We start from the raw sequence: 57,671 nt of genomic DNA, 5'->3' as shown, positions 1-57,671 counted from the left end.
CCAGGCCGAAGCCGCCGCCCAGCACCGCGCCTTGCAGCAGCACGATCAGCACCTGCGGGCTGTGCTGGGCTTCTTCGAGCAGCGTGCCGAATGCCCGGTTCAGTTCCTGAGAGGCGCTGGCGCCCTGGGCGCGGGCAGCGGCCATGTCTTTCAGGTCGCCGCCGGCGCAGAAGTGCCCGCCGGCGCCTCTCAGCACCAGGGCGCGAATGTCGCGGTCATCGCGTACCGCCGCCAGCACCGCGCGCAGTTCGGCGACCATTTGCAGGCTCATGGCGTTGCGGCTGTCCGGGCGATCGAGGGTGATGTGCAGGACGCCGCCGCGGGGCGCCAGCAGCAGGGTTTCGCAGGCGGGCAGGCGGCTCATTTTCTTTTCCCCGGCAGGATGCCCATGAGTTTGCAGATGATGCCCAGCATGATTTCGTCGGCGCCGCCGCCGATCGAGACCAGGCGCACGTCGCGGTAGGCGCGGGCCACCGGGTTGTCCCACATGAAGCCCATGCCGCCCCAGTATTGCAGGCAGCTGTCGCTGACTTCGCGGCCCAGGCGCCCGGCCTTGAGCTTGGCCATGGACGCCAGGCGAGTGACGTCCTGGCCCCGTACGTATTGCTCGGTGGCCTGGTACACCAGGGCCCGCAGGCATTCGATTTCGGTGGACAGCTCGGCCAGGCGGAAGTGGATCACCTGGTTGTCGATCAGCGCGCTGCCGAAGGTCTGGCGTGCCTTGCAGTACTCGATGGTGCTGTCGACGCAGTACTCCAGGCCCTTGATCATGTTGGCCGCGCCGAACAGCCGCTCTTCCTGGAATTGCAGCATCTGCATCATGAAGCCGGCGCCTTCGTGGCCGATGCGATAACGCTGGGGCACGCGCACGTTGTCGAAAAACACCTGGGCGGTTTCCGAGCTGCGCATGCCGAGCTTGTCCAGGTGCGGGCTGAGACTGATGCCGGGGCTGTTCATCGGCACCATGATCAGCGACTTGTTGACGTGGGGCTTGTCGTCCGAGGTGTTGGCCAGCAGGCAGATGAAGTCGGCGCTGGGGGAGTTGGTGATCCACATCTTGCTGCCGTTGATCAGATAGTCGTCGCCGTCCTTGCGCGCCGTGGTCTTGAGCCCGGCCACGTCGGAGCCGGCACCGACTTCGGAGACGCCGATGCAGCCGACCATTTCCCCGCTGATGGCCGGGCGCAGGAATTCCTCGCGCAGCTCGTCGGAGCCGAAGCGCGCCAGGGCCGGGGTGCACATGTCGGTCTGCACGCCGATGGCCATCGGGATGCCGCCGCAATGAATGGTGCCGAACTCTTCGGCGGCGACTATCGAATAGCTGTAGTCCAGGCCCATGCCGCCGAACTTCTCCGGCTTGGAGATGCCCAGCAGGCCTAGATCGCCGGCCTTGCGGAATATCTCGTGGATCGGAAAGCGCCCGGCCTTTTCCCACTCGTCGACGTACGGGTTGATCTCGCGCTCGACAAAGTTGCGCACCGTGCGCCGCAGTTCTTCATGTTCCTGGGTGAAGATCATTTTTATTGTTCTCCTCAAGTTGAGTGACGCAATCCCTGAACCTTGTGACTCCTGTAGCCGCTGCCGCAGGCCGAAAACACCGCCGTTGCGGAACTGCTCGCTGTCCCTGTCGCCGCTGCCGAAGGCTGCGATAAGGCCCGAAGGGCCTTCGAGGGCTTCAAGAGCACGTCCCCTTCGGGGCCGATCGCAGCCTGCGGCAGCGGCTACATCAGAACCGTGCGACACCGAAGCTATTGGGTTGTAGCTGACGCACCTGCGCCTCATGGCAGATATCCAGCAGATAACCCAGCAGGGTGCGGGTATCCCGTGGGTCGATCAGCCCGTCGTCCCACAGGTTGGCGCTGCCATACAAGGCGGTGGACTGGCTGTCGAGCTTCTGCGCGGTGACCTGTTCCAGCATATCCAGCATCTGCGGATCGGCCGCCTGGCCCTGCTTGGCGTGCTTGGCCTCGGTGACGATGCGCAGCACCTTGCCGGCCTGGGCGCCGCCCATCACTGCGGTGCGGCTGTTGGGCCAGGCGAAGATGAAGCGTGGGTCCAGGCCACGGCCGCACATGGCGTAGTTGCCGGCGCCATAGGAGCCGCCGACCACGATCGTCAGCTTCGGCACCCGGGCATTGGCCACCGCCTGGATCAGCTTGGAACCGTGCTTGATCACGCCTTGCTGCTCCGACTCGGTGCCGACCATGAAACCGGTGGTGTTGTGGAAAAACAGCAGCGGGGTGCCGCTCTGGTCGCACAATTGAATGAACTGCGCGGCCTTGCTTGCACCTTTCGGGGTGATCGGCCCGTTATTGCCGATAAAACCGCAAGGGCGCCCCTGGATCTGCAAATGACCGCAGAGGGTCTGCTGGTCGAACTCGCCCTTGAATTCGAGGAAGTTCGAACCGTCGGCGATGCGCGCGACGATTTCCCGGGCGTCATAAGGCTTTTTCGGGTCGTCGGGAATCAGCCCCAGCAGTTCGTCGATCGGGTACAGCGGTTCCGCGTAGGCGCGGGTCGGCTGCAGCGGCAGCCGGGCATTCCACGGCAGGGCGTCGAGAATCTCGCGCACGATGCGCACGCCGTCGCCGTCGTTTTCCGCCAGGTATTCGGCGGTGCCGGCCACCTGCGCATGCATCTCGGCGCCGCCCAGTTCTTCGTCGGTGGCCACCTCGCCAGTGGCAGCCTTGAGCAGGGGCGGCCCGGCAAGAAACAGCTTGGCCTTGCCGCGCACCACCACCACGTAATCCGACAGCCCCGGCTGGTAGGCGCCGCCGGCGGTGGCCGAGCCGTGCACCACAGTGATCTGTGGCAAGCCCATGGCCGACATGCGCGCCTGGTTGGCGAAACTGCGCGCGCCTTCGACGAAGATCTCCGCCGCGTAATTGAGATTGGCGCCGCCGCTCTCGGCCAGGGTCACCACCGGCAGTTTGTTTTCCATGGCGATCTGTTGCAGGCGCAGGGATTTTTTCAGGCCGCTGGGGGAGATGGTGCCGCCCTTGATCGCACTGTTGTTAGCCACCACCAGCACCCGCACGCCACTGACATAACCGATGCCGGCGATCAGCCCGCCACCGGCCTGGCTGCCGTCCTTGTCGTCGTGCAGCTTGTAGCCGGCCAGGCTCGCCAGTTCGAGAAAGGGCGCGCCGGGGTCCAGCAGCAGGTTGAGGCGTTCGCGGGGCAGCAGTTGCCCGCGCTTTTCGAATTTCGCCTTGGCCTCGGCAGCCTTGGCCAGCAGGTTCTGTTCCAGTTGGCGGATCTGTGCCAGGCCGGCCAGCATCGCTTCGCGGTTCTGCAGGAACTGCGGGCTGTGAGGGTCGAGTTGGGAATGGATGACCGGCATGGCTTACTCCTGGTCCTTGAGCACGTCGGGCAGATAAGCGCGGTGGAAGCCGTTGTAGGACTGGCTATGGGAGGCCTTGTGCAGCGGCCAGGCGCGGCTGCCGAGGCTGGCGGCGCCGTCGATGCGCAAGGTGCTGCCGCTGATGAAGGCCGCCGCCGGGCTGAGCAGGAAGACGATGGCGGCACTGACTTCCGACTCGGTGCCGATGCGCTTGAGCGGCACGTGTTCGCGCAGGGTCGGGATCACCGCCTTGAACGCGCCTTTGTAGGTGTCCATGCCGCTGGAGGCGATCCAGCCCGGCGCCACGGCGTTGACCCGCACCCCGGCATGGCCCCATTCGAATGCGGCGGTCTTGGTGAAGTTGTCCATCCCCGAGCGCGCGGCGCCGGAATGGCCCATGCCGGGCATGCCGCCCCACATGTCGGCGAGCATGTTGACGATGCTGCCGCCGTGCTTGCTCATGGACTGGTTGAAGACTTCTCGGGCCATGAGAAAACCGCCCACCAGGTTGGTGCGCAGCACGGTTTCAAAACCTTTCTGATTGATCGAGGCCAGGGGCGAGGGGTATTGCCCGCCGGCGTTGTTGACCAGACCATGCAGCGGCCCGTGCTCACGGATCAGTTCACTGACCAGGGCCTTGACCGCCTCCTCGTCGCGGATATCGCAGGCATGCCCGCTGGCCTGGCCGCCGTCTTCGGCAATCTCCGTGGCCACCTTGTGCAGCTTGTCCGCCTTGCGCCCCACCAGCAGTACACGGGCGCCAAGGGCTGCCAGTTCGTGGGCGGTGCAGCGCCCGATGCCGCTGCCGCCGCCGGTGACGATGATGGTCTGGCCGGCGAACAGGTCGGGTTTGAAAATCGAGTCATAACCCACGATAGGTGTCCTCTAATTAACGGCGTCAGCGATGCTCTGCGGCACCGGGATCTGGATTTCCAGCAACTGCTGGGCAAAGGCCTTGCCTTGCGGGTCGATGCGCAGGCTGGCGACACCGCCGCCACCGAGGGCGTTTTCCAGCAGGAAATTCAGGCTATGGCTGCCCGGCAGGTACCAGCGCTGGACCCGGCCATGGATCGGGTCCAGCACATGGCTCATCCAGTCCACCACGACTGCGGGGGTCAAGGCTTCGGCGATCCACGGCAGGTATTCGGGCGCGCGGGCCATGACTCCGATATTGCTGTGGTTGCCCTTGTCTCCGGAGCGCGCCACCGCCAGCTTGACCAGCGCCACGCTGGCATCGGCGCGGCCCACGGGGCTGGCCACGGCATGGGGCGCGGGCAGGGCACTGGAGTCGAGGCTGTCGAGCTCGGGCAACTCGACCCGGTGGCGCTGGCCGGCCATCTCGACTTCCAGGGTGCAGGCGCTTTTGTCGATCAGGAACGAGAACAGACGGATCAGCGGATAGACCGTGGGCCGGCCGCCGACGATGCCGGTCAGGCCCGGGGCCATGCCCGTGGCGGCCTGGGCGATCTCCCGGGAAAACAGCACCAGCGCGCGCTTGTCCGGGTGGCGCACGGCGAGCTTGATCACCACTTCGCGGCTGTCCTGGCGCTGGCCGTGAGGGCCGTAGGTGGCTTCGCTGCCGAGCAGTTCGATATTGACTTCGCTGTAAGGCGCCCAGCCGCGCTGGGCGAACATTTCCGCGGTCTTGTCGATGATCGCCTGGCTGACCCGGCGCGCCTTGGCCACTGCGTCGATACCGGCGATCAGGCAACTGGCGGTGCAACGGAAACCGTCCGGGTAGGTGGCGCTGACCTTGTACTGGCCGGTCGGCGGCAGGCCCTTGGCGCCGTGCACGCTGACCGCATTCTTGCCCTGTTGGCGCAGCTTGACCTGGGTGAAGTCGCAGACCACGTCGGGCAGCAGATAGGCCCGCGGATCGCCGATCTCATATAGCAGTTGTTCGCCGACGGTCAGTGGCGTGACCAGGCCGCCGGAGCCTTCGGGCTTGCTGACCACGAACTGGCCGTCGGCGCCGACCTCGACTATGGGAAAGCCGATGTGTTCGTAGTCCGGCACGTCGCGCCAGTCGGTGAAGTTGCCGCCGGTGCACTGTGCGCCGCATTCGATGATGTGCCCGGCGAGGGCGGCCTGGGCCAGCTTGTCGTAGTCGTGCCAGGACCAGCCGAACTCATGCACCAGCGCGGCGCTGACCACCGCGCTGTCAACCCCGCGGCCGGTGATGACAATGTCGGCGCCGAGCTTCAGGGCTTCGACTATTCCCGGGGCGCCGAGGTAGGCGTTGGTGGACACGCACATGGGTGGCAGCGGCGCGCCGCTGAACATTTCATGAATGCCGCTGCCGCTCAGTTGCTTGAAGCGCGGTTGCAGGTCGTCGCCCAGTAGCACGGCGATCTTCAGGGCCACGCCGGCCTGGTCGCAGGCCGCTTGCAGGGCCGCGGCGCAGGCCTGTGGGTTGACCCCGCCGGCATTGCTGATGACCCGGATGTTTTGCCGGGCGATCTCGCCCAGCAGCGGGCTCAAGACCTCGACAAAGTCCGTGGCGTAGCCGGCAGTGGGATCCTTCATCCGGGCGCCGGCCATGATCGACATAGTGATCTCGGCCAGGTAGTCGAACACCAGGTAATCCAGGCGGCCGCCCTGCACCAGTTGCGCGGCGGCGCTCGAGGTGTCGCCCCAGAAGGCACTGGCGCAGCCGATGCGGAGGGTCTTGGTCATGGCAGGGGGCTCTCGATAAAAGACTCGATGACAGAACTGCATCGAGACTACCAAGCAAGCGCTTGGTTTGTAAACGTCGGAAATATCTTCTTCCCAAGCGCTTGCTTGGTCGTCCCCACGGGCTTAAATTGCGCGCGCAAGCTCCCTGTTTCAGCGGGCTGCGCCGCATAACGATCGAGCGAATGTAGGAGAGAGGCCGTGGACGAGCAAAAAGCCTTGCTGGTGATGCGCCAGCTGGTCGCCAACGGGCAACTGACCGATCCGGACAGCGCCCGCGGCAAGCTGCTGCAAACCGCGGCTCACCTGTTTCGCAACAAAGGCTACGAACGCACCACGGTGCGCGACCTGGCCAGCGCGGTGGGCATCCAGTCCGGCAGCATCTTTCATCACTTCAAGAGCAAGGACGACATCCTGCGCGCGGTGATGGAGGAAACCATCCACTACAACACCGCCCTGATGCGCGCCGAACTGGCCGAAGCCGGCAGCGTGCGCGAGCGGGTGCTGGCGCTGATCCGCTGCGAGCTGCAATCGATCATGGGCGGCAGCGGCGAGGCCATGGCGGTGCTGGTCTACGAATGGCGCTCGTTGTCGGCGCAAGGCCAGGCCGACGTCCTGGCCCTGCGCGACATTTATGAGCAGATCTGGCTGCAGGTGCTGGGCGAGGCCAAGGAGGCCGGCTTTATCAAGGGCGATGTGTTCATTACCCGGCGTTTTCTCACCGGGGCGCTGTCCTGGACCACCACCTGGTTTCGCGCCGAGGGCAGCCTGACCCTCGAACAACTGGCCGAGGAAGCGCTGACCCTGGTGCTCAACGAGCCCTGAGCGCAAGTAATTAATTACTCAGTGGAAAGTTGTCGAAGCGAGGGAAACCGCCTAGCTTTAATGGCACTCCCCTGTTTCTTTTCTTGAGGTACGTTACCTGATGTCTTCGCCAATGCGGACGGCTTTGCGAATGCTTGTGTGGGGCCTGGCCACCCTGACGGTTTTCCCGGTCTGTGCTGCACAGTTGGTACGGGTGGGGGCGGCGCACTTTCCTCCTTATACCGTGCGGCCCGAGCAGGGCGCCGACACCGGTTTGCTGCCGCAACTGGTGGAGGCCTTGAACGTACTGCAAAGTGATTATCAATTCGTACTGGTGCCGACCTCGATTCCCCGGCGTTTTCGCGATTTCGAGCAAGGCCGCATCGACATGGCGATTTTCGAGAACCCGGCCTGGGGCTGGCAGGACATTCCCCACACCAGCGTCGACATGGGCCTGGAAGATGCCGAGATCTTCACCGCCCAGCGCGAGCCCGGCCGCGGCCAGGAATATTTCGCCGACCTCAAGGGCAAGCGCCTGGCCCTGTTCAGCGGTTACCACTATGCATTTGCCAACTTCAATGCCGACCCCAAGTACCTGGCCGACACCTACAACGCGACCCTGACCTACTCCCATGACAGCAACCTGCTGATGGTGCTGCGCGGTCGTGCCGACATTGCGCTGGTGACCCGTTCCTACCTCAGTGATTTCCTCGCGCACAATGCCGACACGGCGCAGCAGTTGTTCGCGTCCGAGCGGATCGATCAGGTCTACCACCACTACGCCCTGATTCGCCCCATGGCGCCGATCACGGGCGAAGACTTCGCCAAGTTGCTGGGGCGCCTGCGCGACAGCGGTGAAATGCTGAAGATCTTCGATCCCTACCGCATTGTGGTCATGCCCCCGGCCAAGTGAAGCCGGCCTGCCTAAATTTCTCTCTGCGGCTCACGTCACTTGGTTGAACACCGATGACGCTGAGTCCGTGCCATGTCCTCTCTCGATACGCTGTCCGCTGTGGCCGTTGCCGATACCTGCCGTTGCGTCGCCGATGCCGCTGGCCTGCAACCGCTGCGGCTCGCCGGCATTGAAACCAGCGGTGCCAGCCGTGGGCCTGGCGCGCCGCTGCCACCGCCGGGCAGCGAGGTGCTGCAAGCCTTGCGTGGGCAAGACGGATGGCGTGAGGAGTGGATGGCCGGCTGGTTGTCGACCCTGGTGCATTCGTTATGCCTCGACCACGGGCCGAGCGAGCGGCTGGTCGAGGACGCTGGCCACAGGCTCGAGCAGCAGGAGCGTTGCCTGCATTGTGGAAGGGCCTTCGATTTTTCGCACAAGCGCGCCGCCCTGCTGATTCTGGCGCAGGGGCGTGGTGTCGAACGGCATCAGGGGGTCGAGAAGATCGGGCGGGAGCGTTCCTGTTCGCGGTAGCGCCGTGGCGGACGGTGGCTATCGCGATCAGGTGCGGGAGTAGCGGGCAGCGCGGATCAGTGGCGGGCGTAGGTGTCGGCGCGGCTACCCGAGACTTTGCGGCAGTGCACCAGTGCATCGCGAATCATGAAATTCACCAGGGTCGGCGAGACCCCGAGCTCCTTGGCGATGTCCTTTTGCGGCACGCCATGCAGGCGATACATCTCGAACGCATAGCGGGTGCGGCTCGGCAGTTCCGTCAGCGCATCGGCAATGTGTTCCAGGGTCGAGAAATTGATGTGTGAGGTTTCCGGCGACGCTCCCTGCACGACCACATTCAAGCCCTCTTCTTCAGTGCCCGAATACTTCTGCTCCAGCGCCTGCTTGCGATAGTGGTCGATCGCCAGGTTGCGCACGATCTGGAACAGGTAGCTCAACTGCGCCTTGAACGACGAGGTGATCTGCGGCGCCGATTGCAGCCGGAAGAAAGCGTCCTGCACCACGTCTTCGGCGCGGGAGCGGCAGCCGGTAATGCGCGCCGCGATTTTGACCAGGATCAGGCGGTTGTCGACAAAGGCCTGGAGTAGCGGTGAATCGCACCTGCTTGTGGATACTTGTTCCGTCATGGAAATCACCTTGCTGCAAAAGGGTTAGTAGGACGACAGAAATTTCAGATTCGTCTTACACATCGAGCGACAAATTATGTTGAATGATAATGATTGTCAATTGAGAAAGAGAATTAATGATCCTCTTTGGTGCGCAGTGAGAACTGCGGCTCGTTGTCGCACTTTGTGAAGGTGTTCGAGGGGTGGGTGGGGACTAATTATTTCAAGACGCCATCCGTTCTCATTGGAGAAAGGCTACGGGTGGAACATCCCGCCACAGCAGTCTCCAGATGCCCCGTTCCGAGGGCAGGGGCCTTTATTTTTCAAAGGTTTATGTAACGGTCGCGGCCTTGGTCCGCGGCTCTACGTGCAAGCACAATCCGCGCAGGAAACCCCATGATGGACGCGTTCGAACTCCCCAGCACTCTGGCTCAAGCCCTTCAACGCCGGGCGGCTCAGACCCCCGATCAAGTGGCCTTGCGCTTTCTTGCCGAAGAGCAGGATCAGAGCGTGGTCCTCAGTTATCGCGACCTGGATCTGCGCGCCCGGACCATCGCCGCGGCGCTGCAGGCCAATGCCGGTCTGGGCGATCGCGCGGTGCTGCTGTTCCCCAGCGGCCCGGACTATGTCGCGGCGTTTTTCGCCTGCCTGTATGCCGGGGTCATCGCGGTGCCGGCCTATCCGCCGGAGTCGAGCCGACGCCATCACCAGGAGCGGCTGATCTCGATCATCGCCGACGCTGAGCCGCGGCTGCTGCTGACCAGCAGCGGGCTGCGCGATTCCCTGGCGCAGATGGACGAGCTACAAGGCGCCGACGCGCCGCAGCTGCTCTGCGTGGACACCCTGGAGGCGAGCCTGGCCGAAGTCTGGACGGCCACCGAACTGCGCGGCGACGACATCGCCTTCCTGCAATACACCTCGGGTTCCACCGCCTTGCCCAAGGGCGTGCAAGTCAGCCACGGCAACCTGGTGGCCAACGAACTGCTGATCCGCCGCGGCTTCGGCATCGACCTCAACCCCGACGACGTGATCGTCAGCTGGCTGCCGCTGTACCACGACATGGGCCTGATCGGCGGCCTGCTGCAACCGATCTTCAGCGGTGTGCCCTGCGTATTGATGTCGCCGGCCTACTTCCTCGGCCGGCCGTTGCGCTGGCTGGAGGCGATCAGCGAATACGGCGGCACCATCAGCGGCGGCCCGGACTTCGCCTACCGCCTGTGCAGCGAGCGGGTCAGCGAGTCGGCCCTGGAGCGCCTGGACCTCAGTCGCTGGCGCGTGGCCTATTCCGGGTCCGAGCCGATCCGCCTGGACACCCTGGAGCGCTTCGCCGAGAAGTTCGCCGCCTGCGGTTTCACCCCGAACAACTTCTTTGCCTCTTATGGCCTGGCCGAAGCCACCCTGTTTGTCGCCGGCGGCACCCGTGGCCAGGGCATCCCGGCCCTGCGCCTGGACGAGCAGGCCCTGGCGCAGAACCGCGCCGAGCCGGGCACCGGCAACGCCATGATGAGCTGCGGCACCAGTCAGCCCGAGCACGCCGTGCTGATCGTCGAGCCGCACACCCTGGTCGAGCTGGAAGACAATCTGGTCGGCGAAGTCTGGGCCGCCGGCCCGAGCATCGCCCATGGTTACTGGCGCAACCCCGAGGCGTCGGCCAAGACCTTCGTTCAGCACGCCGGCCAGACCTGGCTGCGCACCGGCGACTTGGGTTTCATGCGCGGTGGCGAGCTGTTCATTACCGGTCGCTTGAAAGACATGCTGATCGTGCGTGGCCACAACCTTTATCCACAGGACATCGAGCAGACCATCGAGCGTGAGGTCGAGGTGGTGCGCAAGGGCCGGGTCGCGGCGTTCGCCGTCACCGAACAGGGCGAGGAAGGCATTGGTATCGCCGCGGAAATCAGCCGCAGCGTGCAGAAGATCCTCACGCCGGAGGCGCTGATCAAGCTGATTCGCCAGACCGTGGCCGAGGCCTATCAGCAAGCGCCGAGCGTGGTGGTCCTGCTTAACCCCGGCGCGTTGCCCAAGACCTCCAGCGGCAAGCTGCAACGTTCGGCCTGCCGCAACCGCCTGGCCGATGGCAGCCTCGACAGTTATGCCCAGTTTCCTAGTCGCCAGGCGGCGATCGACGAGGCCAGCGGCGAAGCGAGCAGCGAACTGCAAGAGCTGATCGGCCGCATCTGGCGCGAACAGCTGCACGTCGAGCAAGTGGCGAGCGACGATCACTTTTTCCTGCTGGGCGGCAACTCCATCGCCGCGACCCAGGTCGTCGCGCGCCTGCGTGAAGAACTCGGCCTGGAGCTGAACCTGCGCCTGCTGTTCGAGGCGCCGACCCTCGGCGCTTTCGCCGCGCAGGTCGCGCAATTGCAACAGGACGGCGGCCTGGCCCAGGGCGCGATCAATGCCTTGTCGCGTGCCGAGGCGCTGCCTCAGTCCCTGGCGCAGAATCGCCTGTGGATCACCTGGCAGCTCGACCCGCACAGCAGCGCCTACAACATTCCCGGCGGCCTGCGCCTGCGCGGCGAGCTGGACGAAGACGCCCTGCGCGCCAGCTTCCAGCAACTGATCGAGCGTCATGAATCCCTGCGCACGCGCTTTTTCGAGCGCGACGGCCAGGCGCTGCAACAGGTCGAAGCCGCCGGCGAATTCAACCTGCAGGTGATCGACCTCAGCGACTTGCCGCTGGCCGAGCGCGAGGCGCGGGCGCAACAGATCCGCGAGGAGGAAGCCCGTACCCAGTTCGACCTGGAACAAGGCCCGCTGCTCTGGGTGACCCTGGTGCGCCTCGACGACGAAGAGCACCAACTGCTGGTGACCCTGCACCACATCATCGCCGATGGCTGGTCGCTGAATGTGCTGATCGACGAGTTCTCGCGCCTGTATGCCGCCGCCGTGCAAGGCCAGGCGGCGAGCCTGGCGCCGTTGCCGCTGCAATACGCCGACTACGGCAGCTGGCAGCGCCAGTGGCTGGCCCAGGGCGAAGGCGAGCGGCAACTGGCCTACTGGAAACAGCAGTTGGGCGATGAGCACCCAAGCCTGAGCCTGGCCACCGATCACCCGCGCTCGGCGCAGCGGCAACACAGCGCCGCGCGCCACAGCCTGCGCCTGGGGGCGAGCCTGAGCGAAGCCATCCGCCAGACCGCCCAGGCCCATGAATCCACACCTTTCATGCTGTTGCTCACGGCGTTCCAGAGCCTGCTGCATCGCTACAGCGGCCAGCGCGACATCCGCATCGGCGTGCCCAACGCCAACCGTCCGCGCCTGGAAACCCAGGGCCTGATCGGCTTTTTCATCAACACCCTGGTGCTGCGCGCCGAGGTGGATGGTCGCCTGCCATTTAGCGCGTTGCTGGCGCAGACCCGCCAGGCCGCGCTGGAAGCCCAGGCCCATCAGGACCTGCCGTTCGAGCAACTGCTCGAAGCCTTCCCCCAGGCCCGCGAACAGGGTCTGTTCCAGGTCATGTTCAACCACCAGCAACGCGACCTCGGCGCCCTGCGCCGGTTGCCCGGGCTGCTGGCCGAAGAGCTGCCGTGGCACAGCCGCGAGGCCAAGTTCGACCTGCAACTGCACAGCGAAGAAGACCGCAACGGCCGCCTGAGCCTGTCCTTCGACTACGCCGCCGAGCTGTTCGAGGCCGCGACCGTCGAGCGCCTGGCCGAGCATTTCGTCAGCCTGCTGCGCGAGGCCTGCGAGCGTCCGCAGACCGCCATCGCCGACTTGCCGTTGCTCAACCCCTGCGAGCAGGCGCAGCAGCAACAGTGGAGCGAAGCCCCTTGCGCGGCGGCCAGCCAATGGCTGCCCGAGCTGCTCGACGCACAACTGCAACAGACCCCGGAGCGCACCGCGCTGGTGTGGCAGGGCGGCGAGCTGAGCTTCGCCGAGCTGCATGCCCAGGCCAACCGCCTGGCCCATTACCTGCGCGACAAAGGGGTCGGTCCGGATGTCTGCGTGGCCATCGCCGCCGAGCGTTCGCCGCAGCTGTTGATCGGCCTGCTGGCGATCGTCAAGGCTGGCGGCGCCTATGTGCCGCTGGACCCGGACTACCCGGCCGAACGCCTGGCCTACATGCTGGTCGACAGTGGCGTCGAGCTGCTGCTGACCCAGACCCAGCTGCTCGAGCGTCTGCCCCAGGCCGAGGGTGTCAGCGCCATCGCCATGGACAGCCTCAAGCTCGACAGCTGGCCGAGCCATGCGCCGGGCCTGCACCTGCACGGCGACAACCTGGCGTATGTGATCTACACCTCCGGCTCCACCGGTCAGCCCAAGGGCGTGGGCAACACCCATGCGGCCCTGAGCGAACGCTTGCAGTGGATGCAGAACACTTACCGCCTGGATGCCAGCGATGTGCTGATGCAAAAGGCGCCGATCAGCTTCGACGTGTCGGTGTGGGAATGCTTCTGGCCGCTGATCACCGGCTGCCGCCTGCTGCTGGCCGCGCCGGGTGAACACCGCGACCCGCATCGCATCGCCCAGTTGGTGCAGCAATACGGCGTGACCACGCTGCACTTCGTGCCGCCGCTGTTGCAGCTGTTCGTCGATGAGCCGCTGAGCGACGAGTGCGGCAGCCTGCGCCGGCTGTTCTCCGGTGGCGAAGCCTTGCCGGCCGAATTGCGCGACCGGGTGCTGGAGCAACTGCCGAACGTCCAGTTGCACAACCGTTATGGCCCGACCGAAACCGCGATCAACGTCACCCACTGGCATTGCCGCAGCAGCGATGGCGAGCGCTCGCCCATCGGCCGGCCGCTGGGCAATGTGATCTGCCGGGTACTGGATGCCGACCTCAACCCGGTGCCGGCCGGCGTGCCGGGCGAGCTGTGCATTGCCGGGATCGGCCTGGCCCGTGGTTACCTCGGGCGGCCGGGGCTGAGCGCCGAACGTTTTGTCGTCGACCCGCTGAGCACCGAGGGCGCGCGCCTGTACCGCACCGGCGACCGAGTGCGCTGGGCGGCCGATGGTGCGCTGGAATACCTCGGGCGCCTCGATCAGCAGGTCAAACTGCGCGGCTTTCGGGTCGAACCCCAGGAAATCGAAGCGCGCCTGCTGGCCCAGGAGGGCGTGGCCCAGGCCGCGGTACTGGTGCGCGAGACCGCGGCCGGTGCACAGCTGATCGGTTATTACACCGCCACTGCGGATGTGGAAGATGAGGAGGTGCAGATCGCGCGCCTGAAAACCGCCCTGGCCAGCGAGTTGCCGGAGTACATGGTGCCGGCGCAACTGATGCTTCTTTCGGCCATGCCGCTGAGCCCGAGCGGCAAGCTCGACCGCCGCGCCTTGCCGGAGCCGCAATGGCAGGTGCGTGAACACGTCGAGCCGGTCACCGAACTGCAACAACAGATCGCGGCGATCTGGCGCGAGGTGCTGGGGCAGCAGCGCATTGGCTTGCGCGATGACTTCTTTGCCCTGGGCGGCCACTCGCTGCTGGCCACGCAGATCATTTCCCGGACCCGCCAGGCCTGCGACGTCGAGTTGCCGCTGCGGGCCTTGTTCGAAGCCAGCGAGCTGGGCGACTTCGCCGAGCAGGTGCGGCTGATCCAGGAATCCGGCAAGCGCAACCAGCAACAGCCGATCGCCAAGGTCGACCGCAGCGCGCCTGTACCGCTGTCCTATTCCCAGCAGCGCATGTGGTTCCTCTGGCAGATGGAGCCGGACAGCCCGGCCTACAACGTCGGCGGCATGGCGCGTTTCAAGGGCGTGCTGGATGTCGGGCGTTTCGAGGCGGCGCTGCAGGCGCTGATCCTGCGTCACGAAACCCTGCGTACCACTTTCCCCAGCGTCGACGGCGTGGCCCGGCAACGGGTGCACGCTGAAACCGGCGTGCGCATGGCCTGGAAGGACTTCTCCAGCCTGGATGCAGCGGCCCGCGAACAGCGCCTGCAACAGCTGGCCGACAGCGAGGCGCACCAGCCATTCGACCTGGAAACCGGTCCGCTGCTGCGCGCCTGCCTGGTCAAGGCGGCGGAGCATGAGCACTACTTCGTGCTGACCCTGCACCACATCGTCACCGAAGGCTGGGCGATGGATATCTTCGCCCGTGAGCTGAGCGCGTTGTACGAAGCCTTTATCGACGACCGCGACTCGCCGCTGGAACCGCTGCCGGTGCAGTACCTGGACTACAGCGTCTGGCAGCGCCAGTGGCTGGAGTCCGGCGAGCGTCAGCGCCAGCTGGATTACTGGACCGCGCAACTGGGCAACGAACACCCGCTGCTGGAACTGCCGGGCGACCGTCCGCGGCCGCCGGTGCAAAGCCACCAGGGCGAGCTGTACCGCTTCGACCTCAGCGACGAGCTGGCGGCACGGGTGCGCCGCTTCAACGCGGAACACGGCCTGACCCTGTTCATGACCATGACCGCCACTTTGGCCGTGCTGCTCTATCGCTACAGCGGCCAGACCGACCTGCGCATCGGCGCGCCGGTGGCCAACCGCATCCGTCCGGAAAGCGAAGGGCTGATCGGCGCCTTCCTCAACACCCAGGTACTGCGTTGCCAGCTCGACGGGCAGATGAGCGTCGGCGAGCTGTTCGAGCAGGTGCGGCACACCGTGATCGAAGGCCAGTCCCATCAGGACCTGCCGTTCGACCACCTGGTGGAAGCCCTGCAACCGCCGCGCAGCGCCGCCTACAACCCGCTGTTCCAGGTGATGTGCAACGTCCAGCGCTGGGAGTTCCAGCAGAGCCGCAGCCTGGCCGGGATGACGGTCGAATACCTGGCCAACGATGCGCGGGCCACCAAGTTCGACCTCAACCTGGAAGTCACCGACCTCGATCATCGCCTGGGTTGCTGCCTGACCTACAGCACCGACCTGTTCGACGAGCCGCGCATCGCGCGCATGGCGGCGCACTGGCGCAACCTGCTGGAGGCCTTGATCGAGAGCCCCGAGCAGCGCCTGAGCGAATTGCCGCTGCTGGATCGCGCCGAGCAACAGCAACTGCTGGACAGCCTGGGCGTCGAGCCCGGCGAACATCGCCTGGACCAGCGCATCCATCACCTGTTCAGCGAACAGGCGCTGCTGCGCCCGAACGCGCCGGCCCTGACATTCGCCGGGCAGACCCTGAGCTACGCCGAGCTCGACAGCCGCGCCAACCGCCTGGCCTGGATGCTCCGTGAACGTGGCGTCGGCCCGCAGGTGCGGGTCGGCCTGGCCCTGGAGCGTTCGCTGGAAATGGTCATCGGCCTGCTGGCGATCCTCAAGGCCGGCGGCGCCTACGTGCCGCTGGACCCGGAATACCCGCTGGACCGCCTGCACTACATGATCGAAGACAGTGGCATCGGCCTGCTGCTCAGCGACGCGGCGATGTTCCAGGCCCTGGGCCAGCTGCCGCCGAGCGTGGCGCGCTGGTGCCTGGAAGAGGACGGCGCGCAACTGGCCAACTACCCGGCCGGTGAGCTGCCCTTTATCAGCCTGCCGCAGCACCAGGCGTACCTGATCTACACCTCGGGTTCCACCGGCAAGCCCAAGGGCGTGGTGGTGTCCCATGGCGAGATCGCCATGCATTGCCGTGCGGTGATCGAGCGCTTCGGCATGCGCCCGGACGACTGCGAGCTGCACTTCTATTCCATCAACTTCGACGCCGCCACCGAGCGTCTGCTGGTGCCGCTGCTCAGCGGCGCCCAGGTGGTGCTGCGGGCGCAAGGGCAGTGGGACACCGAAGAGATCTGCCAGCTGATCCGCCAGCACCGCATCAACATCCTCGGCTTCACCCCGAGCTACGGCAGCCAGCTGGCGCAGTGGCTGGCGACCCAGGGCGAAACCCTGCCGGTGCGCATGTGCATCACCGGCGGCGAGGCACTGACCGGCGAGCACCTGAGCCGCATCCGCGCGGCGTTCAAGCCGAGCCTGTTCTTCAACGCCTACGGCCCCACCGAAACCGTGGTCATGCCTTTGGCCAGCCTGGCGCCGGAACAACTGGAGGAGGGCGTCGGCAGTGTGCCGATCGGCACGGTGGTCGGTGAGCGCGTGGCCTACATCCTCGACGCCGATCTCGCTCTGTTGCCACAAGGCGCCACCGGCGAGTTGTATGTCGGCGGGGCCGGCCTGGCCCAGGGTTACCACCAGCGTCCGGGCATGAGCGCCGAGCGCTTCGTCGCCGACCCGTTCAGCGCTAAAGGCGGGCGCCTGTATCGCACCGGCGACCTGGTGCGCCAGTGCGCCGACGGTCAGGTGGAATACATCGGCCGGGTCGACCATCAGGTGAAGATTCGCGGCTTCCGCATCGAGCTGGGGGAAATCGAAAACCGCCTGCTGGAACATGAGGCGGTGCGCGAAGCGGTGGTGCTGGCCCTGGACATGTCCGGCGGCAAACAGCTGGCCGGTTATCTGGTGACCGATGTCGCCGAACAGAGTGACGAGCAGCAAGCTGCCTTGCGCGAAGCGATCAAGGCCCAGCTGAAAATCCACTTGCCGGATTACATGGTGCCCACCCATCTGGTCCTGCTGGCGAGCATGCCGCTGACCGCCAACGGCAAGCTCGACCGCCGTGCCTTGCCGGCACCGGACCTGGAACTCAACCGCCAGCAGTACGTGGCGCCGAGCAACGAGCTGGAGCAAACCCTGGCCCAGGTCTGGTGCGATGTGCTGAACCTGCCGCAGGTCGGCCTGCACGACAACTTCTTCGAACTGGGCGGCGACTCGATCCTGTCGATCCAGGTGGTCAGCCGCGCCCGCCAGCTGGGCATTCATTTCAGCCCGCGGGATTTGTTCCAGCATCAGACCGTGCAGACCCTGGCCGCGGTGGCCAGCCGCAGCGAGCAGATTGTTGCCGAGCAAGGCGTGCTCAGCGGCGAGTCGGGCCTGACGCCGATCCAGCACTGGTTCTTCGACAGCGAGATCCCCGAGCGTCAGCACTGGAACCAGGCGCTGCTGCTGGCGCCGACCCAGGCACTCGATGGGCAGTTGTTGGAGCAAGCGCTGCACGCGGTGCTGGCCCAGCATGACGCCCTGCGCCTGCGCTTTACCCAGGTCGACGGCCAATGGCAGGCGATGCATCAACCGTTGTCCGAAGCGCCGCTGCTGGTGCAGATGCATGTGGCGTCTATGGATCAATGTGTTGCGCTGTTCGCCGAGGCTCAGCGCAGCCTCGACCTGGCCAACGGACCGCTGTTGCGCGCACTGTTGGTGGACGGTCCGGATGAGCAGCAACGCCTGTTTATCGCCATTCACCACCTGGTGGTCGACGGCGTGTCCTGGCGGGTGCTGCTGGAGGATCTGCAAAACCTCTACCGCCAGCTTGAAGCTCAGCAGACGCCGCGCCTGCCGGCGAAAACCAGCGCCTTGCGCGATTGGGCGTCACGCCTGCAGGCCTATGCCGGCAGCGAGTCGCTGCGCGAAGAGTTGAGCTGGTGGCAGGACCAACTGGCTGGCCCGGCGGCGATGCTGCCGGTGCAACACGCTGAGGGCGGGCGGCAGAACAAGCATGCCCGGACCGTCAGCGTGAAACTGGATGCCGAGCGCACCCGGCAGTTGCTGCAACAGGCGCCGAGCGCTTACCGCACCCAGGTCAACGACCTGCTGCTGACGGCCCTGGCCCGCGTACTCTGCCGTTGGACCGGCGAGGCTTCGGCGCTGATCCAGCTCGAAGGCCACGGCCGCGAAACCCTGTTCGACGAGATCGACCTGACCCGCACGGTCGGCTGGTTCACCAGCGCTTACCCGCTGCGCCTGACCCCGCTGGCTATAGAGGAAGCGGCCGGGCAGGGCGCCTCGATCAAGGCGATCAAGGAACAGCTGCGCGCCGTACCGCACAAAGGCCTGGGTTATGGTGTGCTGCGCTACCTGGCCGACGCGGCGATCCAGCAGGGCATGGCGGCCTTGCCGCACGCGCCGATCACCTTCAACTACCTGGGCCAGTTCGACCAGAGCTTTGCCAGCGACGCGCTGTTCCGTCCGCTGGACGAGCCGGTGGGCGCCGCCCATTCGCCGGAAGCGCCGCTGCCCAACGAGCTGAGCGTCGACAGCCAGGTCTACGCCGGTGAGCTGGTGCTGCGCTGGACCTTCAGCGGCGAGCGTTTCGACCCGCAGACCATCGACGAGCTGGCCCAGGCCTACCTCGGCGAACTGCACAGCCTGATCGCCCATTGCCTGGAGGACGATGCCGGCGGCCTGACGCCGTCGGACTTCCCCCTGGCGCGCCTGACCCAGGCGCAGCTGGACGCGCTGCCAGTAGCAGCCGGGGTCATCGAAGACGTCTACCCGCTGACCCCGATGCAAGAGGGCATGCTGCTGCACACCCTGCTGGAGCCGGGCACCGGCCTGTACTACATGCAGGACCGCTACCGCATCAACAGCGAGCTGGACCCGGCGCGTTTCGCCCAGGCCTGGCAGGCGGTGGTGGCTCGTCACGAAGCCCTGCGCGCGTCCTTCTGCTGGAACGTCGGCGAAGACATGCTGCAAGTTATCCACAAGCCGGGCGGCACGCCGATCGAGTTCCTGGATTGGAGTGCCGTCGCGCAAGACGAGCAGGAGCCGAAGTTGCAGGCGCTGCTGAAAAGCGAACGCGAGGCCGGTTTCGATCTGCTCGAGCAGGCGCCGTTCCACCTGCGGCTGATCCGCGTGGGGGCCGCGCGCTACTGGTTCATGATGAGCAACCACCACATCCTGATCGATGCCTGGTGCCGTTCGCTGTTGATGAACGACTTCTTCGAGATCTACACCGCCCTGGGCGAAGGTCGCGAAGCCCAGCTCAGCGTGCCGCCACGCTACCGCGATTACATCGGCTGGCTGCAACGCCAGAGCCTGGCCGAGGCGCGCCAGTGGTGGAAAAACAACCTGCAAGGCTTCGAGCGCACCACGCCGATTCCGAGCGACCGGCCGTTCCTGCGTGAGCACGCCGGCGACAGCGGCGGCATGATCGTCGGTGACTGCTACACCCGGCTCGATGCCCGCGACGGTGCGCAACTGCGCGAGTTGGCGCAGCAGCATCAACTGACCGTCAACACCTTCGCCCAGGCGGCCTGGGCCCTGGTCCTGCGGCGCCTGAGCGGTGAGCGTGACGTGCTGTTCGGCGTCACCGTGGCTGGGCGCCCGGTGGAAATGCCGGAGATGCAGCGCACCGTCGGCCTGTTCATCAACAGCATCGCGCTGCGGGTGAAGTTGCCGGAAGACGGTCAGCGCCTGAGCGTGCGTCAATGGCTGGGCGGCCTGCTGGAACGCAACATGGAGCTGCGTGAGTACGAATACCTGCCGCTGGTGGCGATCCAGGAGAACAGCGAACTGCCCAAGGGCCAGCCGCTGTTCGACAGCCTGTTCGTGTTCGAGAACGCGCCGGTGGAAGTCTCGGTGCTGGACCGCGCGCAAAGCCTGAACGCCACCTCGGATTCCGGCCGCACCCACACCAACTTCCCGCTGACCGCGGTGTGCTACCCGGGGGATGACCTGGGGCTGCACCTGTCCTACGACCAGCGCTACTTCGAGCAAGCGACCATCGAGCGCATGCTCGGCGAGTTCAAGCGCCTGCTGCTGGCGCTGGTGCAGGGCTTCCATGGCGACATGGCCGAGCTGCCGCTGCTGGGCGCAGAAGAACAGGACTTCCTGCTCGCCGGCTGCAACCAGAGCGAGCATGACTACCCGCTGGAGCGCAGCTACGTCGAACTGTTCGAGGCCCAGGTGGCGGCCCATCCGCAACGCATCGCCGCCAGTTGCCAGGAGCTGCAATACAGCTACACCGAACTGAACCAGCGCAGTAACCGCCTGGGCCACGCCCTGATCGCCAATGGCGTGGGTCTGGACCAGCCGGTGGCCCTGCTGGCCGAGCGTAGCCCGGACCTGCTGGGCATGATCATCGGCAGCTTCAAGGCCGGCGCCGGCTACCTGCCGCTGGACCCGGGCCTGCCGGGCCAGCGCCTGGGGCGGATCATCGAGCTGAGCCGCACGCCGTTGCTGGTGTGCACCGCGGCCTGCCAGGCACAGGCGCAAGCCTTGCTGGACGAATTCGCCTGCGCCAACCGACCCCGTTTGTTGGTCTGGGAAGAGGTGCAAGCGGCCGATCATTCGCTGGACAACCCAGGCATTTACAGCGGCCCGGACAACCTGGCCTATGTGATCTACACCTCGGGTTCCACCGGCCTGCCGAAGGGCGTGATGGTCGAGCAGCGCGGCATGCTCAACAACCAACTGAGCAAGGTGCCGTACCTGCAATTGAGCGAAGCCGATGTGATCGCCCAGACCGCGTCGCAGAGCTTCGACATTTCGGTCTGGCAGTTCCTCGCCGCGCCGCTGTTCGGCGCGCGGGTGGACATCGTGCCGAACGCCATCGCCCATGACCCGCAAGGTTTGCTGGCCCATGTACAGGCGCAGCGCATCACGGTGCTGGAAAGCGTGCCGTCGCTGATCCAGGGCATGCTCGCCCAGGAGTCCATCCACCTTGATGGCCTGCGCTGGATGCTGCCGACCGGCGAGGCGATGCCGCCGGAGCTGGCGCACCAATGGCTGTTGCGTTATCCACAGATCGGCCTGGTCAATGCCTACGGTCCGGCCGAGTGCTCGGATGACGTGGCCTTCTACCGCGTCGACATGGCCTCGACCCGTGGCAGCTACCTGCCGATCGGTACGCCGACCGACAACAACCGCCTGTACCTGATGGATGGCGCGCTGGATCTGGTGCCGCTGGGCGCGGTGGGCGAGCTGTGCGTCGCCGGTACCGGGGTCGGTCGTGGTTACGTCAGCGATCCGCTGCGCACCGCGCAGGTGTTCGTGCCCCATCCGTTCGGTGCCCCGGGCGAACGCCTGTACCGCACCGGCGACCTGGCCCGCCGCCGCGCCGATGGCGTGCTGGAATACGTCGGGCGCATCGACCACCAGGTGAAGATCCGTGGCTACCGCATCGAGCTGGGGGAAATCGAAGCCCGCCTGCACGAACAACCGGAAGTCCGCGACGCGGCGGTCGGCGTGCAGGAAGGCGTCAACGGCAAGCATCTGGTGGGTTATCTGGTGGCCAGCGACTCGGCGCTGAACCCGACGGAACGCCTGGAGCGCATCAAGCAAGGCCTGCGCGCCGAGCTGCCGGAATACATGGTGCCGCTGCACTGGTTGTGGCTGGAACGCCTGCCGCTCAACGCCAACGGCAAGCTCGACCGCAAGGCCCTGCCGGCCCTGGAGATCGGCCAGCTGCACAGCCAGGACTACCTGGCGCCGCGCAGCGAGCTGGAGCAGACCCTGGCCGCTATCTGGGCCGAGGTACTCAAGGTCGAACGGGTCGGGGTCCGGGACAACTTCTTCGAACTGGGCGGGCATTCGCTGCTGGCCACGCAGATCGCCTCGCGGGTGCAGAAGACCCTGCAACGCAACGTGCCGCTGCGGGCGATGTTCGAGTGCAGCACAGTGGAGGAACTGGCGCAGTACATCGACAGCCTGGCGAGCAGTGAAATCAGCGAGGAGAAGGTCGATCGCCTGAGCGATCTGATGGCGGAGCTGGAGGGGCTGTAATCCAGTGTTGTCAGTGCTGGCCCTATCGCGAGCAAGCTCGCTCCTACAGAAGGCGATATGTCCCATGTAGGAGCGAGCTTGCTCGCGAAAAACCTCCAGGCTTGCACGGCCCTTAGGACTTGTCCGATTGACGGCAACCCTTCACCGGCACAGTCTACCGAAGCTTTTTCGCAGCCCACCTGACAGGAGACAGTTGATGCCCTTCGCGACTATTGATGGACAAGCCCTTCACTACCTGGACCAGGGCAGCGGCCCCGCGGTGCTGCTGGCCGGCAGTTACCTGTGGGACCTGAACATGTGGGCGCCGCAGATCGAGGCGCTGTCCCGGCAGTACCGGGTGATCGCCCCGGACCTGTGGGGCCACGGCCAATCCGGCGCGCTGCCGCAAGGCACTGCTTCGCTGGATGACATCGCCCGGCAGGTGCTGGCGCTGCTGGATCATCTTCAGATCGAGCGCATCACCCTGGTCGGCCTGTCCGTGGGCGGCATGTGGGGCGCGCGCCTGGCCCTGGCGGCGCCGCAACGGATCAATGGCCTGGTGCTGATGGACACCTATCTCGGGGCCGAGCCGGAGCCGACCCGCCAGTATTACTTCTCGTTGTTCAAGCAGATCGAAGAGAGCGGGACGATCGCCCCGCAACTGCTGGACATCGTGGTGCCGATTTTCTTCCGTCCGGGCATCGACCCGCAGTCGGCGCTGTACCAGGACTTCCGCGCCGTGCTCGCGGCACTGCCCAGCGAACGCCTGCGCGAAAGCGTGGTGCCCATGGGCCGCATCACCTTCAGCCGCGCAGACCTGCTGTCGCGTCTCAACCAGCTGGACCCCAACACCACCTTGCTGCTGTGCGGCGACCAGGACAAACCGCGCCCACCTTCGGAAACCCGGGAGATGGCCGAGCTGATTGGTTGCCCTTATCAGCTGGTGCCTGAGGCGGGGCATATCTCCAACCTGGAGAACCCGGCGTTTGTCACTGAAGCATTGTTGAAGTTTTTGGCGGAGCGGCATTCCTGCTGATGCCTCGGCGGCGTCTGGGCTGACGTCATCGCGGGCAAGCCTCGCTCCTACAGAAGCCGTATTTTCCCTGGTGGATCGCGGCTTCTGTAGGAGCGGCCGGTCGATGCTCGATTGCCCGCGATTCGATCTCAAGGCTACCACCCGACCCCTCTGCTATAGTCGCGCCCGGCGCAGGTCCAAGCACCTGCGTCGGGCGTTTTCATTCAGGGACAGGGGCCATGACGGAACAGATTTACTGGCGCGATATCGAGGACCTGGCCGGCAACTGGAACGGCCTCGGGGTGGACGTCAAGCGCCCGGCCAGCGGCAAGCCGAACCTGCGCCTGCTCAGTGGCAACAACCGACGCATGCAACTGGTGCTGGGTGACCAGACGCTGCTGTGGGGCAGCATGTCCCGCTGCCTTTACGGCGTGTGGCTGGTACGCAATCACCTGCTGGAGCAATTGCCGCAAACCCTGGTGGGCCCCATCGACTCGCCTCAGGTGGAGCAACAGATACGCCTCGACCCGGCCCTGCGCCTCAAGGCCTGGAGCCGCTTCTTCGTCCAGCAGTTGATGCAGCATCAGCCGGACTTTTTCTACCCCGGCTACTGGCTGGTACGGGCCCTGCGCCCGGAATCCCTCAAGCCGATGCGGCCGTTGCTGAGCGGCACCGAAGCCTGGTACTTCAAGGGCGGTGAAGACGCCCTGAGCCATATGCCGCAGTGGGCGATCTACGGCCGCAACATCCTCGACAACCGGCAACCCGGCGCGGCGCGCTGGGTCGAGTTGGGCGAGAGTGGCGGCGCAGTGGTCGGCCTGCATGCAGTGGACCCGCATTCCGGGCGCCTCAAATGGTGGCGCAAGAAAGCCCGTGAAGGCAGCTTGCCGCCCATCCTGCTGTGGTACGTCAGCGGCCTGAGCTGCCACCTGATTCTCGATGGCCATTACCGCTTGCAGGCGGCCATCGATGAAAACCTTCCACCGCAGTTCCTGGTGCTCAGCTCGCCGCGGCTCTTCAGCTATCGCCCGAACCCGCAAGAGCAGCAGAAGGTGCTGGGGGCCCTGCAGATGCAGATCCAGCGCAAGAACCTGGAGACGGTGCGCTTCAACCAACTACTGATCAGCACCTTCGATGACCGTCCGTATCACGGCTTCGGCAGCCAGTCGTGGGCCGGGATTGCCTCGGAAAAGGTCTGGGTCGATCAGGTCAGCGCCATCCTCAACGAACGGGGAGACACGGACGAACTGGAGAACATCCTTGCCCGCGAAGCACCAGACGAGTTCGCCTGAGCCTTACGCACAAACGCCGAATGCTGACGCCCTTGTAGCCGCTGCCGAGCTCCGCGAGGCTGCGATAGGGCGCGAAGCGGCCGCAAACCAGGCGACGGTATTTTTCCTGACACACCGCATGGGCAGGTTTGGCGCCTGCTACGCAGTCGATCGCAGCCTCGCAGGCTCGGCAGCGGCTACAGGGGGCCGATTCGCTTTCTTTTGTAGGGCATTTCCGGGAAGTGGTTTGCCGCTTGAATACGGGGGGCCTGACGCACTAGCCTGCACAGGTCATTGCGAAATCAATGGCCGGATGTGCAAGTCCGAAACATATCGGGAACGTACGAAGACCCAGAAGTATTTGCTGGGTGTTCATATCCACTGTGTTGAGGACCGCATCCATGAAAAAGCCAATCCCTGTATATCGTTACCCTGAGTTGAAAACCGCCAATCAAACCTTGCGTCAGGCGCTGGCCAGTTCGCCTCCTGAAGCATTTGATTCTCTCCACGCCACTACGGCAGGGCCGGTAGGTCCGGATTCTCTTTTTTGTGTACGCGAAGGCATCAGCGCCGAAGAAGCCCTGGTGCATGTGTCGTTGCTGCTCAAATGCGCTGAAGAAGTCAGCGATGAAATCACCGAACGCGGCAGTGGCCTGGAGCGTGGGTTGATCTGGTCGATGGTCCATTCCGTGGAAATGGCCAGGGCGGTGGTGGATGCGTTGCTGGATGGGCGCGGCGCCCGTTGAGTCGTTTTTGAAGCGTTCATCCTGAGCGGGCTCGCCCCACAGGGGCCTGATCGTTGTTTCACAATCAGGTATCTGTGGGGGGCGAGCGCGTTCACCAAATATCTTCAGGTCAGCGTCAGGCGCTGACAGTGTTCAACGTTAGGCCTGCTCTTCCAGAGCATTCAGTTTTGCCAGAAAGGCAGCGGGCCCCATTCTTTGCAGCGGGAATTTGCCGCGACTCACCGCATCGAAATAGCGCAGCGACCCCCAGAGGTCAAAATCCCCGACCAGATAGACCCGACGTTTGGCCCGGGTGAGGGCAACGTTCAACAGGTTGGGTTTGGAGGCGGCCCACTGCGCCGCTCCCGCATGCTCGGGGTCTGCCCCCAGCAGCATGAACACGGTGTCTTGTTCCTTGCCCTGGAAGGTATGCACGGTGCCGATGGAGGCTTTCAACCACTGTTTCAACTCGCCCGCGGGTAATTTCGGGCGATGGTTGGGCCTGGCCCAGGCCGCCGCGCGTATGGCTTTCTGCAGGGCCAGGCGCACGGCCTTGAACGGCGAGATCACGTACAGCTGCGGCAGTTCTCCATCGCGCAGGTACAGCTGCCCGAGAAGATCGACCATGAACTCGATCTGCCTGGGGACGACCTGTTTGTGTTCGACATGGCCAGGGATATCGACCCAGCAACTGGAGCTGTACACCGGGGCGTCCTGTTCGGCGTGGGCGTTGGGCAGGCCAAAGACCATCTTGTTACCGTAGGCGATCTGGTTCGACAGGCTGAACATGGGTTCGATGCAGCGTCTGTGGACCCTCAGCGGGCTGCCGATCCACAGCTCTTCATCGGTGTCGTTCTTGAACACGCTGCCATAGCGATTGTTCTGGTCCGCCAGGCTCTGGACCGACACGCGATTGGGGGCGAAGGTATCGTTTGCCGTGTGCGCCGATAGCTGGCCCAGTGTCTTGACCAGGCGTTGCGGCAGGGTAAAGACCGGCTCGATTTGCAGGGGGTCGCCCACCACCATGGCGCGCTGCGCCCGCCACAAGGCACCGACGGCGGCCTGGGGCACGGCTTGCCCTGCCTCGTCGATGTACAGCCAGCCCAGAGAGCCGGCACCCAGCCCACGGAACTGGTTGCCAAAGGAGGCAAAGGTGCTCGAGACCACCGGGATCACCATGAACAGGCTTTGCCAGAGCACCTGGGTCAGTCGCTCATCCTCGGGTGTCTTGTTGCTCAGCAACAGGCTGATGGCTGCAAGGTTGGCGCTGAAGCCCTTGCCGTTCGAGCCTGAGGGCGCGACCTCGGCAAGCCAGGCCTCATGCAGGGTCAACGCCGCGGCGAACACGGTCGAGCGCAATCGGTTGAGCGCGGCATCATGCCAAAGCCCATTGATCTGGAAGTCGCTGTTCTCCAGCTCACTCAGCTGGCCTGGCAGGTTCGGACGGCCCAGGCGGCTGGCGAAATCGTCCAGGCATTGGCACTTGCTTTGCCATTGCGCTTTACGGGCATCGAGTTCGCTTTTACAGAACAGCAATGCGGTTTGCGCGCTTTCAAGTTCCGGTCTCAGGCTATTGTTCAGAAGGCTTTTCGCGCGGTTGATCTCTTCATGCGCCAGACGCTGGAGCCGGGCATTTTCCAGTTGTTCATTACGGTGGGTTTTAGCTGCTTGAGTATTGAACAAACGCTTCCACCAGACCGGACGACTGCGATCTATCAGGCGCTCCAGTTCCTGCAGGCTGCTCAGGTGTTGCGCCGTTGCTTGAAGTTGCTGTTGCTGGCGGTCGAGGGCTTGCTGGGCGGACGCCCTGGTCTGTTCGGCCTGATTGAATGACTGCTGTTGAGGGTGCAGGAAGGCCGGCTCATCGGTAGCCGCCATTTCTTCCAGCAGGCTGGCGTAGCGGGCTCGCTCCTCCAGCGCCTTGCTGACCTCCTCGTCGGCTTTTTTGAAGGCTGCGCAGGCCTCCTTGAAAGTGAGGCCCTTATAGTCATCCACCCATTGCCGAATCGTCAGGGGCGGATTGGGCTCGGTGGTGTCTACCGGGTTGAAAAACAAACGTTCCTGCAGGGCTTTTCGGTTGCTGCTGTTACCGAGTGCGGCGCAGATCAACCCCCAGGGTTTGTCCTCATCGGACAGGGGGCTGATGCTGCCATCGCTTTTCTGGGCAGCAATCTTATGGGCGACCGGTTGCAGGTACTGCACGTTGCTCCAGCATTTTCCCAGGGATTTGCGTTTGGGCAGGTCCCGGGAAATGTTTTCCACGGCGGCATTGTTGGAGGAGGCCACCACCATTTCATAGCCGGTCAGCTCAGGCTTGAGCGCGCGGATGGTGTAGGTATTCGGCATGCCCTTGAAGGTGACCTGCGGTTTTTTCCCGCCAACAAAAGCGTCTGCCGCCTCGCTGTATCCCGCCAATACCCGCGCTCGACGAACAATGTTCTCGGCGAACATGTCGCGCAATAAGGTCGTTTTGCCTGTCCCGGGTGGTCCGTTAACGGAGAACACCCCGCTGTTTTCCAAGGTGCCGAGCGCGGTATTGATCGCGAACTGTTGCATCAGGCTCATGGCATGGCCGGGCTCATCCGGCCAATGCCCGGGGTTTATGCATTGCGGTTGCAGGGCCTGGTAAATGGCCGTGCGGCCATGATCGGTATACAGGTCGATTCTTTTGCTCGGGTCGGCTTCGCCCAGGTACTGAAGCAAAGGCAGCGGCTGCTCTGCGCGCTGCAAGCTGGCGATCGCACGCTCGATGTCTTTTATGAAAAAGCTGTTGAGAATGTCGATCTCGGTATCGGGTTCTTCTTCATCCTCGACTTCCGGTGCCTGTGCCGCAGAGAGTTGGGTGAGTGGTTTCTCGACCTTGGGCTGGGTCAGGACTTGAAGCAATGCGACCGCGGTACCGCTGTTCTGCTCAGGCGTGAAACTGGCCCAGTTGCACAGCAGTTGATGTAAATGCAGGACTTCCTCAGCCATCAAGCTCGGGTCATCGTTTTGCTGGCGCTGTCCATGGAAGTTGTGCAACAGTTTGATCAACTGCTCCTTGGCGTCTTCGAAGGCTTGATGGCCAAGAGCGCCAAGCCCTTTGCTCACCGTTTGCCCCAGGGCCCAGGGAGCCGTCGACAGTGACACGGCATCCAGTTGCGGGACGGCTTGAGCGTTGAGCTTGATCTTGGCAAAGCACGTCAGCCCTTCAAGCTCCACCCGTTCCTGCTCTTCATAGAAGGTGTTCTCGTCTACCGATAAAGCGGCCAGGTGCGGTTCGCAAAGAGCCGCAATGACGGAGGCATCAAAGACTCCGATGTAGAGGTTGAAGCCTTTGACTTGAAGGTCGTCGGGGATGGAAAAGTTGCGCCAGCGGCTGTCCTTGCTCTGCTGGAGATCTTCCTGGGAGAGCCATCGGGTCTCCCATTCCTTGAAGTCCTCGACATATTTCTCGAGGGCATAAGGTAGAAAGAACTCCACCTTGTGCCAGTAGTCGAGAATGTCTAAAAGCCTAGCTTGTCCTTGAGCTATCAAAACGTCACTTCCCTGTCTGCGTGAATAAAGGCAGTAGTGTAACGCTGTCGGTAAGGCTAAAGGCCATTACGGGTCAGGTCTTGGCGCATCTCATTCATTTAGGCCCGAGAATCTTCACCAGCTTGCCTGGCGCCGGCGCGCCTTGTTGCTGTTGCAGTTCACCCTGGTCGTCCATGTAGAAGATCGCCGGGGTGGCGGACAGCTCCAGTTCGTCCATCAGCGCCATGTTGGCGTCGAGCTTGGCCTGGACTTCGGCGGGGATCTTGTCCAGGGGTTTGAGGCTGCTGCCCTTGCCGGCTTTTTCGTGGTCTTGCAGGGCTTTTTGCGGGTCTTTGGCGGCCAGCAGGGCGGCGGATTTGCCCGGGCTGTCTTCGCGGATGATGCCGACCATGATGTGCCGCAACTGGACCTTGCCGGCGTTCACCCAGGGCCGCGCCTGTTCCCAGAACATGTTGCAGTAAGGGCAGTTGGGGTCGCTGAACAGGTAGACCACGCGTGGCGCGTCGGCCTTGCCGTCGGCGATCCAGTTGCTCTTTTCCATCTTGGCCCAGACTTCCTTGGCCATTGGCGCATACACCAGTTTCTGCAGCGGCTCGGCGCTCAGGTCCTTGCCGTCGGCGTCGTACAGGTTGCCCAGCAGCACATGCTTGCCGTCCGGGGTCAGGTACAGGGCCATGCCACGGTTCTGGTACTGCGCGGCATAACCCTTGAGGCCGTCCGGGGCGTCGAAGCGGCCGACGATCTTGGCGCCTTTGGCTTCGATGTTCTTGATCGCCTGGGGCAGTTCTTCGGCGTGCAGCAGCGGTACCTGGAGCAGGGCCGCGCCCAGGGACAGGCTCAGCAGGTGGCGGATGAAGGGCATGGCAGTTTCCTTGAAGGGGCGGCCTGCGTGGCCGTGGTCGAATGCGGTCGGTCGAAATGTTCCAGGGCGCGGGCCAGGCTGGCCTCGGACAGCTCGCCCAGGTGGCTGCCGAGCATGCGCCCGTCAGCGCTATAGAACAGCGTAGTCGGTAGCGCCATGGAGCCCACGGCCTGGCCCAGGCGGCCGCTGCCGTCGAACAGCACGTTGTTCAGGTTGAGGTCCTGGGTGGCCAGGAAGGTGCTGACGCTCTGCATGCTTTCGGCCTGGTTGACGAACAGGAAGGTCAGGTCCGGGCGCTGCTGCTGGGCTCTTTCCAGCACCGGCATTTCCCGGCGGCAGGGCGGGCACCAGGTGGCCCAGAGATTGATCACCAGGGGCTTGCCCTGGTAGCTGGTCAGTTGCACGGTGCCGCCGTCGGCGTTGCGCAGGGCGATCTCCGGCAGCCGTGTGCCTTGTTCGAAAATGCCCAGGGACAGGGTGGCGAGCAGCCAGAAGGCCAGGCCGCTGCCGACCCCGGCGCCCAGCGGCTTGCGCAGGGCCGGGCGGCGCCAGCCCCAGGCGAGGGCGGCCAGCAGCAGGACGATCGCCCCCGGCCAAGGGAGAAAACCACCGTCGCGCAGGTCGATGATCTGCCACAGGTCGTGGCGGTAATGCTTCCAGTAGGCGACCACGAAGCCGATGCGCGCTGCCAGCATGCCCAGCAGGAACAGGCCGAACAGCACCGATTCCGGGTTCTCGCCACCGCGCTTGGCGACTCGCCAGCCAACCAAGGTGGCCAGCGCCAGGGCACTGATCAGCAGCAGGTGGTTGAGCGCGATGGCAAAGGTGCCGATGGTAAAGGTCAGCATCAACGGGCTTCTCGGGTAGCGGTCCAGCGTTGCAGGAAGCCAGCGGCGTCTACCTCGCCGGTAATCCGCTGGCTGCGTCGTTCTTCGCCGTCCGGGCCGATCCACAGCAGGCTCGGCGGCCCCGGCACTTTATACCGGTTGAGCAGTTCGCGGCTGGCGGCGTTGTCGGCCGTCACGTCCAGGCGCAGCAAGCGCACGTCTTTCAGGGCGTCGAGGACCTGGGGTTGGCCGAACACCTGTTTCTCCATGATCTTGCAGGACACGCACCAGTCAGCGTAGTAGTCCAGCAGCACCCACTGGCCCTGGGCCCTGGCGGCGTCGAGAGCGCCTTGCAGGTCGGCCGGCGCCTTGACGGTGGTGAAGGCGTCGTGGGCGCTGACCGCCGCCACGGCATTGCCGCCGCTGTAGACCTTCAGCGGTCGCCACAGGTCGTCGCTGCCACCGGCGGCGCCCACCAGCAGCAGGCTGCCCCACAGGCCGAACACCACCGAGCCGGCGCCGAACAGGTGCCCGGCGCGCCCGGCGGCACGCATCTGATACCAGGCGGTGTAGGCCAGGACCAGCGCCAGCGCGCCCCACAAGCCGATCCACAGCGACTCGTCGAGCACCGGGCGCAGCAGCACGATGGCGGTACCGAGGAACAGGAAGCCGAACACGCCCTTGAGCAGGTTCATCCACGGACCGGGCTTGGGCAGGAAGCGGTTGCCCAGGGTCACCAGCAGCAACAGCGGCAGGCCGATGCCCAGGCCCATGACGAACAGGATCAGCCCGCCATGCAGGGCGTTGCCGCTCTGGGCGATGTACAGCAGGGCGCCGGCCAGCGGCGCGGTCATGCACGGGCCCACCAGCAGGCCGGACAGGGCGCCGAGCACCCCGGCGCCGACCAGGCTGCCACCGCGGCGCGAACGGCTGGCGTTTTCCAGGCGGTCGCGCAGGGCCGCCGGCAGTTGCAGCTCGAAGAAGCCGAACATCGGCAACGCAAGGATCACGAACACCGCGGCAAAGCTGCCCAGCAGCCAGGGCTGTTGCAGCAGGGCTTGCAGATTGGCGCCGAGCAGCGCGGCCAGTACGCCCATGGCGGCGTAGACCAACGCCATGCACACCACATAGCTGCCGGCCAGGGCGAAGCCGCGACGCGGGCTGGCGCCGCTGCCTACCACCAGGCCGGCGAGGATCGGCAGCATCGGCAGCGAGCAGGGGGCGAAGGCCAGCAGCAGGCCGAGGCCGAAGAACACCAGCAGGCTCCAGCCCAGGGCCCGCTGTTGCAGGCCGCTGGCCAGGACCTGGTCGCTGGCCTCAGGGGTATTGGTTGCATTGGCGGCGGCCGGGCTGCCGCCCAGGTCCACTTCCAAAGATTGCGGCGGGTAGCACAGGCCGGCGTCGGCGCAGCCCTGCCAGCCGAGCTTGACCTTGCCGGTGGCGCCGGCGGGGATTTTCAGTTCCAGGCCCTGGCGATACACCTGCTGCGCGCCGAAGAATTCGTCACTGTGGGCCTCGCCCTCGGGCAGCGCCGGTTTTTGCGCGTCCGCCAGGCCGTCGAATCTCAGCCGCTGCTGATACAGGTAATAACCATCGGCGATTTGCCAGAACAGCTGGGTTTCCCCCGAGGCCAGGCGTTCGGAGGTGAAGACGAAGGCTTTGCCGACCGGGAGAAAGTCGGGTTTGACCTCGAACGGGTTGTTACCCGCCTGGGCCAGGCCCGACAGCAGCATGAACAACAGGATGAACAGACGACGCATGGAAAAGCCTTAAACCGGTGCAAGTGGGGGGCACAATGGCCGATGGCGATTAACCGATGATTAACCCTGCACGCCTTGTGACACTGGCGGTGCGGGCATAATGTCGGCTTAATCGGCGATAGTTTTAATGCACCCCTTTTCTACAGGTTTCACCATGCACGTACTGGTCTGTGAAGATGATGAACTGATTGCCAGCGGGATCGTGGCCGGCCTCACGGCCCAGGGCCTGACGGTCGAACACGTGGCCACCGCCTCGGCGGCGCGGGCCATGCTCGGCGTGGCGGAGTTCGACGTGATGGTGCTCGACCTCGGCCTGCCCGACGAAGACGGCCTGAAGCTGCTCAAGCAGCTGCGCCACAACGGCCTGGAAATCCCGGTGCTGATCCTCACCGCGCGGGACTCGGTCAGCGACCGGGTCGACGGCCTGCAGGCCGGCGCCGACGATTACCTGCTCAAGCCCTTCGACCTGCGGGAACTGGCGGCGCGCCTGCACACCCTGTTGCGCCGGGTGGCGGGGCGCAGCGTCAACCTGATCGAACACGGCCGCCTGACCTACGACCCGAGCACCCGCGAAACCCTGCTCGGCGGCCAGCCGGTGGACCTGTCGCGACGCGAGCAGTCGCTGCTCCAGGCACTGCTGCACAACCGCGGCCGGGTGCTGTCCAGCGAACAGCTCAAGGACAGCGTCTACGGCTTCAACGACGAACTGGAAAGCAATGCCCTCAACGTGCACATCCACCACCTGCGACGCAAACTCGGCAATGGCATCGTCGAGACCGTGCGCGGCCTGGGCTATCGCCTGGGGCCGGCGGATGGTGGGGAGGAGTCGTAAGTGATGAGCCTGCGTTTGCGCCTGAGCCTGACCATCGGCGCGGCCTTCGTGCTGATCTGGGCACTGGCCGCGGCCTGGATGTTCAGCGACTTGCGCAACCAGATGATGTTTTCCCTCGACCAGCGCCTGGTGGCTTCGGCGCGCATGGTCGCCGGCCTGCTGGAACAATTGCCGCCGTTGTCGAGCAAGGGCGAGGGCACTCATTTCAGTGCCGAACAGCTGAACATTCCCGGGGGCATGGCCTGCCAGGTCAGCTCCCTGCGCGGCGAGATTCTTGCCCGCAGCCATAACCACCCCGACGAGAAACTCGAAGCCGAACGCATGGGCTTTCACGACCAGATGATCGATGGCGTGCGCTGGCGCAGTTTCACCCTGGCCCGGGGCGACCTGCGCATCACCACTGCCGATCGGCAGGTCGAGCGCGAGGCGTTGAACATGTCGGTGCTGCTGGCTGCCTCGGTGCCAGTCGGCGTGGCGTTGCTGGGCTGCCTGTGGTTGCTGTGGCTGGGGATCGGCCAGGGCCTGGCGCCGCTGAACCGCATGCGCGATGCCTTGATGCGCCGTAGCGCCGACTCTCTGGAGCCGTTGCAGATCCAGCCGCTGCCCAGCGAGTTGCGGCCGTTGCTGGAAACCCAGAACCAGCTGTTCCAGCGCATCGGCAAGACCATCGAGCGCGAGCGCCGCCTGACCGGCGACGCTGCCCATGAGTTGCGCAGCCCGCTGACGGCGATCAAGACCCACCTGCAAGTGGCGCGCATGACCGACGGCGCGGCCCGCGATCAATCCCTGGCGCGCGCCGAAGAAGGCGCCGACCGTCTGCACCGGACCCTGGAGCAACTGCTGTTGCTGGCACGGGTCGAAGGCAGCCTGTCGTTCGAGGACGGCGTGCAGTGCAATGCCGAACAGGTGGCGAAAACCGCGATCCAGGACGCCGCCAGCGGTGCCCGGCAACGGATCCGGCTGCATATCGACGAGCGGGTGTCGGCGGCACCGCTGGAAATGCCCTCGGTGCTGGCCATCGCCGCGCTGCGCAACCTGCTGGACAACGCCCTGCGTCATACCCCGAGCGATGCGCCGGTGGAGCTGAACCTGGAAGCCCTCGGCAACCGCGTGCGCTTCCAGGTGCGCGACCATGGCAGCGGCATTCCCGAGGATGATTTGCAGCACCTGACCCAACGCTTCTGGCGCAACGGCCAGAGCACCGGCTGCGGCCTGGGCCTGGCCATCGTCCAGGCGATTGTCCAGCGCTGCGGTTGCGTGCTGCATTTCGACAGCCGGCCGGATGGCTTGCGGGTCGAGCTGACCATGCCGCTGCAATCGACCTGACGCCCTCATCGCGGGCAAGTCGGATCGCCGCCCGCTCGCTCCTACAAAATCCTGTAGGAGCGAGGCTTGCCCGCGATGACGTCTTGATGTCCACCACCACCTTCGTGGTTGATACGCAATAAACCTCTCCCAGGTGTAAATCCTCTCGTCGCTGATGCGTTTCCAGAACAGGAAAACCTGCGAGTGCGCGCTGAACCGGCTGCGTACCTGTGTGGTGTGCGGTTTCGCTCAACTCATCAGCGTGAGGATTCGAGAGATGTCAGTTGCTACCAGCCTTGTCGACGATCAGCCCGCGCGGACCAGTGCCGCGCCGGCCGAAACGCTTTACCAGTTCACCGAATCGCCGTTGCTGGCCCGGCAGAACCAGCAGGAATCCAATGCCCGCAGCTACCCGCGGCGCATTCCCCTGGCGCTCAAGCGCGCGCGCGGGATTCATGTCGAGGACGTCGAAGGCCGGCGCTTCATCGACTGCCTGGCCGGTGCCGGGACCCTGGCCCTGGGCCACAACCACCCGGTGGTGATCGAGGCGATCCAGCAGGTGCTGGCTGATGAGCTGCCGCTGCTGACCCTGGACCTGACCACGCCGGTCAAGGACCAGTTCGTCCAGGACCTGTTCGGCCTGCTGCCGCCGGCCCTGGCCGCCGAGGCGAAAATCCAGTTCTGCGGCCCCACCGGCACCGACGCGGTGGAGGCGGCGTTGAAGCTGACCCGTACCGCCACCGGCCGCAGCACCGTGCTGTCGTTCCAGGGCGCCTACCACGGCATGAGCCAGGGCGCCCTGAGCCTGATGGGCAGCCTGGGGCCGAAGCGGCCGTTGGGTGCGCTGCTGACCAATGGCGTGCAGATCCTGCCGTTCCCTTACGACTACCGCTGCCCGTTCGGCCTGGGCGGCGAAGCAGGGGTGAAGGCCAACCTGAGCTACCTGGAAAACCTGCTGAGCGACCCGGAAGCCGGCGTGCAACTGCCGGCGGCGATCATCGTCGAGGCGGTGCAGGGCGAGGGCGGGGTGATTCCCGCCGACCTCGACTGGCTGCGCGGTGTGCGTCGCATCACTGAAAAGGCCGGTGTGGCCTTGATCGTCGACGAGATCCAGAGCGGTTTCGGCCGTACCGGCAAGATGTTCGCCTTCGAGCACGCCGGGATCATCCCGGATGTGGTGGTGATGTCCAAGGCCATCGGCGGCAGCCTGCCGATGGCGGTGGTGGTCTACCGCGACTGGCTCGACACCTGGCTGCCGGGCGCCCATGCCGGCACTTTCCGTGGCAATCAGATGGCCATGGCCACCGGTTCCGCGGTGATGCGCTACCTCAAGGAACACAAGGTGGCCGAGCATGCCGCCGCCATGGGCGAGCGCTTGCGCGAGCACCTGCGGATCCTGCAGCGCGACTTCCCGCAGATGGGCGACATTCGCGGGCGGGGCCTGATGCTGGGGATCGAGCTGGTGGACCCGGCCGGCGAGAAAGACGCCCTGGGCCATCCGCCGCAGTTCAGCCGCCTGGCGCCGCTGGTGCAGCGTGAATGCCTCAAGCGCGGGTTGATCCTGGAAATGGGCGGGCGCCATGGCAGCGTGGTGCGTTTCCTGCCGCCACTGGTGATCACCGCGGCGGAGATCGACCAGGTGGCGGATATTTTCAGCCGGGCTTTGGCGGCGGCGGTCGCCAGCCTCTAATTTTCCACGGGCCTCGAACGTTCCTTATTCACAACCGCTGCGCGCTCGGCGCAGCGAGCCTTACAGCGATGGAGACACGTAATGACTTCAGTATTTGACCGCGAGGACATCCTCTTTCAGGTAGTGGTCAACCATGAGGAGCAGTATTCGATCTGGCCGGACTACAAGGCTGTGCCACAAGGCTGGCGCACCGTGGGCAAGAGCGGCTTCAAGAAGGAGTGCCTGGCCTACATCGAAGAGGTATGGACCGACATGCGCCCGCTGAGCCTGCGGCAGAAGATGGACGCCCAGGCGGCCACCAACTGATTACCCCGCCGCTGTAGCCGCTGCCGAGCCTGCGAGGCTGCGATCGACTGCGCAGCAGGCGCAAAACCTGAGAATGCGTTGGGTCAGGATAATCGCGTTGGCCCCATTGCGGCCGCTTCGTCGGAATGCCGCCCAGCCCGATCGCAGCCTCGCCAGGGCTCGGCAGCGGCTACAGGGAGTGTGGGGATGTGGAAAGCCCGCTGGAGATACAGTCCTGCGGGCTTTTTTTGTGGGCGTCAGATCGGGCGCTTGATGGCTTGCAAGGTGTAGCTCAATGGCAGGCGCAAGGGCGCTTCCTTGAGGTGCCATTCGCCGTGTTCGTCACAACGCATCTGCCCGGGCAGGGCGTCCCAGGGGATGCTCTGGTGTTCCACCAGGCCGCTGATCTGCAGGTCGTGCTTGAGCAGCGCGCTGACGATTTCCCCCAGGCCGTGGTTCCACGCATGGGTCACCGTGGCCTTGAGCGGCCGGTCGGTGCTGACGTAGGTGCTGTCGTCGTCCCACACCAGCGGTTCGCTGTGCTCGAAGTAGGGCAACTCCACCAGCAGCGTATCCTCGCGCCTTTCGTCCAGGGCCCAGAGCATCGGGTGGCCTTCACGGATAAACAGCCGGCCACCGGGCTTGAGCAGTTCGCTGACATTACGCGCCCAGGTATCGACGCTGGGCAGCCAGCACAGGGCACCGATACCGGTGTAGACCAGATCGAAGGCTCCCTTGGGCAGTACTTCGGAGGCCTTGTAGACGTCGGACTCGACGAACTCGATAGCCGTACCCGTGCGCGCCATCAGGCTGCGGGCTTCGGCCAGGGACGCGGGGGAGAAATCCAGCCCGGTCATCCGCGCGCCGAGGCGCGCCAGCGACAGGGTGTCGGTGCCGATATGGCATTGCAGATGCACGCCGCGCAGGCCGCTGATGTCGCCCAGCAGCGGCAGGTCGAAACGCACCACCTCGGACAGGTGCCGCGGGTCGTCGACAAACATCTGTACCTGATAGTCCGGCGAGGCCGCGTGCAGCGGTGCGCGCTCGTCCCAGTTGGCCTGGTTGAGCTTGAGGTAGTCACTCATGGCGGGGCTTCCTGTCCGTTCAAGGGAGCAGCAGGCTAGCACCGGCGACGCGGGCGATTCTTGGGGGAATTTGTAAGCCGCGCCATTTCCCCTGTAGGAGCGGGTCAGGTTTTCGGAGCGAGGGCGCTGGTGATCTGGCTGATGTTGCTCTCCAGCTCCGCCAGCGGGTCGGCGCTGTCGGTTTGCAGCACCAGCAACTGGCTGCCGGCGGCGCTGATGGCGGCCTTGATCGCGTCGGACGGCTGGCGGTGATGCAGGACGATGGTCACGTCGTTGTCCTTGAGCCGGGCTTGCAACTGCTGCAGCGCTTCGGCCGTCCACTCGTTGTCGGCGCGGGCGTCGACCTCCAGCAGTTCCAGGTTGAGCCCGCTGACCAGATAACCGAAGTGGTCGCTGAGGCTGAGCACGCTGAGGTTGTCGGCGTTGGCCAGTTGCCCCTCGGTATCGGCGCTGAGCTTGAGCAGGCGTTGCTTGAGGCTGGCCAGGTTGGCGTCGATCTTCGGCTTGGCGGCGGGGGCCAGGCGCACCAGATCGGCGGCCAGCACATCGGCCATGCGCCCTAAATTGTTGCTCGACAGCCACGGCTGGCTGTTCAGGCCATCGCTCTTACCGGGTTGCAGGGCCACCCCGGGCAGGGCGCCGTCCACCGGGCGCGCGGCATCGACTTCGACGATGCGGATGTTGCTGCGCCGCGCGTTGGGGTACAGCGGGTCGTCCGGCCAGATCGAGCGCAGGCCGATCACCGCGTCGGCGTCGAGGGCCAGCTTGTGCAGCGCCGGGGCGCCGCGGCCGGTGAAGTAGGCGGTCTGGCGCGAGCCCGGCAGGTTATCGGGGGCGGCGCGCTCGAGCTGCACGTCGGTGCCTTGCAGCAGCAACTGGCCGAGGCCGAAGGTCACCGGCAGCGAGGCCAGTACGGTCAGCGGCTTGTGTGAGCTGGCGCTGTGCAGCGCCGTGGTGCCCAGGCTCTGGTTGGCGGTGACGCGCATGGGTTCGAAACGGTCCGGCTGGGCCAGGGCCGGAGCGCTGCTCAGCCCGGCCAGGGCGAGGGTCAAGGGTAGTGTCAGGTGACGTAATGAACTGTGCATTTATCCGATATTCCCTTTGAGGCTGGGGACAATGCCGCGGGCAATGGCGGCCAGGGCGAAGGCGACACCGGCCACCAGGATGATCGCAGCGCCGGAGGGCACCGGCAGGTCGAAGAGGATCGGCAGCAGGATGCCGCACAGGGTGCTGACCGTGGCGATCAGCACCGAGATCCAGAAAAAGCCCTTGAGCGACTGGCTCAACAGGCGCGCGGCCGCCGCCGGAATCACCAGCAGGGCGCCCACCAGGATCGCGCCTATGACTTTCACCGCGGCCACGGTGATCAGGGTCACCAGGATCACGAACAGGTAGTCCAGGGTCTTCACCGCGACGCCGCGCACTGCCGCCAGTTGCGGGTTGAAACTGGCCAGCATGATGCGGTTGTACAGCGGCAGGCTCAGGCCCATCACCAGGGCGCCGACGATCAGCAGCACCAGCAGGTCGTTGCCGTTGACCGTGAGCACCGAACCGAACAGCACGTTCTCGAGGATGTGCACGTTGATCTTGCCGGCGAGGATCAGCAGCAGGCTGGCGCCCAGGGCCAGGGACACCGAGAGGAACACGCCGATCAGGGTGTCCGGCGCCAGGCCGGTGCGGTTGCGCAGGTAGTTGAGCAGGATGCCGAACAACAGGCAGTAGCCGAACAGGCTGCCGTACGGGCCGGTGTAGGGCTCGCCGAGCAGAATGCCGATGGCCACGCCAGTCAGGGCCGCATGGCCTACCGCTTCGGAGAAGAAGGCAAAGCGCTTGACCACCACCAAGGTGCCCAGGCCGCCGAGCACCGGGCCGATCAGCAATCCGGCGAGCAGGGCGTTGACCACAAACCCATAGGCCAGGGTTTCCGGCAGGTAACCGGAGGAGGCCCAGCCCTGGATCATCAGACGAAAGGCTTCGTAACTCATCAGGCAACACTCCCGCTGACAATGTCCGCGCTGCGCGGGTGGGTGGAAAACAGCGTCAGCAGGCGTTCCGGGGTCAGCGCCTGTTGCGGCTGGGCGTCGAACAGCACCCGGCGATGCAGGCCGGTGACCCGGTCCGCCAGGCGGCCGACCGCTTCCAGGTCGTGTTCGATCCACAGCAGGGTGATCCCGGCCTGGCGCCAGTCGCCGAGCAGGCGCTCGAAGACCTGGATGCCGGCCTCGTCGAGGGCCGACATCGGTTCGTCCAGCACCAGCAGTTGCGGCGCCGGGATCAGCCCCTGGGCCAGCAGCACCCGCTGGCGTTCGCCGCCGGACAGGGCGCCCATGCGCCGCTTGCGTTTGTCCTGCATGCCGACCCGCTCCAGGGCCTCGCCTATGGCCGCGGCGTAATGCCGGCTGAGGCCGAGGAAAGCCGGGCGGCGCTGGCACATGGCGGCCATGAAGTCATCGACGGTCATCGGCAGGCCGCGATCGAACTCCAGGGCTTGCGGCACATAGCCGATCACCCCCGGTTCGCCCGGCCAGTGCAGGCTCAACCGGCCCTGGTGGGGCATCTGCCCGAGCAGGGTCTTGATCAGCGAGCTCTTGCCGCCACCGTTGGGGCCCACCAGGGCATGTAGGGTGCCGGGCTGCACCTTGAAGCTGACGTTGTCGAGGATGGTGGTGCGGCCCAGGGTCAGGCTGACCTGGTCGAACTCGATGGACGGGCCGCGGGCCAGGCTGTGCAGGGCGGTCATGCGCCGGCCTCCTGGATCGCCCGGACCACGGTGTCGAGGTTGCCGGCCATTTCCTTCTCGTACTTCTCGGCGCTGTAGTCGCCGTAGGAAATGTGCGACAGCGGGTACAGCTTGACCCCGGACTCGCGCTGGATGGTGTCGACGTAGGTGGACGGGAAGTCCATCTCGGAGAAGATCACCTTGACGTCCAGTTCACGCAGTTGGTCGATGGTCTTTTTCAACTGGCTCGGGCTGGGCTCGATGCCGTGGGCCGGCTCGACCACGGCGGTGACTTCCAGGCCGAATTCGCGCAGCAGGTAATCGTAGGCGGCGTGCACCGTGGCCACCCGCAGGTCGGCGTTGGGCGCCTTGGTCAGCTTGGCCAGGGCGTCGGCGCGCATCTGCCGCAGGCGTTTGCCGTAGGCGCGGGCATTCTGGGTGTAGGCCTTGGCGTTGGCCGGGTCCATCTTGCCCAGCTCGCGGGCGATGTTGTTGACCTGGGCGATGGAGGCGCTGATGGACAGGAAGGTGTGCGGGTTGACCACCTTGCCGGCGCCGCGTGCGGCGATGCCGGTGGCGGCCAGCAGCGGCACGTTCTGGTTGGCCTCGATCACCGGGATGTCCGGACGTTCGCTGGCCTCGATCATGCGGTCGGCGAAGTCGTCGTGGCCGACGCCGTTGAGCACGATCACGTCCAGGGTGCCTATGCGCTTGATGTCTTCGGCGCGCGGCTCATAGGCGTGGGGGTTGAAGCCGGCGGGAATCAGCGGCACGACCTCGGCCTTGTCGCCGACGATATTGGCCACGTAGCTGTAGTAGGGGTGCAGGGTGATGCCGACACGCAGGCGCTTGGCCTGGTCGGCGGTGGCGAGAGGGCTGAGCAACAGGGCGAACAGGCTGACCAGCAGCACCCGCAGGAACGGGCGGCGTTGAGATGAAATAGGCATGGGCTAGCGGTCTTCTCTCGGGTGAATGCGTGGGTTCAGTGGCGATGCTGGCGGGTCACTCCGGCATCGAATTGCGCGACCACCTGCTGCCAGCCGGCACTGGCCAGGGCGGCGTCGCTGAGGTCGTCGGGGGCGGCGAGGGACGGGCCGCGGTTGAGCCAGATATCCGGGGCGGCGGCCGGGTCGGCGGCGATGCGCATCAGCAAGGAACCGGCCACTGCGTTGTTCTGGCTGAGGCCGACATAGGCCTGTTGCCGCAGCTGCCAGACATGCCCGCCACGGCTCACCGAGCTGGCGTCCTGGGCAAAGGGCGCGAAACCTTCCTCGGCCAGTTGCTCGGGCGTTGGCAGGGCCTGGGCTTCTTCGCGCAGCAGGCGGATTTCGTCGAGGGTCACCCGCAGGTCGGCGTACAGGCCCTGTTCGCCGGCGGTGAGGTCGCGGCGGGCGTCCAGTTGGTGGCTGTCGACGCTCGCCACTTCACGGGTTTCGCCGCGCCACAGTACCACGGAGCCGGCCACGCCGAGGATCAACAGACACAACAGCAGGACGTAGAGGGTTTCATGACCGGCGCCGGCCGGGCGCACGACTTGGGGAGGGGAGGTGCTCATGGGGCCTCGATGTCGGCTTGGTCGATCTCGACCACATGGCCGGGGCCGGCGTCGAACAGCACATAGAACTCGGCGTCGGGTTTCTTGAAGGTCAGGGTGGAGTCAGCGCCCAGCTTGCCGGGCACCAGGATGGTTTCGTCGTAGCCGATCACGTCCAGGGTCACCCCCGGGGCGCCGCTGCCATCGGAGAAGCCGCCGGTGCAGCGGATCTGCTCGCCGTCGATCTGCTTGCACTCGCACATCGGGTTGTGGGCCAGGGCGCTGCCACTGAACACGGCGCTGGCGAGCAGGAGTGCGCCGGCACCGAGCAGGCGCAGGCGGGCGGTGGGTACAGCAATCATGGTTTGCCTCCTTGTTTGTTCAGCCAGGCGAGGGTCGCCGGGGATGCCTGGCCCAGGGGGATGGCCGCCTGGTGCATGCTGCCGTCCCAGCCTTCCATGGTGATCCACAGCTCGGCGTCGGCCTTGGTCTTTTCCGGAACGGGCAGGCTGGCCCCCATGCGGTACGCGGTGCCGAAGAAGATCACCCCGGCGGCGCGCAGGCTGCGGGGTTTGCCGATGCGCAGGTAGGTGGCCTTGACCTGGTCGATGCAGGCGTCGCACAGGGCGGCGTTGAAGCCCTTCATATAGCCGGCCGGCCCCTGGAGTTGCGGCGCTTCGTTACGCAGCTCGGCCAGGCGCAGGCTCCAGGGGCCGACCTGCACCTCGCCCACCTCGCGTTCGCCCAGGCCGCTGTCGCCACGGGCCAGCGCCGCGTCGGCAAAGTACTTGGGCATGAAACCAAGGGGGATCAGCAACAGCAGGATGTTCAGGTGGAAGCGCCATTTCAGCCAGAACTGGCGCAGGGGCGAAACCGGCATTGCGCTGTCTGTCTTGCTCACAGGTTGCCCTCCGGCGTGTCGGTGCGCAGGGCCGCAAGCGGGCGCTGGGCGAGGGCGGGGCGCGGCGTCTTGGTGCTGCGCTTGAGGGCCGCGGCGGTGGCCAGGGCGGTGCGTTTGGTCCAGATCAGCAGGCCGCTGAGCACCATCATGCTCAGCAGCAGGCCGAAGAAGCACCAGATCAGCTTGATCCAGAGGCCGCCGAAGTCACCGGTGTGCAGCGGGCGCATGGACTCGGTGACGAACTCCAGGGGCGAGCGATCGGACAGCAGGTGCGCGGTATCGACCGAGCCGCTGTAAGGGTTGAGGTTGGCGGTCTGGTACATCAACGGGTACCAGCCGCGGCCACTGATGAACAGGTGGCTGTAGGCGTTGCTCGGCAGCATGACGAAGCCAACCTCGAAGCCCGAGATCTGCTGGGTGGCGATGCGGATGGCTTCATCGACGCCGATCATCGGCGCCGGGCTGCCGTCGGCCGAGGTCGGCACGTTTTCGCGGGCGATCACCGGCACTATGGGTTCGCTGGAAATGGTGATCTGGTTGTCGCTGAGGATTGCCTCGATCAGGAACCAGGTGCCGGTGATGGAGATCACCGCGATAAACCAGATCGACCAGATGCCGCTCAGGCGATGGAAATCGCCCCAGAAAATCCGCGCGCCATGGCGCAGGCGCAGGGTCGGCTTGAGAAAGCCCTTCCAGAACTTCTTGTAGACCACCAGGCCCGTGACCAGCGACGCCAGCATCGGCAGGCCGAGCAGCGATACCAGGTACCAGCCCCAGCTGTAGCCATTGGTGAACGGCACCAGCCACCAGCCGTGCAGGGCGCGGGTGAAGGCCTGGAAGTTGAACGGCGGGCTGACGCCCTGGATCACGCCGGTGTACGGATTGACATAGACCTCGACAGAACGGCCATCGGGGTAGCTGACGCCCACGGTCAGGGCGAAATGCGCTTCGTCGGGGGTGTTGATACTTTCGACCAGGGTCTGCGGTTCGGCCTGCTTGATGGCCTTGACGATCTGGTCGTAGCTCAGCGGCTGGGCATCGCCTGTGGGTTTGCTGGCGCGGATGTCGGGGTTGGCCAGCCAGACGATTTCCTGGCTGACCACGGCCAGGGTGCCGGTGACGCAAACGATCAGCACAAAGAACCAGATGGGCAGCGCCAGCCAGCTGTGAACGAGAAACCAGATTTTCGAGCGGGACTTCTTCGACATTGAGCACGCGTCTTGATTCGAGGAGTGGAGTTGCGGGGCGTTTGCCGAGCCCGGAGATAAACCCGCGGCGTAGCCTTCGCCAACGCGACCTGCTGCATCTAATTAAGACGAATGAGAATCGTAAATCCCGAAAGACGATATGAAAGTAAATGTTTCCGCGCGACCAATGGCGTGCAAAAGGCCGGTGCTGTGGGGCGTTGAGGGCGCTATCGCGGGCAAGCCTCGCTCCTACAAGGGAACGCGCATCTGTAGGCGCGAGCGGGCGGCGATCCGACTGGCCCGCGATCAGCGGTTTACAGGCTCAGGGCTTATCCCTGCTGTTTAAACATCTCCACGGCCCGCTGCTTGATCTGCTCTTCGCTCAGGTCTTCCTTGCGGGTGGCGAGAAACCACAGGTGGCCGAACGGGTCTTTGAGGGTGCCGCTGCGGTCGCCGTAGAACTGGTCCTTGACCTCGGACACCACCTGGCCGCCGGCGGCGATGGCCTGGGCGAACTGTTTGTCGACATCGTTGACGTACAGGTGCAGGCCGACCGAAGGCGATTGGTCGGGATTGCTCAATGGCCCTTGGTCGCAGGGCGTTCCCAGCATGATCGGGCAGTCGCCGATGCGCAGCTCGGCATGGCCGACACTGCCGTCGGGCATGTCCAGGCGCATGACCTGGGTGGCGCCGAAGGCATTCTTGTAGAACTCGATAGCCTCGGCAGCCTGCGTGATCCCCAGGTAGGGCGTGATGCTGGGGTAACCCTCGGGGATGGGTTTGACGCTCATCTCGGTTCTCCTTTCTTGTCTGGGTGTTCGTCGAAGTGAACCTGGCCGGTTTTCCGGTCGGTTCACTATAGGCCCGGGGAATCCACAGCCTGGTTTGAACTGACGAGGTGTTCGCCAGGCAACAGTGAGCCTGCGATCAGGGGAAGAGGTGTCGCCGCTGCCGCAGGCCGCGATCGGGCTGGGTGGCATTCCGACGTTTGACTTGAAAAGACGCCAGCAGTGGCCGCTCCACCGATTGCCGGCTGGGGAAACCGCTGCGCCGTCCGCTCAGTCGGTTTCCAGCAATTGCGCGCCCGGGCCGTGTTCGCCCAGCTGGTCGCCCTGGTTGCGCAGCGGGCAGTCTTGCATCGACAGGCAGCCGCAGCCGATGCAGCCATTGAGGCGGTCGCGCAGCAGGGTCAGCTGCTTGATCCGCTCATCCAGCTCATGGCTCCACTGTTCGGACAGCCGCTTCCAATCGGCGGCCGTCGGTGCGCGGTGGTCCGGCAGGCTGCGCAGGGCCTGGCCGATCTCGGCCAGGGGAATGCCCAGGCGCTGCGCCACCTTGATCAGCGCCACCCGGCGCAGCACTTCCCGCGGATAGCGGCGCTGGTTGCCGGCGTTGCGGTTGCTCTTGATCAGCCCCTTGGTTTCATAGAAATGCAGCGCGGTGACCGCTACGCCACTGCGGGCGGCCACTTGGCCGACGGTGAGTTCCTTGTGCACGGTTTCGGGGGTGAGCATGCAGCACTCCTGCGGGTGGGGAATGAGCAAAAGTCGCTTGACCTTTACTTAACTGGAGGTTTTACCCTGCAGGCCTTCGAATCACAAGATTCCGTTTATCCGTCAGTAGGGACTTGCCATGCACGCGTTTGCGCAAAACCGCAGCTTTACGCAATTGATCGAATTCGAAATCGAACCCCATCAACAATCCGCCCTGGTGTCGGCGCTGTCCGAGCAGACCGAACGCCTGGCCCAGGGTTACCCGGGGTTCCTGAGTGGCAGCGTGCAGGCCAGCGAAGACGGCCGGCGGGTGCTCAACTACCTGCAATGGCAAACCCGGGAAGCTGGCGAAGCGGCCTTCCAGAGTTTCGAGAAGGGCGAACAGGACTTCTGGCAACTGCTGCGCGCCTATCAGGCCAAGACCGTGACCTTCGGCTCGTTCCAGGTGGTGCGCAGCATCGAGCGCAGCCCGGATAACGCGCTGCATTGCCGTTTGGCCAGCTAGATCGACAGTTGCAGGGTGCGTTCGTGCTGGCCGGGTTTTTCCGGCAGACGGCGCTTGTTCACCGCCAATTCGCCGATCTTGATCAGCCGGGTTCGGGTGACGTTGCGGCTCAGGCCCAGCAGGTTGGCGGTGTGCACCTGGTTGTAGTGGCTGAAACGGTAGGCCGCGCGCAGCAGTGCATCCTCGACCTTTTCATGCAGGGCGCCGGCCTGTTCTTCGAAGAGTTTGTGAAAGGCCCGCTCCAGCAGGGCTTCGGCTGAGTCGTCGTGGCTGTGGTGGCTGTCGTCCTGGCGCTCGATGCGCATGTTCGACAGGCGCAGGTCGTCGCGCTCGATCACGCCGTCGCGGCAGATCAGCAGGGTGTGGTGGATGACGTTTTCCAGTTCGCGGATATTGCCCGGCCAGCTGTAGCTGCGCAGCTTGTGCTCGGCCTCGCTGCTGATGGTCACGGCGCCGTAGCCCAGGCGCTGGCTGTAGGCTTCGATGAAGTGCCGGGTCAGCGGCAGGATGTCGCCGGGACGTTCGCGCAGCGGGCTCAGTTCCAGGCTGACCACGTCGAGGCGGTAGTACAGGTCCTCGCGGAAATGCCCGGCGTTGATGGCTTTCTCCAGTTGCACGTTGGTCGCCGCCAGCACCCGCACATCGATGGGAATGCTTTTGCGCGAACCCAGGCGCACCACTTCGCGCTCCTGCAACACCCGCAGCAATTTCACCTGGATCGCCATCGGCAGGTCGCCGATCTCATCGAGGAACAGAGTCCCGCCATTGGCTTCTTCGAACCAGCCGGCCTTGGCGCTCAGGGCCCCGGTGAAGGCGCCTTTTTCATGGCCGAACAGCTCGGCCTCCACCAGCGACTCGGAGAACGCCCCGCAGTTCACCGCCACGAACGGCCGGTTGCGCCGGGCGCTGAGGTTGTGGATATGGCGCGCCACCAGCTCCTTGCCGGTACCGGTCTCGCCGATGATCAGCACACTGGCCTCGCTCGGCGCGACCTGCTGCAGATGCGCCAGCAAGGCCTGGGATTTCGGGTCTTCGAATACCTGGGCGGTGGCCCGGATCGAGGTGGCCAGGGCGGGCGAGGGCGGTAAGGTCAAAAGCTGCATGGACAAGCTCCGGGAACAGAAGGCTAGGAATAGAAAGTCGGGGTCGGCAGGGACTGGTTCAGGGCCCAGTCGCCCAACTCATGGAGTTTGTAATCCACCGGGTCGTGCAGGGTTTGCGTGCGCAGGTTGCGCCAATGCCGGTCCAGGCGCAGGGAGGCGTGGGTGGAGCGGGCGCCGGTGACCTCGAACAGGCGGCTGCACAGTTCCAGGCCCTGGCGCGTGGTGGCGACCTTGGCGGTGGCGATGGCCGTGGCCAGGTGGCCGCGTTCTTCGGCGCTCAGGTTCGGCCCCTTGGCCCAGGCCTTGTCCAGCAGCTCCGCGGCGCGCTCCACCAACAGACGCATGCCTTCCAGGGCCACCCAGAAATCACCGTAATGGCCCAGTACGTAAGGGTCCTGATGGGCCTCCTGTGCGCTGGACTTATGCCAGGGCCGGGTTTCGCTGAGGGTGTACTGGCGGGCTTCTTCAAAGGCCCCTTCGGCGATGCCGAGGAACATGTGGGTGAAGGTCAGCTGGGCGATCAGCGGGCGCAGACAGGCAAAGGGCGTGCTCAAGGGGCCCGGGTCCAGCAGCAGCTCCGATTCCTCGACCCGCACCCGCTCGAAGCTGGCGCTGCCGCTGTCGGTCTGGCGCTGGCCCATGTTGTTCCAGTCGTTGTGCAGGGTGATGCCGCTGCGGCCGCTGGGGATGGCGGCGATCAACAGCTTGCCGCCGTTGCTTTCGTCGACCGCCGAGGCGATGAGCATTTCCGAATCGCTGGCGCCGGAGCAGAAGCTCTTCTTGCCGGAGAACTCGCGCCAGCCGCCGAGGTTCTTCACCACGGTACGGGTGTCCAGCGGGTTGAGGGCGTTGCCCCAGAACCAGTTCTTGCGCGCGGTCTGTTCGAACCAGGGTTGCCATTGTTCCGGGCGGGCGAACAGGCGCACGGTGGCCAGCATCAGGTGATGGAAACCGAAGACGTGGGCGATGGAACTGTCGACCTTGGCGAACTCGCGGACGATGTTCAGGGTCTCGCTCCAGCTGGCGCCGAGGCCGCCGTACAGGGTGGGAATGCTCAGGGCCAGCAGGCCGCTCTGGCGCAGGGCGTCGCGCTGGGCTTTGGGGGTTCCGCCGCGTTCGTCGCGTTCGACGGCGGTCAGGGCAAACTCGGCCGCCAGCTGGCGGGCGGTCTGCAAGGGGGACAACAGGGCGCTTTGCGGCTTGGCAGTCACGCGGTGTTCCTCGTTGGGGGCCGGTTGTTGGGCCATGAAATCGGTGGCTTTCAGGGGGAGCGGCGGGGCTCCATCGCGGGCAAGCCTCGCTCCTACAGAAGCACGCTCATCTGTAGGAGCGAGCGGGCGGCGATCCGACTTGCCCGCGATAGCGTTCTATCAGGCAATAAATACCCTTAAGCCTCAGCCGCTTTTTTGCTCGGCAGCACATCATTGGCGATCATTTCGCCAAACGGCCCGGTAAGGTTGGTCACGCCACGTCCGGCCAGGCTGGCGTAGGGTTCCGGCAGCAGCGGGAACACCAGTTCGGCAAAGCGATAGGCTTCTTCCAGGTGCGGGTAGCCGGAGAAAATGAAGCTCTCGATCCCCAGGTCCGCGTATTCCTTGATCCGCGCAGCGACCTGCTCGGGGTTGCCCACCAGCGCGGTGCCGGCGCCGCCACGCACCAGGCCGACGCCGGCCCAGAGGTTGGGGGCGATTTCCAGGTTGTCGCGCCGCCCGTCGTGCAAGGCAGCCATACGCCGCTGACCCTCGGAGTCGAAGCGCGAGAAGGATTGCTGCGCGGCGGCGATGGTCTCGTCGCTGATGTGTTCGATCAGCTTGTCCGCGGCCTTCCAGGCCTCTTCCGCGGTTTCGCGCACGATCACATGCAGGCGGATGCCGAACTTCACCGTGCGGCCATGGCGGGCGGCCCGCTCACGCACATCGGCGAGTTTCGCGGCGACCGCGGCCGGCGGTTCGCCCCAGGTCAGGTAGACATCTACCTGTTCGGCGGCGAGGTCATGGGCGGCGTCCGAGGAACCGCCGAAATACAGCGGCGGATAGGGCTTCTGCACCGGCGGGTACAGGGCCTTGGCGTTCTGCACATGCAGATGCTTGCCTTCGAAGTCCACGGCTTCGCCTTGCAGCACCCGGCGCCAGATCCTCAGGAACTCGTCGGTGACTTCATAGCGCTCGCTGTGGCTGAGGAAACTGCCGTCGCCACGGTTCTCGTCGGGGTCGCCGCCGGTCACCACATTGATCAGCAGGCGGCCGTTGGACAGCCGGTCGAGAGTGGCGGCCATGCGCGCCGAGACGGTCGGCGAGATGATTCCCGGACGGATCGCCACCAGGTAGCGCAGGCGTTCGGTCAGGGGCACCAGCGCCGAGGCGATCACCCAGGAGTCTTCGCACGAGCGGCCGGTGGGGATCAGTACGCCGTGATAACCCAGGCTGTCCGCGGCCTGGGCCACTTGCTTGAGGTAGTTGAGGGTGACCGGGCGCGCGCCCTGGGTGGTGCCCAGGTAATGGCCGTCGCCGTGAGTCGGAAGAAACCAGAAAACATCCATGACAGGTCCTTAAGCGATTTTCAGCAGATTTTTCGGATGCACGCCGAACAGGGGCGCGGCGCGTTCTGCCGCAAGGCGAATGCGGGCTTTCAAGGGCTCGCTGGTTATCTGGTAGTTGGCGAAGTCGGCCTCGGTGGCATAGACCCCGATGGGCAGGGTCAGGGCCTGGAAGAAACTGAACAGCGGCCGCAGCTGGTGATCCAGCACCAGGGCGTGACGCTCGCTGCCTCCGGTGGCGGCCAGCAGCACCGGGGTATTGATCAGGGCGTTGAGGTCGATCAGGTCGAACAGGTGCTTGAGCAGGCCCGGGTAGGAGCCGCGATAGACGGGCGCTGCGACGATCAGCAGGTCGGCGCTTTCGATGGCCTGCAACTCGGCTTCGACTTCCGCCGCCAGCTCCTGGCGGGACAGGGCCGCGCCCAATGGGCGGGCGATGTCGCCCAGTTCGATGAGCTTGCTCTCGATCGGCAATTGCCCTGCCAGTTCGGCGAGCAGCGCTTGGGTCAGCACCAGGGTGCGCGAGGGGCGCCAGGTTCCACCGGACAGGGCAACGACTTTTAATGGACGCGACATGATCAGTTCCTTTGTTGAACAGGGCTCAACGAGCAGTGAGTAGTCCCAGGGCTTGAGCAAGAGCTGTACCAGCGGGGCAAAGCCTTGAGTGGCGGGGCTCGTGGCGCTGTTGCAGGATCAGGCTGTTGTTGGGGAGACACTGTTTTGTTGATTGGCTGTTGCCTGGCGAACAGTTGCCCAGGCAACAGCAGGCGGCGCGATGGGCCTGTTATAAAGGCTTACTGATATTCCTAAAAAATACTTTATTTCCATATTTATAGGTCTTTTGGAAATAAGAGAGGGCGCTATGGGCTGCGATAGGGGGAATCGATAGCCACTATCGAGCGTGATGATTTCTGCCCCGGGAAGGGCGACGGTAGCCTGTGTCCATTGCCTCGCAGCCCAGATCCAGGAGCCTTTGCCATGAACCGTTCGCTCGTCTTATCCCTGCTTGTCGTCACTTCGGTCCTGGCCGGTTGTGCCAGCCAGCCGGGTCCGGAATCGCGCCCTTATACCGCCGAGGAAACTCGCGAACTGGCGCTGGAAGCCCTGAACCGGCGCGGGCTGTCCTTTGACGAATACCAGCAGAAGAAGGCCGAGCTGCTTGCCCCGCAACGGACCTTCGGTTTCGACCAGCAGGGCGAAATGAACGCCGAACACAGCGTGACCCTGCATGGCCGTGCCAGCTGATTTGTCGATCTTCCGTGGCCTTGCCCGCAGAGGCTGACGGACTGCCGGTGACAGTCGGCAAAACCCTGTGATGATTTTCCCGCCTCCTGCCTTGTTCTTCGGCCCCTTGGCCGAACCTCGCTTAACCCGGCTCCCGGAGCCTGTTAAGCTGCCCCTCGGGAGCGTTCCTACGCACTTTTAAATGAAGTTGTCCTTCTTTAACTGCATCCGATCGGGTATTGCTGACGGTCTGCCGTTTTTGCGTTGCCGATAGGGCGCGTATCAGCGTTCGGCACCGAGCGAACCTTGATCCTGGAACAGGCTCTGCGGGTATTTTTGCGATGAATAAACGTCCTCTCTATTTCGACTACGCCGCCACCACGCCGGTGGATGAGCGAGTCATTCAGGTGATGGTGGAATGCCTGGGGTTCAACGGTAACTTCGGCAACCCGGCGTCCAGTTCCCATGCCTTCGGCCAACAGGCCCGGCGCAGTGTCGAGCTGGCGCGGCAGCAGGTCGCCCAACTGGTGGGGGCGGCGCCCGAGCAGATCGTCTGGACCTCCGGCGCCACCGAATCCAACAACCTGGCGCTCAAGGGCGTGGCTCAGGCCCGGGGCGTATCCGGCGGGCACATCATCACCAGCCAGATCGAACACAAGGCCATTCTCGATACCGCCAGCCAGCTGCAGGCTGCCGGCGTGGCAGTGACTTACCTGGTACCGGACCGCGACGGGCTGATCACGCCCGAGGCGGTTAGCGAAGCCCTGCGCGACGACACCTTCCTGGTGTCGCTGATGCTGGTCAACAACGAGCTGGGTACGGTCAACGATATCCCAGGCATTGGCCGCGTGGTCCGCGAGCGCGGTGCGCTGCTGCATGTCGACGCGGCCCAGGGCGCGGGCAAGGTGGCGATCGACCTGGCGCAGTGGCCGGTGGACCTGATGTCCTTTTCCGCCCACAAGATTTACGGCCCCAAGGGCATCGGCGCGCTTTACGTCGGCCCTCGCGCGCAGCAGCGCTTGCAGGCGCAGATCCACGGCGGCGGCCATGAAGGCGGCTTGCGCTCCGGGACGCTCGCGACCCATCAGATTGCCGCCATGGGCGCCGCCTTTGCCCTGGCAGCCGAGCATTTCGACGAAGAAGCGGCGACCATCGCCCGTCTGCGCGAACGCCTGCTCGAACAGCTGGCCGACCTGCCGGGGCTGCGCCTGAACGGCAGCCCGGCCCAACGCATTCCCCATACCTTGAGCCTTACCTTTGGTGAAGGGGAGTTCAATCCGGCGGCCCTGAGTGCCTCCATCGCGTTTTCCGCGACCTCGGCCTGCAACTCGGCGAGCAATGCGCCGTCCCATGTGTTGCTGGCGCTGGGGCTCGACGCCCGGACGGCGGGGCGGACCATCCGCCTGAGCCTGGGCCGCTTCACCACCGAGCAGGACATCGATCAGGCCGTCCAACTGATCAAGGCTTCATCCGCCAGTGCACCGGCGTTCTGGGCGGTTGCCCAACCCTGAGGGCTTATGCCCTCGGTATCCAATAACAATGATTCACCTGGTAGCAGGAGACACAATGAGTACGCAGCCCTTGACCAATGGAGTGGTCCCCCAGCGCCTGGCGCGCACCCGTGAGCTGATGAGCCGCGAGGGCATTCATGCCCTGCTGGTGCCGTCGGCCGACCCGCACCTGTCGGAGTACCTGCCGGGTTACTGGCAAGGCCGGCAGTGGCTGTCGGGCTTTCACGGTTCGGTCGGCACCCTGATCGTCACGGCGGATTTCGCCGGGGTCTGGGCCGATAGCCGTTATTGGGAGCAGGCGACCAAGGAGCTCAAGGGCAGTGGTATCGAACTGGTCAAACTGTTGCCGGGTCAGCCCGGTCCGCTGGACTGGCTGGCCGAGCAGACCCCGGAAGGGGGCGTGGTCGCGGTCGACGGCGCGGTGATGGCGGTGGCTTCGGCGCGAACCCTGGGCAACAAGCTGCAGGAGCGTGGCGCTCGCCTGCGCACCGATATCGATCTGCTGAACGAAGTCTGGAGCGATCGCCCGAGCCTGCCGGATCAGCCGATCTATCAGCATTTGCCGCCCCAGGCCACGGTCAGCCGGGTCGAGAAGCTCGGCAAGTTGCGCGAAACCCTGAAAGAGCGAGGCGCGGATTGGCATTTCATCGCCACCCTCGACGACATCGCCTGGTTGTTCAATCTGCGCGGCGGTGACGTCTCGTTCAACCCGGTATTCATCTCCTTCGCCCTGATCAGCCAGCAGCAGGCGACGTTGTTTGTGGCGCTGAGCAAGGTCGATAACGCTTTGCGTGCCGTGCTGGAACAGGATGGCATCACCCTGCGTGACTACAGCGAAGTGGCCGCGGCCCTGAGTGCGATCCCCGACGGCGCCAGCCTGCTGGTGGATCCGGCGCGGGTCACTGCCGGTTTGCTGGATAACCTCGGTAGCGGCGTGAAGCTGCTGGAAGGCCTGAACCCGACGACATTGGCCAAGTCCCAGAAGAGCTTGGCTGATGCCGAGCATATCCGTCAGGCCATGGAGCAGGATGGCGCCGCGCTCTGCGAGTTTTTCGCCTGGCTGGAGTCGGCCTGGGACCGTGAACGCATCACCGAGCTGACGATCGACGAGCACCTGACCGCGGCCCGCACCCGTCGCCCCGGCTACGTGTCCCTGAGTTTCAACACCATCGCCGCGTTCAACGCCAATGGCGCGATGCCGCATTACCACGCCACCGAAGAAGAGCACGCAGTGATCGAAGGCGATGGCCTGCTGCTGATCGACTCCGGCGGCCAATACCTGGGCGGCACCACGGACATCACCCGCATGGTCCCGGTCGGCACCCCGAGTGCCGAGCAGAAACGCGATTGCACGCGGGTGCTCAAAGGCGTGATCGCCTTGTCCCGGGCGCACTTCCCGCGGGGCATCCTGTCGCCGCTGCTGGACGCCATCGCCCGCGCGCCGATCTGGGCCGAGGGCGTGGACTATGGGCACGGCACCGGCCATGGCGTGGGGTACTTCCTCAATGTCCACGAAGGCCCGCAAGTGATCGCCTATCAGGCGGCGCCGGCACCGCAAACCGCGATGCAGCCCGGGATGATCACCTCGATCGAGCCGGGAACCTATCGTCCGGGCCGTTGGGGGGTGCGCATCGAAAACCTGGCGATGAACCGTGAGGCGGGCACCACCGAATTCGGCGAGTTCCTCAAGTTCGAAACCCTGACCCTGTGCCCGATCGACAGCCGCTGCCTGGAGCCTTCGCTGCTGACCCAGGACGAGCGTGAGTGGCTCAACGCCTACCACGCCGAAGTGCGTCGGCGCCTGAGCCCGCTGCTGCAAGGCGCGGCGCTGGAATGGCTGAATACCCGTACCGCAACTATCTGAACGTTAATCGCGCTGCCGGCTTTGGGCTGGCAGCGTGAATGACGTTGCTCGTCATATCGACGTCTTGGTTTAACTCAAGGCTTCGAGGACAAAGTCCAGGCGATCCTGGCCGAAAAACAGCTGGTTATCGACGAACATGCTCGGCGCGCCAAACACGCCGCGCTGCAAGGCTTGTTCGGTCTTGTCCTTGAGGGCGTTCTTGACCTCTTCATCGTTGGTCAGGGCCAGCACCTCCAGCGGATCGAATCCCCCCTCACTGAGTACCGCTGCCACTGTGGCCTGATCATTCAGGTTGCGCTTCTCGACCCAGAGTGCGCGAAACAGGCAGTCGATAAAGGCAACAAAGCGCTGCGGGTGTCGCAGTTGCATGCCGGTCACCGCGCGCATCAGCAGCAGGGTGTTGATCGGGAAGTGCGGGTTGAATGCCAATGGCACCTCATAGCGTCTGGCATAACGCGCCAGGTCCTGAAGCATGTAGCGCCCTTTGGCGGGGATGCTGATTGGCGAGGCGTTGCCAGTGACCTTGAACACGCCACCGAGCAACATGGGTTGGTAAATCAGTTGGCTGCCCGTCTGGGCACAGATCTTCGGCAGTTGGGTGTAGGCCAGGTACGAGGTCGGGCTGCCCAGGTCGAAAAAGAACTCGACGGTTTTGCTCATCGGTAATGCTCCCTTTTTGTTGTTGTGGAGGAGGGGTTACCAGCGTTCGTTCCAGGGCCGCAGATCCAGTTCGAAGGTCCAGGCATCCCGTGGCTGGCTGTGCAGATGCCAGTAGTTGTCGGCGATGTGCTCGGGGTTGAGGATGCCGTCTTCATCCTTGAGCGCGTACTTTTCCGGGAAACTGTTGCGGATAAAGTCAGTGTCGATGGCGCCATCGACCACCACGTGAGCGACGTGGATGTTCAGCGGTCCCAGTTCCCGGGCCATGCTTTGCGCCAGCGCGCGAATGCCATGCTTGGCTCCGGCGAAGGCGGCAAAACCCGCAGCGCCACGCAATCCCGCGGTGGCCCCGGTGAACAGGATGGTCCCGCGTTTGCGAGTGACCATGCGCTTGGCCACTTCCCGCGCATTGAGGAAACCCGAGAAGCAGGCCATCTCCCAGATCTTGAAGTACTTGCGCGCGGTTTCCTCGAGGATGCTGCACGGCACGTTGGCGCCGATATTGAACACCAGGGCTTCGATCGGGCCGATCTCGCTCTCGATCTGTTCGATCAAGGCAATCACTTCTTCCTCTTTTCGAGCGTCGCAGGCGAACCCGTGGGCTTCGCCTCCCGATTGCTGGATGGCCTCCACCAGTGGCTGCAACTTGTCCGCGCTGCGTCGGGTGACACAGGCCACAAGACCTTCCCGGGCAAAACGCTTGGCGATGGCACCGCCTGTGGCATCGCCGGCTCCGACGACCAAAACGACTTTCTTGTTCTCTGTAGCTGTAGTCATGGTGGGATCGCTCTATTGGTAAACGGTCGTTAACTAAACGAACGTTATGCTACGATTCGCCGAGCGTCAAGGCGAAGAGAGGAGAGGGGCGTCATGCGTTATTCAGCCAGTCACAAGCAGGAAACCAGGGAGCGGTTGCTGCAAAGCAGCGCCGTGTCAGCCAAAAAGGAAGGGTTTTCGACTGTAGGGGTCGATGGCCTGATGAAAGCGATCGGGCTGAGCGGCGGGGCGTTCTACAGCCACTTTTCGTCCAAGGATGAGCTGTTCGGTTCGATTGTCGAGCGGGAGCTGAGCCAGAGCCTTGAGCGCCTGGGCGCCGATGGCGAGCAAAGCCGGATGCGGCTTGAACGTTGCCTCAAGCACTACTTGAGCATGGCGCATGTCGAGAGCCCGGAAACGGGTTGTGCGCTGCCGACCTTGGGTGCGGAAATATCACGGGCGGACGAGGTGGTTCGACAGCAGGCGGAAGACTGGATTTGCCGCTTGCAGCAGAGCTGGGCGCACACCTTGGGCAGCGACAGCCTGGCCTGGTCGATCCTGTCGCAATGTGTAGGGGCGTTGGTGGTGGCGCGAATGTTGGTCAGTCCGGACATTCAGCGCCAGGTCCTGAAATCGAGCCATGACGAAATTGTTCGTCAGTTGCCAACGCAGGATGTGCAGTAGGCAGGTGCTGCCTACTTGCAGATGACGATCATGCTGCGGCTGGTGTAGCCGGCGGGGTTCAGGCCGAAGGGGTAATCGCCCGGATCCTCCACCGTATCGCCGGACTTGGCGATCACTTTGTAGCCTTTGGGGCCACAGGAGGTGGCAGCACTGGCGTAGCATTTGTCCCAGGAGGAGGACAGGCCGGAGCAGTTGATATGCAGGCCCTTCTTTCCGCGCTTGACCTCGGTTTTCGAAGTTGCGGCGCAACCTGCGATGGCAAGTACGGCTAACAGAATCAAAAAACGTTTCATTCCTGTCCCTATTGCTGATCCCGGATCTGTTGTCCGGGTTCGACTGCGTTAGCTGTCACTTTGGCGTCTGTGCGGTCCTTGCCCGAAAAATCCATGACTGGCGCTGAGTTACAGCGCCTAAACATGGCCTAATTGAGCGGCAAATGCCAGAGCTATGTACAACCGAGAATCAATCCGCCGCTACCAAAGGTTTCGATTCGCTGCGCATGGTCAGGGTCGCACCCACTGACGCCAGGATGATGCAGGCAATAGCCATCCATTGTGCGAGAGACAGGTATTCGTGGAGGAACAGCAGCCCGGACAAGGCACCGAAAGCGGGTTCGATACTCATCAGTGTGCCGAAGGTTCTCGCTGGCATTCGGGTCAGGGCGACCATCTCCAGGCTATAGGGAAGGGCGGTGGAGAGAATGGCCACTCCGATGGCGATGGGAATCAGGCTGGGGGTCAGCAAGGCAGCTCCGGCGTGCACGATACCGATAGGCGCAACGAACAAGGCGGCGATCATTACACCCAGCGCTGCGGTCTGGACGCCATTATCGGCTCCGGCCTTTTGCCCGAACAGAATATAGAGCGCCCAGCACACTCCGGCCCCCAAGGCATAACCTGCGCCGATCAGGTCGATGTCGGCGCTGGTATCGCTGGTAGGGATCAACAGCAGCAGGCCGATAACCGCCAGAAGGATCCAGAGAAAGTCGATGGCTTTTCGCGAAGCATAAATGGCCACGGCAAGCGGGCCGGTGAATTCCAGGGCGACGGCGATCCCCAGGGGAACGCTGCGTAGCGACATATAGAAGAGGAAGTTCATTCCACCCAGTGCCATCCCGTAAACGATGACCGTGCGCAGGGACTTGGCGGTGAGCTTCGCGCGCCACGGGCGCAATAGCAGCAGCATGATGATGCTGGCGAAGATCAGGCGCAGTGTGGTGGTGCCCTGCGCGCCCACGATCGGGAACATGCTTTTGGCCAGCGAGGCGCCGGACTGGATGGAGGCCATGGCAATAAGCAGCAGTCCCACTGGGAACAGGGTTGAGGCTAGGCTGCGGGACTGGTCATTCATGGCAAGGCATCATCCGGTTTTATAAAGGGGGGAGATTGGGTGCGCCGACATGATGCTCAACTAATAACGCATGAGCAATATATTGCTCATGGTGTTTCTGCTCTTCTTATATAGAGAAGGATTTATCTGTTTTTGCAGGTTATTGATAGAAAAGACAAATTAGGGGTTGACGGCAGATTCTGGAAGTCTATAATTCGCCCCACTTCCGGCGCAGTCGAAACGGAAAACTCCTTGAGATTCAACGAGTTACGC

Annotated in this window: 45 protein-coding genes (1 of these 45 running past the window's edge); 16 read left to right on the top strand and 29 right to left on the bottom strand. The window is 64.6% G+C overall.

Annotated elements, in window-relative coordinates:
• From J4D28_RS12940 to J4D28_RS12920, 5 genes are all read right to left on the bottom strand, one after another.
• A protein-coding gene (locus tag J4D28_RS12940; RefSeq protein ID WP_038634090.1) for an enoyl-CoA hydratase/isomerase family protein crosses the window boundary here: on the bottom strand, window positions 1-364 show its beginning. Its footprint begins 434 nt before the window's first position; 364 of the gene's 798 nt are visible here — the first part of the coding sequence; its start codon is at window positions 362-364; its stop codon lies off the left edge, out of view.
• Window positions 361-1,518: a citronellyl-CoA dehydrogenase gene (atuD, locus tag J4D28_RS12935; RefSeq protein ID WP_038634088.1), complete on the bottom strand. Its 1,158-nt coding sequence runs from the start codon at window positions 1,516-1,518 to the stop codon at window positions 361-363. Before atuD ends, J4D28_RS12940 begins: the two co-directional genes overlap by 4 nt.
• Window positions 1,519-1,726: 208 nt before the next feature.
• Entirely contained in the window at window positions 1,727-3,343 is a 1,617-nt protein-coding gene (atuC, locus tag J4D28_RS12930; RefSeq protein ID WP_038634084.1) for a geranyl-CoA carboxylase subunit beta, read from the bottom strand.
• Window positions 3,344-3,346: 3 nt separating this feature from the next.
• Complete coding sequence (locus J4D28_RS12925; RefSeq protein WP_103330992.1) at window positions 3,347-4,216, bottom strand: SDR family oxidoreductase; 870 nt, start codon at window positions 4,214-4,216, stop codon at window positions 3,347-3,349.
• 12 nt (window positions 4,217-4,228) lie between these two features.
• Entirely contained in the window at window positions 4,229-6,019 is a 1,791-nt protein-coding gene (locus J4D28_RS12920) for an acyclic terpene utilization AtuA family protein (protein WP_009050078.1), read from the bottom strand.
• 198 nt (window positions 6,020-6,217) lie between these two features.
• Here J4D28_RS12920 and J4D28_RS12915 point away from each other — a divergent pair, with 198 nt between their 5' ends.
• The 3 genes from J4D28_RS12915 (at window position 6,218) to J4D28_RS12905 (ending at window position 8,243) form a co-directional block, all read left to right on the top strand.
• Window positions 6,218-6,841: a TetR/AcrR family transcriptional regulator gene (locus tag J4D28_RS12915; protein WP_009050077.1), complete on the top strand. Its 624-nt coding sequence runs from the start codon at window positions 6,218-6,220 to the stop codon at window positions 6,839-6,841.
• A gap of 100 nt (window positions 6,842-6,941) precedes the next feature.
• Entirely contained in the window at window positions 6,942-7,733 is a 792-nt protein-coding gene (locus J4D28_RS12910) for an ABC transporter substrate-binding protein (RefSeq protein ID WP_038634078.1), read from the top strand.
• A 72-nt stretch (window positions 7,734-7,805) separates the two neighbouring features.
• Window positions 7,806-8,243: a hypothetical protein gene (locus J4D28_RS12905; RefSeq protein ID WP_009050075.1), complete on the top strand. Its 438-nt coding sequence runs from the start codon at window positions 7,806-7,808 to the stop codon at window positions 8,241-8,243.
• A 56-nt stretch (window positions 8,244-8,299) separates the two neighbouring features.
• Here J4D28_RS12905 and J4D28_RS12900 read toward each other — a convergent pair whose 3' ends face one another.
• Window positions 8,300-8,848, bottom strand: a complete 549-nt coding sequence (locus J4D28_RS12900; protein ID WP_009050074.1) for an RNA polymerase factor sigma-70 — start codon at window positions 8,846-8,848, stop codon at window positions 8,300-8,302.
• A gap of 375 nt (window positions 8,849-9,223) precedes the next feature.
• Between J4D28_RS12900 and J4D28_RS12895 the strand changes: the two genes are divergently transcribed.
• The 4 genes from J4D28_RS12895 to J4D28_RS12880 all read left to right on the top strand — a co-directional run bounded on the left by J4D28_RS12895 (window position 9,224) and on the right by J4D28_RS12880 (window position 25,251).
• Window positions 9,224-22,240, top strand: a complete 13,017-nt coding sequence (locus tag J4D28_RS12895) for a non-ribosomal peptide synthetase (protein WP_103330991.1) — start codon at window positions 9,224-9,226, stop codon at window positions 22,238-22,240.
• A 196-nt stretch (window positions 22,241-22,436) separates the two neighbouring features.
• Complete coding sequence (locus J4D28_RS12890; protein WP_009050072.1) at window positions 22,437-23,255, top strand: alpha/beta fold hydrolase; 819 nt, start codon at window positions 22,437-22,439, stop codon at window positions 23,253-23,255.
• Between the two features lie 218 nt (window positions 23,256-23,473).
• Window positions 23,474-24,526, top strand: coding sequence for a hypothetical protein (locus J4D28_RS12885; protein ID WP_009050071.1), 1,053 nt, complete (start codon window positions 23,474-23,476; stop codon window positions 24,524-24,526).
• 380 nt (window positions 24,527-24,906) lie between these two features.
• The gene (locus J4D28_RS12880; protein ID WP_009050070.1) at window positions 24,907-25,251 is read left to right on the top strand and encodes a DUF6124 family protein; all 345 of its coding nucleotides are present in this window, start codon (window positions 24,907-24,909) and stop codon (window positions 25,249-25,251) included.
• Window positions 25,252-25,389: 138 nt separating this feature from the next.
• On the opposite strand, the gene J4D28_RS12875 is transcribed toward J4D28_RS12880, so the two are convergent.
• The 4 genes from J4D28_RS12875 to dsbD form a co-directional block, all read right to left on the bottom strand.
• Window positions 25,390-28,692, bottom strand: coding sequence for an ATP-binding protein (locus J4D28_RS12875; protein ID WP_256587585.1), 3,303 nt, complete (start codon window positions 28,690-28,692; stop codon window positions 25,390-25,392).
• Window positions 28,693-28,840: 148 nt separating this feature from the next.
• A complete protein-coding gene (gene dsbG, locus J4D28_RS12870; protein WP_009050068.1) occupies window positions 28,841-29,608 on the bottom strand; it encodes a thiol:disulfide interchange protein DsbG in 768 nt (255 codons plus the stop codon).
• Window positions 29,584-30,456, bottom strand: a complete 873-nt coding sequence (locus J4D28_RS12865) for a TlpA disulfide reductase family protein (RefSeq protein WP_038634065.1) — start codon at window positions 30,454-30,456, stop codon at window positions 29,584-29,586. Before J4D28_RS12865 ends, dsbG begins: the two co-directional genes overlap by 25 nt.
• A complete protein-coding gene (gene dsbD / locus J4D28_RS12860; protein WP_053269627.1) occupies window positions 30,456-32,195 on the bottom strand; it encodes a protein-disulfide reductase DsbD in 1,740 nt (579 codons plus the stop codon). The genes J4D28_RS12865 and dsbD overlap by 1 nt, the downstream gene beginning before the upstream one ends.
• Before the next feature lie 154 nt (window positions 32,196-32,349).
• Here dsbD and J4D28_RS12855 point away from each other — a divergent pair, with 154 nt between their 5' ends.
• From J4D28_RS12855 to J4D28_RS12840, 4 genes are all read left to right on the top strand, one after another.
• Window positions 32,350-33,027, top strand: a complete 678-nt coding sequence (locus J4D28_RS12855) for a response regulator (protein WP_009050065.1) — start codon at window positions 32,350-32,352, stop codon at window positions 33,025-33,027.
• A gap of 3 nt (window positions 33,028-33,030) precedes the next feature.
• Window positions 33,031-34,353 (top strand): ATP-binding protein, encoded by a 1,323-nt coding sequence (locus J4D28_RS12850; protein WP_053269626.1) that lies wholly within the window; start codon window positions 33,031-33,033, stop codon window positions 34,351-34,353.
• 256 nt (window positions 34,354-34,609) lie between these two features.
• Window positions 34,610-36,022 (top strand): aspartate aminotransferase family protein, encoded by a 1,413-nt coding sequence (locus J4D28_RS12845; RefSeq protein WP_041987747.1) that lies wholly within the window; start codon window positions 34,610-34,612, stop codon window positions 36,020-36,022.
• An 81-nt stretch (window positions 36,023-36,103) separates the two neighbouring features.
• Window positions 36,104-36,328 (top strand): MbtH family protein, encoded by a 225-nt coding sequence (locus J4D28_RS12840; RefSeq protein ID WP_016704262.1) that lies wholly within the window; start codon window positions 36,104-36,106, stop codon window positions 36,326-36,328.
• A gap of 236 nt (window positions 36,329-36,564) precedes the next feature.
• Here the strand turns inward: J4D28_RS12840 and J4D28_RS12835 are convergent, their stop codons facing one another.
• The 11 genes from J4D28_RS12835 to soxR form a co-directional block, all read right to left on the bottom strand.
• Window positions 36,565-37,392 (bottom strand): bifunctional 2-polyprenyl-6-hydroxyphenol methylase/3-demethylubiquinol 3-O-methyltransferase UbiG, encoded by an 828-nt coding sequence (locus J4D28_RS12835; RefSeq protein WP_103330989.1) that lies wholly within the window; start codon window positions 37,390-37,392, stop codon window positions 36,565-36,567.
• 104 nt (window positions 37,393-37,496) lie between these two features.
• Window positions 37,497-38,477, bottom strand: coding sequence for a metal ABC transporter solute-binding protein, Zn/Mn family (locus J4D28_RS12830; RefSeq protein ID WP_103330988.1), 981 nt, complete (start codon window positions 38,475-38,477; stop codon window positions 37,497-37,499).
• A complete protein-coding gene (locus tag J4D28_RS12825; RefSeq protein WP_103330987.1) occupies window positions 38,478-39,377 on the bottom strand; it encodes a metal ABC transporter permease in 900 nt (299 codons plus the stop codon).
• Window positions 39,377-40,132, bottom strand: a complete 756-nt coding sequence (locus J4D28_RS12820) for a metal ABC transporter ATP-binding protein (RefSeq protein ID WP_009050060.1) — start codon at window positions 40,130-40,132, stop codon at window positions 39,377-39,379. Before J4D28_RS12820 ends, J4D28_RS12825 begins: the two co-directional genes overlap by 1 nt.
• Complete coding sequence (locus tag J4D28_RS12815; protein WP_103330986.1) at window positions 40,129-41,058, bottom strand: metal ABC transporter substrate-binding protein; 930 nt, start codon at window positions 41,056-41,058, stop codon at window positions 40,129-40,131. Before J4D28_RS12815 ends, J4D28_RS12820 begins: the two co-directional genes overlap by 4 nt.
• 35 nt (window positions 41,059-41,093) lie before the next feature.
• Window positions 41,094-41,666: a DUF6162 family protein gene (locus tag J4D28_RS12810; RefSeq protein WP_038577318.1), complete on the bottom strand. Its 573-nt coding sequence runs from the start codon at window positions 41,664-41,666 to the stop codon at window positions 41,094-41,096.
• Window positions 41,663-42,007 (bottom strand): hypothetical protein, encoded by a 345-nt coding sequence (locus J4D28_RS12805; protein WP_096375035.1) that lies wholly within the window; start codon window positions 42,005-42,007, stop codon window positions 41,663-41,665. The genes J4D28_RS12810 and J4D28_RS12805 overlap by 4 nt, the downstream gene beginning before the upstream one ends.
• The gene (locus J4D28_RS12800) at window positions 42,004-42,546 is read right to left on the bottom strand and encodes a thiamine pyrophosphate-binding protein (protein WP_162095822.1); all 543 of its coding nucleotides are present in this window, start codon (window positions 42,544-42,546) and stop codon (window positions 42,004-42,006) included. The genes J4D28_RS12805 and J4D28_RS12800 overlap by 4 nt, the downstream gene beginning before the upstream one ends.
• Window positions 42,543-43,754, bottom strand: a complete 1,212-nt coding sequence (locus J4D28_RS12795; RefSeq protein ID WP_103330985.1) for a PepSY domain-containing protein — start codon at window positions 43,752-43,754, stop codon at window positions 42,543-42,545. The genes J4D28_RS12800 and J4D28_RS12795 overlap by 4 nt, the downstream gene beginning before the upstream one ends.
• A gap of 308 nt (window positions 43,755-44,062) precedes the next feature.
• Window positions 44,063-44,524, bottom strand: a complete 462-nt coding sequence (locus tag J4D28_RS12790) for a VOC family protein (protein WP_009050054.1) — start codon at window positions 44,522-44,524, stop codon at window positions 44,063-44,065.
• Window positions 44,525-44,791: 267 nt separating this feature from the next.
• Window positions 44,792-45,247 carry a redox-sensitive transcriptional activator SoxR gene (soxR, locus tag J4D28_RS12785; RefSeq protein WP_009050053.1) on the bottom strand — a complete coding sequence of 152 codons (456 nt, stop codon included), beginning with the start codon at window positions 45,245-45,247 and terminating at the stop codon, window positions 44,792-44,794.
• A 118-nt stretch (window positions 45,248-45,365) separates the two neighbouring features.
• Between soxR and J4D28_RS12780 the strand changes: the two genes are divergently transcribed.
• On the top strand, window positions 45,366-45,731 hold the full coding sequence (locus J4D28_RS12780) for an antibiotic biosynthesis monooxygenase (RefSeq protein ID WP_038577335.1): 366 nt from the start codon (window positions 45,366-45,368) through the stop codon (window positions 45,729-45,731).
• On the opposite strand, the gene J4D28_RS12775 is transcribed toward J4D28_RS12780, so the two are convergent.
• The 4 genes from J4D28_RS12775 to msuE form a co-directional block, all read right to left on the bottom strand.
• A complete protein-coding gene (locus tag J4D28_RS12775) occupies window positions 45,728-46,834 on the bottom strand; it encodes a sigma-54-dependent Fis family transcriptional regulator (protein WP_009050051.1) in 1,107 nt (368 codons plus the stop codon). The genes J4D28_RS12780 and J4D28_RS12775 overlap by 4 nt on opposite strands.
• A 23-nt stretch (window positions 46,835-46,857) precedes the next feature.
• Window positions 46,858-48,045: an acyl-CoA dehydrogenase family protein gene (locus J4D28_RS12770; protein WP_103331010.1), complete on the bottom strand. Its 1,188-nt coding sequence runs from the start codon at window positions 48,043-48,045 to the stop codon at window positions 46,858-46,860.
• Window positions 48,046-48,221: 176 nt separating this feature from the next.
• Window positions 48,222-49,373, bottom strand: coding sequence for an FMNH2-dependent alkanesulfonate monooxygenase (gene ssuD / locus J4D28_RS12765; RefSeq protein WP_053269619.1), 1,152 nt, complete (start codon window positions 49,371-49,373; stop codon window positions 48,222-48,224).
• A gap of 9 nt (window positions 49,374-49,382) precedes the next feature.
• A complete protein-coding gene (msuE, locus tag J4D28_RS12760; RefSeq protein WP_009050048.1) occupies window positions 49,383-49,946 on the bottom strand; it encodes an FMN reductase in 564 nt (187 codons plus the stop codon).
• Window positions 49,947-50,348: 402 nt separating this feature from the next.
• On the opposite strand from msuE, the gene J4D28_RS12755 reads away from it, so the two are divergent.
• The 3 genes from J4D28_RS12755 to J4D28_RS12745 all read left to right on the top strand — a co-directional run bounded on the left by J4D28_RS12755 (window position 50,349) and on the right by J4D28_RS12745 (window position 53,969).
• On the top strand, window positions 50,349-50,615 hold the full coding sequence (locus J4D28_RS12755) for a hypothetical protein (protein ID WP_009050047.1): 267 nt from the start codon (window positions 50,349-50,351) through the stop codon (window positions 50,613-50,615).
• A gap of 320 nt (window positions 50,616-50,935) precedes the next feature.
• The gene (locus tag J4D28_RS12750; protein WP_009050046.1) at window positions 50,936-52,105 is read left to right on the top strand and encodes a cysteine desulfurase family protein; all 1,170 of its coding nucleotides are present in this window, start codon (window positions 50,936-50,938) and stop codon (window positions 52,103-52,105) included.
• A gap of 55 nt (window positions 52,106-52,160) precedes the next feature.
• Complete coding sequence (locus tag J4D28_RS12745; RefSeq protein WP_038634028.1) at window positions 52,161-53,969, top strand: aminopeptidase P family protein; 1,809 nt, start codon at window positions 52,161-52,163, stop codon at window positions 53,967-53,969.
• Between the two features lie 69 nt (window positions 53,970-54,038).
• Here J4D28_RS12745 and J4D28_RS12740 read toward each other — a convergent pair whose 3' ends face one another.
• Both J4D28_RS12740 and J4D28_RS12735 read right to left on the bottom strand, forming a co-directional pair.
• Window positions 54,039-54,629 (bottom strand): 2-hydroxychromene-2-carboxylate isomerase, encoded by a 591-nt coding sequence (locus tag J4D28_RS12740; RefSeq protein ID WP_009050044.1) that lies wholly within the window; start codon window positions 54,627-54,629, stop codon window positions 54,039-54,041.
• Window positions 54,630-54,665: 36 nt separating this feature from the next.
• Window positions 54,666-55,406 carry an SDR family oxidoreductase gene (locus tag J4D28_RS12735; RefSeq protein ID WP_016704808.1) on the bottom strand — a complete coding sequence of 247 codons (741 nt, stop codon included), beginning with the start codon at window positions 55,404-55,406 and terminating at the stop codon, window positions 54,666-54,668.
• A gap of 93 nt (window positions 55,407-55,499) precedes the next feature.
• On the opposite strand from J4D28_RS12735, the gene J4D28_RS12730 reads away from it, so the two are divergent.
• A complete protein-coding gene (locus tag J4D28_RS12730; RefSeq protein WP_009050042.1) occupies window positions 55,500-56,069 on the top strand; it encodes a TetR/AcrR family transcriptional regulator in 570 nt (189 codons plus the stop codon).
• Window positions 56,070-56,080: 11 nt separating this feature from the next.
• On the opposite strand, the gene J4D28_RS12725 is transcribed toward J4D28_RS12730, so the two are convergent.
• Both J4D28_RS12725 and rhtA read right to left on the bottom strand, forming a co-directional pair.
• Window positions 56,081-56,362 carry a hypothetical protein gene (locus J4D28_RS12725; RefSeq protein WP_009050041.1) on the bottom strand — a complete coding sequence of 94 codons (282 nt, stop codon included), beginning with the start codon at window positions 56,360-56,362 and terminating at the stop codon, window positions 56,081-56,083.
• Between the two features lie 169 nt (window positions 56,363-56,531).
• Window positions 56,532-57,419, bottom strand: a complete 888-nt coding sequence (gene rhtA, locus J4D28_RS12720) for a threonine/homoserine exporter RhtA (protein WP_103330984.1) — start codon at window positions 57,417-57,419, stop codon at window positions 56,532-56,534.
• Between the last annotated feature and the right edge of the window lie 252 nt (window positions 57,420-57,671).

The sequence above is a fragment of the Pseudomonas sp. GW531-T4 genome (assembly GCF_017349615.1).
In the GTDB taxonomy this organism is placed as follows: Bacteria; Pseudomonadota; Gammaproteobacteria; order Pseudomonadales; family Pseudomonadaceae; genus Aquipseudomonas; species Aquipseudomonas chlororaphis_I.
The sequence above is the reverse complement of the archived record's forward strand: the minus strand, read 5'-3'. Positions and strand labels throughout refer to the sequence as shown.

What these genes read in the sequence shown, in the direction of transcription:
- atuD (WP_038634088.1), bottom strand. Translation starts at nt 1,518, where the DNA reads ATGATCTTCACCCAGGAACATGAAGAACTGCGGCGCACGGTGCGCAAC.
- atuC (WP_038634084.1), bottom strand. Translation starts at nt 3,343, where the DNA reads ATGCCGGTCATCCATTCCCAACTCGACCCTCACAGCCCGCAGTTCCTG.
- J4D28_RS12920 (WP_009050078.1), bottom strand. Translation starts at nt 6,019, where the DNA reads ATGACCAAGACCCTCCGCATCGGCTGCGCCAGTGCCTTCTGGGGCGAC.
- J4D28_RS12910 (WP_038634078.1), top strand. Translation starts at nt 6,942, where the DNA reads ATGTCTTCGCCAATGCGGACGGCTTTGCGAATGCTTGTGTGGGGCCTG.
- J4D28_RS12905 (WP_009050075.1), top strand. Translation starts at nt 7,806, where the DNA reads ATGTCCTCTCTCGATACGCTGTCCGCTGTGGCCGTTGCCGATACCTGC.
- J4D28_RS12900 (WP_009050074.1), bottom strand. Translation starts at nt 8,848, where the DNA reads ATGACGGAACAAGTATCCACAAGCAGGTGCGATTCACCGCTACTCCAG.
- J4D28_RS12895 (WP_103330991.1), top strand. Translation starts at nt 9,224, where the DNA reads ATGATGGACGCGTTCGAACTCCCCAGCACTCTGGCTCAAGCCCTTCAA.
- J4D28_RS12890 (WP_009050072.1), top strand. Translation starts at nt 22,437, where the DNA reads ATGCCCTTCGCGACTATTGATGGACAAGCCCTTCACTACCTGGACCAG.
- J4D28_RS12885 (WP_009050071.1), top strand. Translation starts at nt 23,474, where the DNA reads ATGACGGAACAGATTTACTGGCGCGATATCGAGGACCTGGCCGGCAAC.
- J4D28_RS12880 (WP_009050070.1), top strand. Translation starts at nt 24,907, where the DNA reads ATGAAAAAGCCAATCCCTGTATATCGTTACCCTGAGTTGAAAACCGCC.
- dsbG (WP_009050068.1), bottom strand. Translation starts at nt 29,608, where the DNA reads ATGCCCTTCATCCGCCACCTGCTGAGCCTGTCCCTGGGCGCGGCCCTG.
- J4D28_RS12865 (WP_038634065.1), bottom strand. Translation starts at nt 30,456, where the DNA reads ATGCTGACCTTTACCATCGGCACCTTTGCCATCGCGCTCAACCACCTG.
- dsbD (WP_053269627.1), bottom strand. Translation starts at nt 32,195, where the DNA reads ATGCGTCGTCTGTTCATCCTGTTGTTCATGCTGCTGTCGGGCCTGGCC.
- J4D28_RS12855 (WP_009050065.1), top strand. Translation starts at nt 32,350, where the DNA reads ATGCACGTACTGGTCTGTGAAGATGATGAACTGATTGCCAGCGGGATC.
- J4D28_RS12850 (WP_053269626.1), top strand. Translation starts at nt 33,031, where the DNA reads ATGAGCCTGCGTTTGCGCCTGAGCCTGACCATCGGCGCGGCCTTCGTG.
- J4D28_RS12845 (WP_041987747.1), top strand. Translation starts at nt 34,610, where the DNA reads ATGTCAGTTGCTACCAGCCTTGTCGACGATCAGCCCGCGCGGACCAGT.
- J4D28_RS12840 (WP_016704262.1), top strand. Translation starts at nt 36,104, where the DNA reads ATGACTTCAGTATTTGACCGCGAGGACATCCTCTTTCAGGTAGTGGTC.
- J4D28_RS12835 (WP_103330989.1), bottom strand. Translation starts at nt 37,392, where the DNA reads ATGAGTGACTACCTCAAGCTCAACCAGGCCAACTGGGACGAGCGCGCA.
- J4D28_RS12830 (WP_103330988.1), bottom strand. Translation starts at nt 38,477, where the DNA reads ATGCACAGTTCATTACGTCACCTGACACTACCCTTGACCCTCGCCCTG.
- J4D28_RS12825 (WP_103330987.1), bottom strand. Translation starts at nt 39,377, where the DNA reads ATGAGTTACGAAGCCTTTCGTCTGATGATCCAGGGCTGGGCCTCCTCC.
- J4D28_RS12820 (WP_009050060.1), bottom strand. Translation starts at nt 40,132, where the DNA reads ATGACCGCCCTGCACAGCCTGGCCCGCGGCCCGTCCATCGAGTTCGAC.
- J4D28_RS12815 (WP_103330986.1), bottom strand. Translation starts at nt 41,058, where the DNA reads ATGCCTATTTCATCTCAACGCCGCCCGTTCCTGCGGGTGCTGCTGGTC.
- J4D28_RS12810 (WP_038577318.1), bottom strand. Translation starts at nt 41,666, where the DNA reads ATGAGCACCTCCCCTCCCCAAGTCGTGCGCCCGGCCGGCGCCGGTCAT.
- J4D28_RS12805 (WP_096375035.1), bottom strand. Translation starts at nt 42,007, where the DNA reads ATGATTGCTGTACCCACCGCCCGCCTGCGCCTGCTCGGTGCCGGCGCA.
- J4D28_RS12795 (WP_103330985.1), bottom strand. Translation starts at nt 43,754, where the DNA reads ATGTCGAAGAAGTCCCGCTCGAAAATCTGGTTTCTCGTTCACAGCTGG.
- J4D28_RS12790 (WP_009050054.1), bottom strand. Translation starts at nt 44,524, where the DNA reads ATGAGCGTCAAACCCATCCCCGAGGGTTACCCCAGCATCACGCCCTAC.
- soxR (WP_009050053.1), bottom strand. Translation starts at nt 45,247, where the DNA reads ATGCTCACCCCCGAAACCGTGCACAAGGAACTCACCGTCGGCCAAGTG.
- J4D28_RS12780 (WP_038577335.1), top strand. Translation starts at nt 45,366, where the DNA reads ATGCACGCGTTTGCGCAAAACCGCAGCTTTACGCAATTGATCGAATTC.
- J4D28_RS12775 (WP_009050051.1), bottom strand. Translation starts at nt 46,834, where the DNA reads ATGCAGCTTTTGACCTTACCGCCCTCGCCCGCCCTGGCCACCTCGATC.
- ssuD (WP_053269619.1), bottom strand. Translation starts at nt 49,373, where the DNA reads ATGGATGTTTTCTGGTTTCTTCCGACTCACGGCGACGGCCATTACCTG.
- msuE (WP_009050048.1), bottom strand. Translation starts at nt 49,946, where the DNA reads ATGTCGCGTCCATTAAAAGTCGTTGCCCTGTCCGGTGGAACCTGGCGC.
- J4D28_RS12755 (WP_009050047.1), top strand. Translation starts at nt 50,349, where the DNA reads ATGAACCGTTCGCTCGTCTTATCCCTGCTTGTCGTCACTTCGGTCCTG.
- J4D28_RS12750 (WP_009050046.1), top strand. Translation starts at nt 50,936, where the DNA reads ATGAATAAACGTCCTCTCTATTTCGACTACGCCGCCACCACGCCGGTG.
- J4D28_RS12745 (WP_038634028.1), top strand. Translation starts at nt 52,161, where the DNA reads ATGAGTACGCAGCCCTTGACCAATGGAGTGGTCCCCCAGCGCCTGGCG.
- J4D28_RS12740 (WP_009050044.1), bottom strand. Translation starts at nt 54,629, where the DNA reads ATGAGCAAAACCGTCGAGTTCTTTTTCGACCTGGGCAGCCCGACCTCG.
- J4D28_RS12735 (WP_016704808.1), bottom strand. Translation starts at nt 55,406, where the DNA reads ATGACTACAGCTACAGAGAACAAGAAAGTCGTTTTGGTCGTCGGAGCC.
- J4D28_RS12730 (WP_009050042.1), top strand. Translation starts at nt 55,500, where the DNA reads ATGCGTTATTCAGCCAGTCACAAGCAGGAAACCAGGGAGCGGTTGCTG.
- J4D28_RS12725 (WP_009050041.1), bottom strand. Translation starts at nt 56,362, where the DNA reads ATGAAACGTTTTTTGATTCTGTTAGCCGTACTTGCCATCGCAGGTTGC.
- rhtA (WP_103330984.1), bottom strand. Translation starts at nt 57,419, where the DNA reads ATGAATGACCAGTCCCGCAGCCTAGCCTCAACCCTGTTCCCAGTGGGA.